The following is a 54454-nucleotide window of genomic DNA, read 5'->3' on the forward strand; positions in this document are numbered from 1 at the left end:
GGTCGTGGGACGCGCGGGCGGGGTGGTCCAGGAGGGACTGGTGAAGGGTGGGCGGGCCGGGGAGGACCGTGACGCGCTCGGCGGCGATGTTGGCGAGGACGGTGTCCACGGTGAAGACGGACTGCGGGACGATCACCGCGCCGCGCATGAGGCAGGCGAGGATGCCGGCCTTGTAGCCGAAGGTGTGGAAGAAGGGGTTGACCACGAGGTAGCGGTCGCCCTCCCGGAGGCCGGCCAGTTCGGACCAGACCGCGTAGCAGCGCAGGGTCTGGGCGTGGCCGATGACGGCGCCCTTGGGGCTGCCGGTGGTGCCCGAGGTGTAGATGATGTCGGAGGGGTCGGCGGGGTCGATCGCGTCGGCCCGGGCGCGGACCCGCTCGGCCGGGACCCGGTCGCCCGCCGCGAGGAAGGCCTTCCAGGTCGTCCAGGCCGGGTCGTCGGGCGCGGTGTCGCCGAGGACGACGGCCTTCTCCAGGTCCGGGAGTTCGACGCCCGAGCGGCGCAGGGAGGCCACGTACGAGGTGCCGAGGAAGGTGCCGGTGACGAAGAGCAGGCGGGCCCGGGAGCGCCGGAGTACGTGGGCGGCCTCCGTCCCCTTGAAGCGGGTGTTCAGGGGGACGAGGACGGCTCCGGCGGTGACGGCGCCGAGCGCCGAGACGATCCAGTCGAGGGTGTTGGGGGCCCAGATCGCGACCCGGTCCCCCACCCGTATCCCGGTGGCGAGACACGCGGCGGCGGCCCGTTCGACCCGCTCGCCGAGTTCGGCGTACGTGACGCGGGCGCGTCCGTCGACGACCGCCTCCCGCTCCCCGTACCGCTCGGCCGCCGCCCGTACGAGCCCGGGGATCGTGCCCCACTCCAGGTCGCCGCGCATCTCCACCTCCAGCACTCACTCCGCCGGCTCCCGTGAGCTGACTATCCGTCAGATTAGTTGTAACCTGACGCGCTGTCAGTAGAGCTGCCACACGTGGAGGTTGTCTTGCTCAAGGACGCCACGGCCATCGTCGGGATCGGGCAGACCGCCTTCGCCAAACGACTCCCCGAGACCGAGAAGGCCCTCGCCTGCCGGGCGATCCTCGCCGCCCTCGACGACGCCGGGATCGACCCCTCCGAGGTCGACGGCTTCGCCTCGTACACGATGGAGGAGACCGACGAGGTCGAGGTCGCCAAGTCCATCGGCGCCGGCGACGTCACCTTCTTCTCCAAGATCGGCTACGGCGGCGGCGGCTCCTGCGCCACCGTCGGCCACCTCGCCGCCGCCGTCGCCACCGGCCAGGCGAGCGTCGGCGTCGCCTGGCGCTCGCGCAAACGCGGCTCCGGCCCCCGGCCCTGGACCAACACCGCCGCCCAGCTCGCCACCCCCGGCCAGTGGACCCGCCCCTTCGGGCTGCTCCGCCCCGCCGACGAGATCGGCATGCTCGCCCGCCGCTACATGCACGAGTACGGCGCCACCCGCGACCACCTCTTCAACGTCGCCCTCGCCTGCCGCAACCGCGCCAACCAGAACCCCGCCGCGATCATGTACGAACGCCCGCTCACCCGCGAGATGTACATGACCGCCCGCTGGATCAGCGAACCCCTCTGCCTCTTCGACAACTGCCTGGAGACCGACGGGGCGCTCGCCTGCGTCATCGTCTCCGCCGAACGCGCCCGCGACTGCCGGCAGAAGCCGGTGTACGTGCACTCCGCCGCCCAGGGCCTGCCCGCCCAGCACCACGGCATGGTCAACTACTGGAACGACGACCCGCTCTCCGGACCCGCCTGGACCGCCGCCCGACACCTCTGGAAGCAAGCCGACTTCGGCCCCCAGGACGTCGACGTCGCCCAGATCTACGACGCCTTCACCCCGCTCGTCCCGCTCTCCCTGGAGGGCTACGGCTTCTGCGGACGCGGCGAAGGGGCCGCCTTCACCGAGGGCGGCGCCCTGGAGATCGGCGGCCGGCTGCCCCTCAACACCGGCGGCGGCGGCCTCTCCGAGGCGTACGTCCACGGCTTCAACCTCATCAACGAGGGCGTGAAGCAGCTCCGCGGCACCTCCACCGCCCAAGTACCCGACGCGGCCACCTGCCTGGTCACGGCGGGCGAGGGCGTCCCCACCTCCGCGATCCTCCTTCGAGCCTGAGGAGCCGAGACACCGATGCTGACACCCGTCGCCGACGAGGACGGCGCTCCCTTCTGGGAGTACACCGCCCGGGGCGAGCTCCGCGTCCAGGCCTGCGCGGCCCCCGACTGCGGCGAGCTCCGCTTCCCGCCCCGCCCCTGCTGCCCGCACTGCCACTCCTTCGACAGCGAGTGGCGGCTCATGTCCGGACGCGGCCGGATCTGGTCGTACGTCCTGCCGCACCCGCCGCTCCTGCCCGACTACGCCGCCCAGCCCGGCTACAACGCGGTCCTCGTCGAACTGGCCGAGGCCCCCCGCATCCGTCTCGTCGGCAACGTGGTCACCATCCCCGACGCCCCCCTGAACTCGGTCGACCCGGGCCGGCTGCGCATCGGCGCCCCGGTGAAGGTCGCCTTCACCGAGGTCGACGGCGTCACCGTCCCCCGCTGGCTCCTGGAGCGCGGGTGAGTATCCGGGTGGAGCGGGACAAGGAGACCGGGGTCGCGGTCGTCACCCTCGACCGGCCCGCGAAACACAACTCCGTCACCCTCGACATGGCCCGCGAACTCGCCGCCGTCTGGCGGGGTTTCCGGTACGAGGACGACATCCGCGCGATCGTCGTCACCGGGGCCGGGGGGCGGGCCTTCTGCACCGGGATCGACCGGGACGCCGTCGGGAACATCCCGCAGCCCTCGTCCCCGTACACGATCGACGACCCCCTCCTCACGATCGGCCCCAAGGCGAACGACCTGTGGAAGCCGGTCGTCGCCGCCGTCGAGGGCATGGCGTGCGGCGGGGCCTTCTACCTGCTCGGCGAGGCCGAGTTCCTGGTCGCGGGCGAGGACGCCACCTTCTTCGACCCGCACACCACCTACGGGATGGTCAGCGCCTTCGAGACCGTCCACATGGCGCAGCGGATGCCGTACGGGGAGATCGCCCGGATGGCCCTGATGGGCAGCGCGGAACGGATCTCGGCCCGACGGGCGTACGAGACGGGGCTCGTCTCCGAGCTGACCCCGACCGGCGGGGCCCTGGAGGCCGCCCTGCGGGCCGCCGCCGTCATCGCGACGCACCCGACCGAGGCCGTCCAGGGCACGGTCCGGGCCCTCTGGTCGGTCACGGAACCGTCCCGCACCCCGGCCCTCGCACAGGCACCGCACCTGGTCGCCCTGGGGAACCTGCCGCCGGAGCGCCAGGGGGAGCTGTTCGGCGGAAGAAGGAGCGGGGGCGGGGGCGGATACCGGCTGCGGTGAGACGCGGGGGCGGGGCCCTGGGGCTAGGCCGGGACCCTGGGGCTGGACCCTGGGGCTGGACCCGGGGGCTGGACCCGGGGGCTGGACCCGGGGCTAGGCCTGGACCCGGGGCGGGGCCTGAACCCGGGGCTAGGCCTGGACCCGGGGCGGGGCCTGAACCCGGGCCGGGGCCTGGACCCGAGGCCCGCGCCCAGGTGGGTCCCGCTACGGCCGCTCGCGGACCTCGCCCGGTACGCAGTTCCGCACCCGGTCGACCGCCTTCGGCGTCCGCATGGCCACGTCGACGGTCTCCGTCGCGCCCTCCTCGACCGTGACGTCGACCGTCCGCGCGTCGACCGTCACGCCCTGGGCGTCCTTGAACTCCACCGTGATCTCGAAGGCCCCCTGGACCGTCCAGTCCTTCGGGGTGACCTCCACGGTCGCCGTGGTGTCGGCGGCGCGGGCCGGCTTTCCCTTGCGCTTCTTCTGCGCGGGCTTCACGCAGTCCACGACGACGACCTCGACCCGCGCCGCCGTCGAGGAGGTGACGGTCGGCGTGACCGTCGCACCGCTGCCGGAGCCGCCGCCCGAACCACTGTCCGCGCCACTGTCCGCGCCGCTGTCCGAGCCGCCCGTCGAGCCGCCGTCGTAGTCGTCGTTGCTCTTCTTGGAGCTGGAGCAGCCGCCGCCGGAGTCGCCGCCGCGGCTCTTGCCGCTGCCGCTCTTGCCTCCGGTACTCGTCTGGAACCCGGTCAGCGCGAGCACCACCACCGTGAGCGTCGCCGCCATCTTCAGACGTGTGCGTACCATCGCGCCCCTCCTCTGTCGTGTCCGCGCCACACCCTAGGTGATGCCCGGCGCCGCATGGCGGGGCCCCCGCACCGGGCGTAGCGTCGAGAACGAGAGCCGGACCGTCAAGGAGGCCGCTCGATGATCCGCAATCTCCTCGGCTCGGTCCTGGCCCTCACCGGAGCGACGGCCGCCGTCTGGAGCCCCTTCCGTGCCTGGTACGACGGCCGTCACGGGCGCGACTACGCCATCGACGAGCTGTTCACCGGCCTCACGGACGCCAAGGCCGAGGTGATCGGCTCGATCCTGCTGCCCTTCGCCTTCGCCGCCCTCGTCACGCTCGTCGGGGTCGTCCTGCGCTCCCGGCTGCTCGTCGCCCTCGCCGGTCTCGTCGTCCTCGGCTTCACCGTCTTCTGGATGGTGCGGGTCGGGCAGGCCGAAGGCAGCCTCGTGATCTCCGGTGACGGCAGGGGGCTGGGCGACGGCGTCGCGAACGCCTTCGGCGGCGGGGTCCTGCTGCTGCTCGGCGCGGTCGTCATGTCGGGCCGGTCGCGCGGCCACCGGGGGAAGCGGGTGGACCACGAACCGCGGCCCACCCACCCCACGCTGGACGGCCCGCCGCCCGGGGGCGACGTCACCGACGTCACGGACGGGCCGCACCGCCATCCGCAGGCCTCGGCGCCGTACGCCGCGCCCACCCAGCCGTTCGACGTCCCGGTCTGGGACCCGGACCGGGAGGGCCCCCCGCAGCGTCCGGACAGGCCGTAGGGCCCGTCCGGCGGATCGGCGTCTAGCGGGCCGCGGCCCCCCGGCCCGTGGCCGTGCCCTTGACCGCGTCGAGCGCGTACACGCAGCGGTCCTTGCTGCACGCGTACACGACCCCGCCCCTGACCACCGGCGAGCCGGTGATCTCGCCGCCCGTCGCGAGCTTCCAGCGGAGCTGGCCGCCGGTCGCGTCCAGGGTGTACAGGACGTGGTCGGCCGAGCCGAAGTGCACCCGTCCGTCGGCGACGACCGGGGAGCCGACGAGGCCCCCGCCCGCCGCGAACCGCCACCGCGGGGTGCCGGTGACCGCGTCGAGCGTGTAGAGCGCGCTGCCGCTGCCGACGTGGACGTTGCCGTCGGCGACGAGCACCGGCTCGGCCGACTGGCGCGGCTCCGTCGCGATCCGCCAGCGGTCCTGGCCGGTCGTGGCGTCGAGCGCGTACACCGTGCCGAGGTGGTCGGAGAGGTACACCCCGCCGCCCGTGACGGCCGGTCCCGGCGCGAACGCCGGCGGGGAGAGGAAGACGGCGGGCGCCTCGAAGTGCCAGCGGACGTGCCCGGCGGCGATGTCGATCGAGAGGACCCGGGTGCCGGCGGACACGTACACGCAGCCGTCCTCGGCCGGGGCCACCCGGACGGGTACGCCGGCGCAGGAGGCGGCGTCGCCGATCGGGTACGACCAGCGCTCCACCCCTGTCCGGGCGTCGAGGGCCTGGAGCCGCGCGTCCCGCCACACGTACACGGTGTCGCCGTGCACGGCGGGCCCCGCCTCCGGGGTCTCGAAGTCCGTCTGGGCTCCGGTGACCTCCCACAGCTTGGCGCCGTTGGAGGCCTCCCAGCCCTGGACCCCGCCGCCACGGGTGCCGGTGACGACCGTGCCCCGGTCGACCTGGAGGGAGTACACCCAGGCGTCCGTGTGGAGCCGCCAGCGCTCGCCGCCGTCGGTCGCGTCGAGTGCATACAGCGTGGGCCCGTCGGAGGCGTGGATACGGCCCGCGGCCACCGCCATCGACCAGGCCACGTCCCGGGTCTTGAACTGGCGCCGGCCACTCCCCGTGTCCAGGGCGTGGACCTCGAAGGAGGTCACGTAGAGCAGGTCGCCGTCGACGACCGGGGTGCCCCAGACGTCGTTCGACATCCGGAAGCGCCAGGGCCGCCAGGGGCCGGGCTCCGGCGGGGCCTGGCCGGCGCCGTCGCCCTGCGGGGGTACGGAGACGGGCCGGGCGCCGGGCGCCGGGCCGGGCTCGGCGCCGTGCGGGCCGCCGCCGGGCGGACGGATCCAGCCGGTCGCCGGGCCCGCGTCGGCGCTGCGGCCGACGGCGAGCGCGGCGCGGGTGTCGGAGACCCGGGGGCCGGGGCCGATGGGCACGGTGGCGCCGCCCAGCCGGACGGGGCCGCCCTCGCTCTCGGCGGGACCCGCGTGCCGGCCGCCGAACTGCGCGGGCTGCGGCTGTCCGCCGCCGACGTGCGCGGGCTCGTGACGGCCGCCACCGAGGTGCGCGGGCTCGGAGTACGCCGGCTCGGGACGCGCGGGACCGGGCTCCCGGGAGCGCGGGTCGCCGCCGGACCAGTCGGTGGGCCGCACGGGCGGGCGCGGCGGCATCGGCGGGGCGGGCGGAGCGGGCGTGGTACGGCCGCCGCCGCGGCGCCGCTCGATCATGGCGGTGGCCGAATGCGGCAGCCAGGCCGAGGCCGTACCGCTGTCGTCGCTGCCGGGGCCGAAGAGGTGCGGGGCGAGCTGGGCCTGCAGGTCGGCGGGGCTGGGCCGCCGGGCGACGTCCATCTGCATGCAGGAGTCGATGAGGGGCCGCAGCTCCTCGGGCAGGCCTTCCAGGTCGGGGCCCTCGCGGAGCAGCATGAAGACGGTCTCGACCGGGTTGGCGCCGTGGAAGGGCGCGTGGCCGGTGGCGGCGAAGACCAGCATCGAGCCCAGCGAGAAGACGTCGCTCGCGCCGGTGACGCTCCGCGAGTCGCGGGCCTGCTCGGGCGACATGTAGGCGGGGGTGCCGACGGCGACGTTGGTCATGGTCAGGCGCGTGTTGGAGACGCCCGACGCGATGCCGAAGTCGATCACCCGGGGGCCGTCCTCGACGACGAGGACGTTGGACGGCTTGAGGTCACGGTGGACCAGGCCCGCTCCGTGGATGGACTGGAGGGCCTCGGCGACGCCGGCCGCGAGCCATCGCACGGCCTGGGCCGGGAGCGGCCCGCACTCGTTCACTATCTCTTCGAGAGAGGGCGCGGGGACGTAGGCGGTGGCCAGCCACGGCACGGCGGCCCGCGGGTCGGCGTCCACCACGGCGGCCGTGTAGAAGCCCGAGACGGCCCGGGCGGCCTCCACCTCCCGCGTGAAGCGGACGCGGAACAGCTGGTCCTCGGCGAGCTCCGTGCGCACGGTCTTGATCGCCACGCGCCGGCCCGAGGCCGAGCGCGCGAGATAGACCAGGCCCATTCCGCCCGCGCCGAGCCGGCCCAGCACCTCGAAGGGCCCGATACGTCTCGGGTCGTGCTGCGTCAGCTGTTCCACTTGCCTGCCACCTCCCCGTCGGGCCATGAGGGTACGGCCCCGTGGCCCTGATTCTTCCTGTCCGAGGGCCCGGTTGCGAACCCGGGGGCGGATCGGGGTGTCACAGGTCATATCGGTCCGGCCCGGTGCGGGTGCACCGGGCCGGACAGGTGTGGACGGTTCAGGGCGTACCGGCGGGTTCCGCGAGGACCGCGAAGCGGGCGCCCTGGTTGTCCTGGAGGACGGCGATGCGCCCGTGCGGGGTGTCGAAGGGCGGGGTGGTGACGCGGCCGCCGAGCCGGACGGTGGTCGCGCAGGCCTCGTCGCAGTCGCGGACGGCGAAGTAGACGAGGACGTGGCCGGGCAGCTCGGCCGGGAAGTCGTCGGTGATGACGGCGCGCCCGCCGAAGGCGCTGTCGTCGCCGGGCCGGGAGCCGGGGGGCGACCAGACGCGGTAGTCGAAGCCGGCGGTCTTGCCCTCCGCGGCGGCGTCGGCCTGGCGGCCGAGGTAGCCGAAGACGGTGGCGTAGAAGGTGTCGACGGTGTCCGGACGGCGCGTGTACACCTCCATCCAGCAGAAGGCGCCGGGTACGTTCGTCCTCTCGAAGCCGTCGTCGTCACCGGACTGGCGGAGTCCGAAGACGGCGCCGCCGGGGTCGGCGGCGAGCGCGAGGACGCCGAACGGGCCCACGGGGTAGGGCTCCATGACCATCTGGCCGCCGGCGGCCTTGATCCGCTCGGCGAGGACGCCCGCGTCCTCGGTGGCGAGGTAGACGGTCCAGGTGGTGGGCATGCGGCCGTCCCGCTTGGGGAGCAGCCCGGCGACCCTGCGTCCGTCGAGGAGGGCCTCGTCGCGTTCGGGGTCGAAGGTCCAGCCGAAGAGCTCGCCGTAGAAGCGCTTGCCCGCCTCGAGGTCGGGGAGCTGCGCGTCCACCCAGCACGGGGTGCCCTCAGTACGTACGGCCATGGCCTCACGCTAGGACCGCGGGGGCTCCCCCGCACGTCCCGACATGCGAACGAATGGGCGATTCGTGGGCCCGGAACCCTTGGGACGCTTGAGTTGTCCACCGAAGTTGTCCACAGGCTGTTCATAAGGCTATTCGGGTACGGGGGTGCGCCGGGGTTCCGCGACGAATCCGCCGGGCGGTTCCGGCCGCACGGTGACGCCCCGCCGCCCTGGCTTGAACCCGCCCCTCCACCCCGAGCCGCCGGACCCGCGCCGACCTCGTGGAACGCCCCCGGAACCGGCCCGCACCCCATTTGCAGTCGGCCGAATCGCGCGCAGATCACCCCTCGGTAAGCTGACGGCATGACAGGACAAGTACGCACCGTCGACGGCCGCGTGGCCGGACGACGCGGTCAGGCGACGCGGCAGAAGCTGCTCGACTGCCTCGGTGAGATGCTCAGCTCCTCGCCCTACCGGGACGTCAAGGTCATCGATGTGGCCCGGAAGGCGGGTACTTCACCCGCGACGTTCTATCAGTACTTCCCGGACGTCGAGGGCGCGGTTCTCGAGATCGCGGAGGAAATGGCCAAGGAGGGAGCCGGGTTGACCGAGCTGGTCTCCGGCCGCTCCTGGGTCGGCAAGGCCGGCTGGCAGACCTCCGAGGAGCTCGTCGAAGGCTTCCTGGACTTCTGGCGCAAGCACGACGCGATCCTCCGTGTCGTGGACCTCGGCGCAGCCGAGGGCGACAAGAGGTTCTACAAGATCCGCATGAAGATCCTGAACTCGGTCACCAACTCCCTCACGGACGCGGTGAAGGAGCTCCAGGCGAAGGGCAAGGTCGACAAGGAGGTCAACCCCGCCGCCATGGCGGGCTCCCTGGTGGCGATGCTGGCCTCGGTGGCCGGCCACCAGAAGGGCTTCCAGACCTGGGGCGTCAAGCAGGCCGAACTCAAGCCGAACCTCGCGCTCTTGGTGCACCTGGGCATCACCGGCAAGAAGCCGACCAGATAGCCCCGCCCGTCCCTCCTTCACCCGTCCTGTCGTCGACGCCGACGGCGGTCCCGCTCCGCCCCCACGGATCGGAACCGCCGTCGGCGTAGCCGTTTCCCGGGCTTTCGGCACCGGAACTCGGCACCGGGCCTTCGGCACCCGGCCCTCAGCGCCGGGTCAGCCGGAAGAGCCGGATCTCCCGCTCCACCCGCTGCTGGTACGTGGCGTACGGGGGCCAGAACTCCAGCGCCGACTTCCAGGCCGCCGCCCGCGCCTCCCCCGCGAGGAGCTCCGCCCGTACGGGGACGTCCTCGCCCCGCCAGTTGACCTCGACGTCCGGGTGGGCGAGCAGGTTCGCCGTCCAGGCCGGGTGTCCGGGCCTGCCGAAGTTGGAGCCGATGAGCAGCCAGCCGCCGTCGGGCTCCGGCATGCAGGCGAGCGGCGTCACCCTCGGCTGTCCGCTCTTCGCGCCGCGGGCGGTGAGGATCACCCCCGGCAGCATCCGGGCGCTGAGCAGCACCTTTCCCCCGGTCAGCCGGTGTACGGCCTTGTCCATGGCCGGGATGACGTGCGGGGCGATCCGGGCGAACGTCCGGGTCGAGGACACCTTCTGCATCAGTCTCACGCCGACGGGCATCTACGCCGCCACCTCTCCGAAGAGTCCGGTCCGTTCCGCCGCCCTGGCGCGGAGGCGCCGGGCGGGTCCGAAGAGCAGCTCATCGGAGGCGGCCCTCTTGAAGAAGAGGTGGGCCTCGTGCTCCCAGGTGAATCCGATGCCGCCGTGGAGCTGGATGCTCTCGCCGGCGGTGGCGCGCAGCGCCTCCAGGGCGTGGGCGAGCGCGAGCGGCCCGCTCTCGGGCCCGGGTCCCGGCTCGCGGGCCGCGCAGTAGGTCAGGGAGCGGGCCGCCTCGACCTGGACGTAGAGGTCGGCGAGGCGGTGCTTGACCGCCTGGAAGGAGCCGACGGGCCGGCCGAACTGTTCGCGCGAGCCGACGTGGTCGATCGTCCGGTCGAGGGTGGCGCGGGCGGCGCCGACCGCCTCGGCGGCGAGCATGACGGCGGCGGTCCGGCCGGTGGCGGCGAGCGCGCCGAGGACGTCGGCCGGTTCCTCGCCGAGGAGTTCGGCCTCGGCGTCCCGGAGCTCGACGGTGGCCTGCGTGCGGGTGAGATCGAGGGTGGTCCGCCGGGTCCGTACGAGCCGGGGGGCCGCCGGACCGGCGCCTTCCTGCCGTACGGTCCCGGGGGCCGCCGGATCGCCGGCCTCCGCCTCCGCCCCCGTCCGCACGAGGAAGAGGAGCGTACGGCTCCGGGCGAAGCCGCCCGCGTGGGCGGCGACGATCAGGAGTCCGGCGCTGTGCCCGTCGAGGACCTGGGCGGCCTCCCCGTACAGCCGCCAGCCCCCGTCCACCGCGCGCGCCTGGACGCCGCCGGCCCGGCCACCGCCCGACCAGCACTCCGACGCGTTGTCGCCGGTCAGGCCGAGGGCGAGTGCGAGGGAGCCGCCGGGGACGGCGAGCGCGCAGGTCAGGCTCCCGTCGGCGACGCGCGGGAGGAGTTCCGCGCGCTGGGCGGGGGTGCCGAGGGCGGCGATCAGTGGGGCGGCGAGCACGGCGGTGGCGAGGAGCGGGGAGGGCGCGAGGGCGCGGCCGGTCTCCTCGCAGGCGAGGGCGAGTTCGGCGGGCCCGCAGCCGACGCCCCCGTACTCCTCGGGGAGGGCGAGTCCCGCGAGGCCGAGGGTGCCGGACATGCGGGCCCAGAGCCCGGTGTCGTACCCCTCGGGGGTGGCGGTGGCCTCGCGGTTCTCCCGTGGCCCGGCCCGTTCGGTGAGCAGGTCCCGCAGGGTGCGGCGGATCTCCTGCTGTTCCTCGGTGAGCGCGGCGGCGAGCGCTGCGGTGTCGGCGGCGTCCATGGAGCTCCCTCCGTATCTGACGGTGCGTCATGCTAGGGCTGTACAGTGCTGGTTGCCCAGAGAGAGGCCGGTCCCGATTCACTGAATCTGATGTACCGTCAGATTCATGCCTGCCACTCCACGCAGCCCCCGCCGCGTCGCCGTCGTCGGCGTCTCCCTCTCCGACTGCGGCCGTGTCGACGAGGCCACCCCGTACGCACTCCACGCCCAGGCCGCCCGGCGCGCCCTCGCGGACAGCGGCCTCGACCGCTCGCTGATCGACGGCCTGGCCTCGGCGGGTCTCGGCACCCTCGCACCGGTCGAGGTCGCCGAGTACCTGGGCCTGCGCCCCCGCTGGGTGGACTCGACCGCCGTCGGCGGCGCCACCTGGGAGGTCATGGCCGCGCACGCCGCCGACGCGATAGCCGCCGGCCACGCCAACGCGGTCCTGCTCGTGTACGGCTCCACCGCCCGCGCCGACATCAGGGCCCGGCGCCGGACGGCGAACCTCTCCTTCGGCTCGCGCGGCCCGCTCCAGTTCGAAGTCCCGTACGGGCACACGCTGATCGCCAAGTACGCGATGGCCGCCCGCCGCCACATGCACCAGTACGGGACGACCCTGGAGCAGCTCGCGGAGGTCGCCGTCCAGGCCCGGGCGAACGCGGCGCTCAACCCCGAGGCGATGTTCCGGGACCCGATCACGGTCGACGAGGTGCTGGACGGCCCGATGATCGCGGACCCGTTCACCAAGCTGCACTGCTGTCTGCGCAGCGACGGCGGCTGCGCGGTGCTGCTCGTCGCCGAGGAGTACGTCCAGGACTGCCGGACGGACCCGGTCTGGGTGCTCGGCACGGGCGAGTACGCCTCGCACACCACGATGTCGGAGTGGGAGGACTTCACGGTCTCCCCGGCGGCGGTCAGCGGCCGGCTCGCCTTCGAGCGGGCGGGCGTGACCCCGGCCGACATCGACCTGGCCGAGGTCTACGACGCCTTCACCTACATGACGCTGGTGACCCTGGAGGACCTGGGCTTCTGTGCGAAGGGCGAGGGCGGCGCGTTCTTCGGGGAGAAGGACCGGCTGCCGGTGAACACGGACGGCGGCGGGCTCTCCGCCTGCCACCCCGGGATGCGCGGACTGTTCCTGCTGGTGGAGGCGGTGCGGCAGCTGCGCGGGGAGGCGCCGGGACTGCAGGTGCGGCGGGCGGACGGCTCGCTGCCGGAGCTGGCGGTGGCCTCGGGGACGGGGGGCTGGTTCTGCTCCTCGGGGACGGTGGTGCTGGGCCGGTCCTGACTCCCTCCAAGAATCTATACAAGCGTCATAGACAGTCGTGTAGGACATCCGTATAGTCATGTCTGCGGGCAGGGGAACGGCCCGCAGACACCCGACAAGGAGTCCTGCCATGAACAGCACCACCGCCAAGGCCACGACCAAGACCGTCCTCATCTCCGGCGCCTCCGTCGCCGGCCCGGCCCTCGCCCTCTGGCTGCACCGCTACGGCTTCACCGTCACCGTCGTCGAGCGCGCCCCCGAACTCCGCACCGGCGGCTACAAGGTGGACATCCGCGGCACCGCGATCGAGGTCTGCCGACGGATGGGGATCCTCGACGAGATCCGCGCCAACTCCACGGACATGCGCGGCGGTTCGTACGTGGACGACGCCGGCCGCACGATCGGCGAGCTGCCCGCCGACATCTTCGGCGGACGCGTCGAGGAGGACGACGAGATCATGCGCGGCGAACTCGCCCGCATCCTCCACGACCGCACCCGCGACGACGTCGAGTACCTCTTCGGCGACTCGATCGCCGCCCTCGACGAGGACGCCGACGGGGTCACGGTGACCTTCGAGAGCGGCACCGTCCGCCGCTTCGACCTGGTCGTCGGCGCCGACGGACTGCACTCGAACACCCGGCGCCTGGCCTTCGGCGAGGAGGAGCGGTTCACCCGCCACCTCGGCGCGTACATCTCCATCTTCACCGCCCCCAACCACCTGGGCCTGGACCGCTGGGAGACGTACCACGCGATCCCCCGGAAGCTGCTGTGCGTCTACAGCGCCTCCGGCGAGACCGACGCCAAGAACCTCTTCATCTTCTCCGCACCCGAGAAGCTCCCCTACGACCTCCGGGACGTCACCGACCAGAAGCGGCTGCTCACCGACACCTTCACCGGCGACGGCTGGGAGGTCCCCCGGCTCCTCGGACACGCGGCCGACGCCGACGACTTCTACCTCGACTCCATGTCCCTCGTCGAGATGGACCGCTGGTCGCGGGGGCGCGTCGTCCTCCTCGGCGACGCCGCCCACTGCTCCTCCCCCGCCTCCGGCCAGGGCACCGGACTCGCCCTCACCGGCGCGTACATCCTGGCGGGCGAGCTGGCCCGGGCCGGCGGCGACCACACGGCGGCCTTCGCCCGCTACGAGGAGCGGATGCGGCCGGGCGTGCTGCAGAACCAGAAGATGGCCGAGGGCTTCGTGAAGGAGATGACCGTCGGCTCGAAGTGGAGGATCGCCCTGCGCATGTTCATGGTGCGGACCCTGCCGAAGACCCCGTGGAAGAACCTCATCGCGAAGAAGATCCGCGACGGGATCCAGGCGGCGGCGAACGCGGTCCCGCTGGAGGAGTACGCGGCGCCCACGACCGCGACCGCGCCCACCGCCGTGCCGGCCACGGACGCGGGCACCGGCGAGGGCCCCGCGCGCCCTACCGTGACGGCATGACCGACTTCCACCGCGCCCTCCACTCCCTCCGGGTCTGGGACACCGAACTGCCCTCCTTCGACCCGGCGGACACCCCTCCCGAGCCCCTCGCCCTCTTCCACGACTGGTTCACCGAGGCGGTCGCGGCCGGCCAGACCGAGCCGCACACCCTTTCCCTGGCCACCGTGGACGAGGACGGCAGGCCCGACGTCCGTACGGTGATGCTGCACGACGCCGACGAGCGCGGCTGGCACTTCGCCTCGCACGCCGGCAGCGCCAAGGGCCGCCAGCTCGCCGCCCGCCCCGAGGCCGCGCTCGGCTTCTACTGGCCGGCCCAGGGCCGCCAGGTCCGGATCCGGGGCCACGTCACCACCGGCACCCCCGAGGAGGCGTACGAGGACCTCCACGCCCGTACCACCGGCGCCCTCGCCTCGGCGCTCGTCGGCCGGCAGAGCGAGGTCCTGGACTCCCCCGGGACCCTCGCCGAGGCGAGCGCGGCGGCCTGGCTCCGGGCCGAGGCCGAGCCGGACGCCCACGCCCCCAGCTGGACCCTGTACGTGGTCGAACCGGCCGAGGTCGAGTTCTTCCAGGGCGACGCCCGCCGCCGCCACCTCCGCCTCCGTTATCGCCGCGACCCGGCCCCCGGCACCACCGGCGCGACCCGATGGGTCCGCGAGCTGCTCTGGCCCTGAAAGCGGCGCACCATGGAAGTGGAGGTGTGAGAACCATGGCGACGTACATGGACGTACAGGATGGTGGGCATCACGGCCGAGCAGCTCAAGGAAGCGCACGCGGCCGACCTCGCGGTCGAGAAGGACGAGGGCGTCCACTTCGAGAGAGCGTGGGCCGACCCGGATTCCGGGACGGTCTACTGCCTGTCGCACGGCCCGTCGATGGAGGCCGTCCAGCGGGTCCACGCCCGCACGGGCCACGCGGCCGACGAGATCCACGAGGTACCGCTCACGGTGTGAGGAGCCCGCGGGACACCCCGCAGGACACCCGGCAGGGCACCCCTCAGGGGGTGCCCCCCGCCCCGTACATCTCGTCGATCTCCCGCGCGAAGTCCCGTAGCACCGCCCGCCGTTTGAGCTTCAGCGACGGGGTCAGATGCCCGGACCGCTCCGAGAACTCGCTGGTCAGAAGCCGGAATCCACGGATCGACTCGGCCCGCGAGACCAGCCGGTTGGCATCGTCCACGCCCCGCTGGACCGTGGCGAGCAGCTCCTCGTCCCGGGTCAGCTCCCAGAGCGCCAGATGGTCCTTGTGCCGCATCCGCCGCCAGTGCGCGAGGCCCTCGTGGTCGAGGGTGATCAGGGCCGTGACGTACGGACGGTCGTCGCCCAGGACCATGCACTGGGAGACCAGCGGGTGGGCGCGCAGCCAGTCCTCCAGCGGGGCCGGGGCCACGTTCTTGCCCGCCGAGGTGATGAGGATGTCCTTCTTGCGGCCGGTGATCCGCAGGTAGCCGTCCTCGTCGAGCGAGCCGAGGTCGCCGGTGGGGAACCAGCCGTCGTCGGTGTACGGCAGGGCCGCCCCGCGCTGGGCGTCCCAGTACCCGGCGAAGACGTGGCCGCCCTTGAGCCAGACCTCACCGTCGTCGGCTATCCGGACGGCCGTGCCCGGCAGGGGCCAGCCGACGGTGCCGGTGCGCGGCCGCTGCGGCGGGGTGACCGTCGAGGCGGCCGTGGTCTCCGTCAGGCCGTACCCCTCGAAGACCTCGACGCCTGCGCCGTTGAAGAACTCCGCGAGCGGGGCGGCGAGCGGGGAGCCGCCGCAGATCACGTACTGCACCCGGCCGCCGAGCGCGGCCCGGATCCGCCGGTAGACGAGCGGGTCGTACAGCGCCCGCGCGGCCCGCAGCGGGAGCGAGGGCCTGGACGTCCGTCCGTAGCGGCGGGCCGTCCGGGCGGCCCGGTCGAAGGCGGCGGCCTTGCCTCCGCGTTCGGCGGTGGCGCGGGCGGTGTTGAAGACCTTCTCCAGGACGTACGGGATGGCGAGGAGGAAGGTCGGCCGGAAGGCGGCCAGGTCCGTGAGGAGCTCCTCGCCCTCGACGGAGGGGGCGTGGCCGACGCGGACCCGGGCCCGAACGCAGCCGACGGCGACCATCCGCCCGAAGACGTGCGAGAGCGGCAGGAAGAGGAGGGTGGCGGCCGGCTCCTTGCTCTCCGAGACGAAGACCGGGTGGAGGAGCCGGACGGCGTTGTCGACCTCGGCGAAGAAGTTGGCGTGGGTGAGGGCACAGCCCTTGGGCCGGCCCGTGGTGCCGGAGGTGTAGACGAGGGTGGCGAGGGTCTCGGGGGTGAGCAGTCCGCGGCGGGCGGTGACGGCCTCGTCGGCGACCCGGGCGCCGGCTCTGCGGAGCAGGTCGACGGCGCCGGTGTCGAGGACCCAGAGGTGGGCGAGGCCGGGGAGCTGCCGGCGCTCGGCGGAGACGAGCCGGGCCTGCTCGGGGTCCTCGACGACGCAGGCGGCGGCGCCGGAGTCCTGGAGGATCCAGCGGGTCTGGAAGGCGGAGGAGGTGGGGTAGACGGGGACGGTGACGAGTCCGGCGGCCCAGGCCGCGAAGTCGATCAGGGTCCACTCGTAGGTGGTGCGGGCCATGAGGGCGAGCCGGTCGCCGGGGCGGAGGCCGTGGGCGATGAGCCCCTTGGCGACGGCGTGGACGTCGGCGGCGAAGCGGGACGCGGTGACGTCGTACCACTCCCCCTCCGGCCCCTTCCGGGAGAAGAGCGCGGCCTCGGGGTCCTGGCGGGCGTTGTCGTACGGCAGGTCGGCGAGGGAGCCGCGGCGGACCCGGGGCACGAGGGCGGGCACGGAGACCTCCCGTACCTGCCCGTCGACCAGCGTCTTGTGCGGCTCGACCGGCTCGGTCCCGGATGCGGCGGTGACGACTGACACGTGCAACTCCTCGGTCTACGCGATGAACTGAGGTCGTGCGTCGGTACGTTGCGCTCCTGGGGACCTTGGGGCGGCGGCCGGGCCAGGTCATGACTAGCCGGTAACCTTACTGCGGAGTAAGCCTCAACGGGGAGACCAGCGCTCAGACCGGCGGCTTGGAGACCCCGGCGAGCTCGTCCATCCCATGATCTCGGCAGGGAATCCCGGCCTTCAGGCCGGACGGGAAGGCGATCCTCAGCGCGGAGGTGCGAAGCGCCGGACTTCGCTGTGCCTTCGCCGGGACGGTTGGACGGGCCGCTTCTGGACCTCGTTGTACTGCCGGATCACGGTCAGCGGCGATCCGGCCGGTGTAACTGACCCCCTTCGGACTGTCGACCGGGCCTGGCGGGGTGATTCTCGGCGGGTGGCGACTTGTCGCCAGGAGGGCCGTTGCTGCCGGTGCCCGCCTCTAGGGTGACGGTGAGGGGGTGGGCCGGCGTGATTCGTGCGTACAAGTTCCTGATGCGGCCCACCGTGGGCCAGCGGGTCGCGCTGGGCGAGATGCTGCGCGATCACTGTTCGCTCTACAACGGGGCATTGCTGAAAGCGCCGGACGGGAAGTGATCGCCGTGGACCCCCGCAACACCTCACGAACCTGCCCCGAATGCGGGCACGTCGCCAAGGAGAACCGGCCGACACAGGAGAAGTTCCACTGCGTCTCGTGCGACCACACCGCACACGCGGACACGGTGGGCGCTCTGAACGTTCTACGGGCCGGGCTGGTCCGTCGCGACGCCAACCCGGCATAGCGAGAAGCCCCCTCATACATGAGGGGGAGGAGTCACCATCTGCCGCTCCCGCGCGGCTGCGGCAACTGCCGCGCCTTCGCACCGTCAACCATGGCACCCACTCCTGTTTCCAAGATCAACCGGCCGCCCCGCAGAAGCCTACGTGCCCCCTGCCCGGACGGGGGCAGGGGGCACGGAGGCGTTCGGGCGGGGCGAGTACGTCAGGCGGCGGCCGTGACGGCGACCTTCTGGTCGGTCTCGCCGACCGCGACCAGCTCGTCGATCGGGGACGCCGAGGCGTTCTCGTACGCGGTGTGGTCGAGGATCTTCTCGCGGGCGGCGACGATCACGGGGACCAGCGCCTGGCCCGCGACGTTCGTGGCCGTGCGGATCATGTCCAGGATCGGGTCGATCGCCATCAGGAGGCCGACGCCCTCCAGCGGGAGGCCCAGGGTGGAGAGGGTCAGCGTCAGCATGACCGTGGCGCCGGTCAGACCGGCGGTGGCCGCCGAGCCGATGACCGAGACGAAGGCGATCAGCAGGTAGTCGCCGATGCCGAGCTGCACGTCGAAGATCTGCGCGATGAAGATCGCGGCGAGCGCCGGGTAGATCGCGGCGCAGCCGTCCATCTTGGTCGTGGCGCCGAACGGGACGGCGAAGGAGGCGTACTCCTTCGGGACGCCGAGGCGCTCGGTGACCTTCTGGGTGACCGGCATGGTGCCGACCGAGGAGCGGGAGACGAAGGCCAGCTGGATCGCGGGCCAGGCGCCCTTGAAGAACTGGATCGGGTTGACCTTGGCGACCGTGGCCAGCAGCAGCGGGTAGACGCCGAAGAGGACCAGGGCGCAGCCGATGTAGACGTCGGCGGTGAAGGTCGCGTACTTGCCGATCAGCTCCCAGCCGTAGTCGGCGATGGCGAAGCCGATGAGGCCGACGGTGCCGAGCGGGGCGAGGCGGATGACCCACCACAGGGCCTTCTGGAGGAGCTCCAGGATCGACTCGGAGAGCGTGAGGATCGGCTTGGCGCGGTCGCCGAGCTTGAGGGCGGCGATGCCGGCGACGGCGGCCATGAAGACGATCTGGAGGACGTTCAGCTCGGTGAAGGGCGTGATGACGTCCGTCGGGATGATGCCGGTCAGGAAGTCGATCCAGGAGCCCTCGCGCTTCGGCAGCTTGCCGTCCTGCGGGGTGAGGCCGGTACCGGCGCCCGGGTTGGTGATCAGGCCGATCGCGAGGCCGATGGCGACCGCGATGAGCGAGGTGATCATGAACCAGAGCAGCGTGCGGGTGGCGAGCCTGGCGGCGTTGTTCACCTTCCGCAGGTTGGTGATCGAGACCAGGATCGCGAAGAAGACGAGCGGGGCGACGGCCAGCTTGAGCAACTGGACGAAGATGTCGCCGATCTGACCGAGGGTCTCCTTCAGCCAGGCGACGTCCTGGCTGCGGGCTATCCAGCCGAGAAGGGCGCCGAGGACGAGACCGGCGATGATCTGGGCCCAGAAGGGGACCTTGGGTATGCGCGAAGAAGCCGGGGACTTCTGCTCAGGCGTGGTCGCGGACGCGGACACAGACACACTCCACAGGTGCGTATCGGGACATACGGGACGGGGGTGCGGCACACACGCGCTTTCACGCGGGCCGCTGCATGATGCCGGGTCAGAGCTCGCGGCAACAGACCGCGGACATACAGGGGGTCCCCCCTGCACGAGCGAAGCGAAGCGCTTGGGGGAGGCACAGATCGACGTGCAGGCGCGCCACGAGCGGGGTGCTCGCGGCATGAGGAGGGCGCACTGCTGTCGTCATGTCGAACACGTTAACACTTGAACTTTGAGATCCTCAAAGCCATTCTTTGAGGCCCGCGAACCCCTTCGCCGCCTCCGAAACGCAGAACACCCCAGGCGGGAGCCTTGGAAGCTCCGACTGGGGCGGGGTGATCTGTGATGAACCTTACGCAGCCCTTACGGGGCCGGGCGCCTCTTAGAGCGCGTCCTCCTGCGACCGGTTCGCGGCCAGCTTGCCCTTGGCGCGGTCGACCTTCCCGACGATCTCGACGCTCATGTCGTCGCGCTGCTTGCGCAGGAGGACGAAGCTGAGCGGGGCGGAGACGACGATGGCGAGGACGAGGACCCAGAGGAGGTTCGAGTCGCCCAGGCCGCGCGGCAGCACGCCGACATAGACGAGGCCCCACAGGGCGAAGAAGCACCCGGCGAAGATACCGAGCCGCATCAGCGTGTAGCGGAGCATGTCGTCAGTCCACTCTTCCGTTCCGAAAAGTTCCCATACGGGACGAGCGCCCCACCAGTGAAGCACGGGGCGGGAGACCCTCCGGGACCGGGCCTCTTGAGCGCCGCACGAGTAATAGATAAAATCCCCTCATGACCCTTACCTTCGAGGTGGACCCGGCAGTCGACCCGACCCTGCGCGACGGCGTGCTCTCCCTCTGGGCCGACGTCTCCAACGCGGGCGGCGCCGTCGGCTTCGTACCCCCCGTCACCCCCGACGAGATACGCCCCGCGCTGCTCAGGCACCTCGTCGCCATGACCGAGGGCCGTACGCGCCTGCTCGTCGGCCGCGACGAGGACGGCGAGGTCGCCGCCACCGCCTTCTTCACCTTCAACGCCCACCCGCTGATGACGCACTGGGTGTGGCTCTACACGGTGATGGTCCACCCCCGCCACCAGGGCAAGGGGTACGGCGCCGACCTCATGGCGGCCGTCGAGCACACCGCCCGTACCGCCGGGGGCTTCGAGGCGGTCGAGGCGATCCGCCTGACCTGCCGGGGAGGCACCGGCGTCGACGGCTTCTACGCCAAGTCCGGCTACAAGGAGGTCGGCCGCGTCCCCGACGCGATCCGGGTCGCCCCCGGCGACGACCGCGACGACATCATCATGCTGCTGCCCCTGAACTGACCGGGGACGCAGAGAAGGGCCGGCGGGGTGTCCCCCTCCGGCCCTTCTCCGTGCGTGTCGTCAGAACCGCATCGCCTGCGGCGACTCGCGCCGGTCCGCCTCCGGGCCCGGGTACTCGCGGATGATCTCGTACCGCGTGTTCCGCTCGACGGGCCGGAAGCCCGCGTCCCTGATCAGTTCGAGCAGGTCCTCGCGGCCCAGCTTGTTCGGCGTGCCGTAGTTGTCGGCGTCGTGCGTGATCTTGTACTCGACGACCGAGCCGTCCATGTCGTCCGCGCCGTGCTGGAGCGCCAGCTGCGCGGTCTGGACGCCGTGCATGACCCAGAAGACCTTGACGTGCGGCACGTTGTCGAAGAGCAGCCGGGAGACCGCGAAGGTCTTCAGGGCCTCGGCACCGGTCGCCATCGTCGTGCGCGCCTGGAGCTTGTTGCGGACCTTGCCGTCCTGCATGTCGACGAAGTCGTGCTGGTAGCGCAGCGGGATGAAGACCTGGAAGCCGCCGGTCTCGTCCTGGAGCTCGCGCAGCCGCAGCACGTGGTCGACGCGGTGGCGCGGCTCCTCGATGTGCCCGTACAGCATCGTCGAGGGCGTCTTGAGGCCCTTGGAGTGGGCGAGGCGGTGGATCCGCGACCAGTCTTCCCAGTGGGTGCGGTGGTCCACGATGTGCTGCCGGACCTCCCAGTCGAAGATCTCGGCGCCGCCGCCGGTCAGGGACTCCAGACCGGCCTCGATCAGCTCGTCGAGGATGTCGGAGGCCGACATCCCGGAGATCGTCTCGAAGTGGTGGATCTCCGTGGCGGTGAAGGCCTTGAGGGAGACGTTCGGCAGGGCCTTCTTGAGCTCGGAGAGCGAGCGCGGGTAGTACCGCCAGGGCAGGTTGGGGTGGAGCCCGTTGACGATGTGCAGCTCGGTGAGGTTCTCGTTCTCCATCGCCTTCGCGAGGCGCACGGCCTCCTCGATGCGCATGGTGTACGCGTCCTTCTCGCCCGGCTTGCGCTGGAAGGAGCAGTAGGCGCAGGAGGCGGTGCAGACGTTGGTCATGTTCAGATGCCGGTTGACATTGAAGTGGACCACGTCGCCGTTCTTGCGGGTCCGGACCTCGTGGGCCAGACCGCCGAGCCAGGCGAGGTCGTCGGACTCGTACAGCGCGATGCCGTCCTCGCGGCTCAGACGCTCACCGTCCCGGACCTTCTGCTCAAGTTCGCGCTTGAGTCCAGCGTCCATGTACGGCCGCCTCCCTTTGTCTCCGACGTCTCCGAAATCAGGCTCCACCACCGTACTCTCAGCCCTCTTCGGGCAGGTCCCCGACCCGGTTCTCCCACTTGGTGGAGAGCACGATCGTCGTACGGGTGCGGGAGACGCCCTTCGTGCCGCTGAGGCGGCGGATGGTCTTCTCCAGGCCGTCGACGTCGTTGGCGCGGACCTTGAGCATGAAGGAGTCGTCGCCGGCGATGAACCAGCAGTCCTCGATCTCGGCGAGGTCCTTGAGACGGCGGGCCACGTCCTCGTGGTCGGCCGCGTCGGAGAGCGAGATGCCGATGAGGGCGGTGACGCCGAGGCCGAGCGAGGCGGCGTCGACGGTGGCGCGGTAGCCGGTGATGACCCCGGCCGTCTCCAGACGGTTGATGCGGTCGGTGACGGAGGGGCCGGAGAGCCCGACGAGCCGGCCGAGCTCGGCGTACGAGGCACGCCCGTTCTCGCGCAGAGCCTGGATGAGCTGCCTGTCCACGGCGTCCATAGGTATGAGGCCTTCCATTGTCCAGCGATACCGCGAGTTTAGGTATAGAATCTAAGGTACACAGGGAAGACGCCCTGTGAATCTTTTAGTCGATCAAAGACGATCTTTCAGGAGTGGTGTTCACCGTGTACACGATCGAGATGGCCTACGCCCGTATGCGCGAGCTGCAGGACCTGGCCAACCGCTCGCGTGCCCACCAGTCGACCTCCGCCTCGAAGCGCGCCGCGAAGAAGCGCGCCAAGAAGCGCTAATCAGCCTGGAGAGCCGCACCCAGCTCTCCCTCCCAACGGCGGTACAGCCGGTGCGGCACCCCTGCCGCGTCCAGCACCCGCCCGGCGACGAAGTCCACCAGATCCTGGATGTGCGTCGCCCCCGCGTAGAACGCCGGAGAGGCGGGCAGCACCACTGCGCCCGCCTCGTCCAGCGCCACCATGTGCTTGAGCGTCTGACCGTTCAGCGGGGTCTCCCGCACGGCGACCACCAGCGGCCGCCGCTCCTTCAGCGTCACGCTCGCGACCCGCTGCAGCAGGTCCTTCGAGAGCCCGAGTGCCACTCCCGCCACCGCGGCGGTCGAGGCCGGCACCACCAGCATCCCCTTCGCCGGGTACGAACCCGAGGACGGCCCCGCGGCCAGGTCCCCGGCCGCCCAGTACCGCACACCGCTCACGTCGACCGCGAACGTGTCGGGCTTCCCGTCCGCGCCCCGCGCCAGCCAGGCCGTCAGGTCCTCGCGCCAGTGCGCGTCCCGGAAGGAGATCCCGGTCTCGTCGAGCAGCGTGAGCCGCGAGGCCCGCGACACGACGAGGTCGACGCTCTCCCCCGCGGCGAGCAGCCCCCTCAGCACGGCGGCGGCGTACGGCGTACCCGAAGCCCCGGAGACCCCCACGACCCAAGGGGTGCGCTTGCCGTCGTTCATACGATCGACCTTATCCGTCATCCGTCGTGCGTCATCCGTCGTGCTCGTCCGTCGTGCCTCGTGCGTCGTCCGTCCTGCGTCGTCCGGGCTACGGGGTGAGCCCGCGGACCAGCAGATCGAGCAGGGCGCACACGAACAGGCTGATCCCGATGAACCCGTTCGTCGTGAAGAACGCCCGGTTCAGCCGGGACAGGTCGTGCGGCTTCACGATCGAGTGCTCGTAACAGAAGGCGGCCACCACGATCACGAGGCCGGTCCAGAAGAAGAGACCCGCGTCCGTCACCACGGCGTACCAGACGAGGAGTCCGGTGGTGACGACCGCCGAGGCGCGCGCGCCCCACAGCGCGGCTGGCACACCGAAGCGGGCCGGCACGGACATGACGCCTTGGGCACGGTCCGCCTGGACGTCCTGGCAGGCGAAGATCAGGTCGAAGCCGCCGATCCAGATGCCGACCGCGAGGCCCAGGATCACCGCGTCCCAGGACCACTCGCCGGTCACCGCGAGCCAGGCGCCGATCGGCCCCATGGCCTGGGCGAGCCCCAGGATCGCGTGCGGGAAGTTCGTGAACCGCTTGCCGTACGGGTAGACGACCATCGGGATGACGGCGAGCGGCGCGAGCGCCAGGCAGAGCGGGTTGAGCAGGGCCGCGGCGCCGAGGAAGACGACGACGGCGATCCCGGCCCCGGTCCACGCGGACCGCACGGACACCGCGCCGGTCACCAGCTCGCGCCCCGCCGTCCGCGGATTACGCGCGTCGATCTCGCGGTCGATGATCCGGTTGCAGGCCATGGCGAAGGTCCGCAGACCCACCATGCAGACGGTGACGAGGAAGAGCGTCCACCAGTGGATGTTCCGGTCGAGCTGGAACATCGCGGTGAGGGCGGCGATGTACGCGAAGGGCAGCGCGAAGACCGAGTGCTCGATCATCACGAGGCGCAGGAACGCCTTCGTACGGCCCGGCTGCGCGCCGGGGACGGCCGCGGTCGTCACAGCCCGTACTCCTTCCAGCGGCGGTCCACCAGGGCCGCCGTCGCCGGGTCCGACTCCACCATGTCCGGCCAGCCGCCGTCCCGGGTGTAGCCCTCCTCGGGCAGCTTCTTCGTGGCGTCGATACCGGCCTTGCCGCCCCAGAACTGCTGGTACGAGGCGTGGTCGAGGTGGTCCACCGGCCCCTCCACCACCGTCAGGTCACGGGCGTAGTCGGTGTTGCCGAGGGCCCGCCAGGACACCTCGTGCAGGTCGTGGACGTCGCAGTCCTTGTCCACCACGATGATCAGCTTGGTCAGCGACATCATGTGCGCGCCCCAGATGGCGTGCATGACCTTCTGCGCGTGCTTCGGGTACTTCTTGTCGATCGAGACGATCGCGCAGTTGTGGAAGCCGCCCGACTCCGGCAGGTGGTAGTCGACGATGTCCGGCACGATGATCTTGAGCAGGGGCAGGAAGAACCGCTCCGTGGCCCGGCCGAGCGGCCCGTCCTCGGTCGGCGGCCGGCCGACGACGATCGACTGGAGCAGCGGGCGCTTGCGCATCGTCACGCAGTCGATCGTCAGCGCGGGGAACGGTTCCTGCGGCGTGTAGAAGCCGGTGTGGTCGCCGAAGGGACCCTCCGGCAGCGTCTCGCCGGGCTCCAGCCAGCCCTCGATGACGACCTCGGCGTGCGCGGGGACCTGGAGCGGGACCGTCTTGCAGTCGACCATCTCGATCCGCTTGCCCTGGACGAAGCCGGCGAAGAGGTACTCGTCGATGTCGCCCGGCAGCGGGGCCGTCGAGGCGTAGGTCACGGCCGGCGGACAGCCGAAGGCGATGGCGACGGGCAGCCGCTCCCCCTTCGCCGCCGCCACCGCGTAGTGGTTGCGGCTGTCCTTGTGGATCTGCCAGTGCATGCCGATGGTGCGCTTGTCGTGGCGCTGGAGCCGGTAGAGCCCCAGGTTCCGCACGCCGGTCTCCGGGTGCTTGGTGTGGGTGAGCCCCAGGTTGAAGAAGGAGCCGCCGTCCTTGGGCCAGGTGAAGAGCGCGGGCAGCTGGTCGAGGTCGACGTCGTCGCCCGTGAGGACGACCTCCTGGACCGGGGCTTCCTTGACCTTCTTCGGCGGCACGTGAACCATCGAGCCGAGCTTGCCGAAGGCCTCGCGGACCCCGACGAAACCGTGCGGAAGCTCGGGCTTGAGCAGCCCGCCGATCTTCTCGCTGATCTCGCCGTACGACGTCAGGCCGAGGGCCTTGAGCAGTCGGCGGTCGGTCCCGAAGACGTTCATCGCGAGCGGCATCGAGGAGCCCTTGACGTTCTCGAAGAGAAGCGCCGGGCCTCCTGCCTTGTTCACCCGGTCGACGATCTCCCCGACCTCCAGGTACGGGTCGACTTCGGCCTTGATGCGCTTGAGGTCGCCTTCGCGCTCAAGGGCCCTGAGCAGCGAGCGGAGATCGTCGTAAGCCATAAGGGCCAGTATCGGTCACCGGCTACCCTTGACCTGTCACCGGGGCCGCCGAAACGCGCCCCCGCCACCGCTTCCAGGGGGCTGTCCCACATGCTCAGGGCGCTGTTGTACATCCTGCCGCTGGCGCTGACGATCTACGCCTTCATCGACTGCCTGAACACCCCGGAGGAAGAGACCAAGCACCTGCCGAAGGTGGTCTGGGTCATCATCATCCTGCTGTTCTGGATCGTCGGGCCGATCGTCTGGTTCTTCGCGGGCAAGGTGCGGCGCCCGGCCTCGGCCCGGCGCGGCGCGGGCGGCTGGGTGGCCCCCGACGACAACCCCGAGTTCCTGAAGTCCCTGAAGGACGAGTCCGCCCAGGCCAAGGACGACGAGTCCACCCTCAAGGACTGGGAGGCGGACCTGCGCCGCCGCGAGGAAGAGCTGAAGAGGCGCGAGCGCGGCGAGGACACGGAGGGCTGATGGAGCTGCGGCTCCTGGCCACCTTCGAGAAGGTCGCCGACGTCCTCTCCTTCACCCGCGCCGCCGCCGACCTCGGATACGCCCAGTCGAGCGTCACCGGCCAGATCCGGTCCCTGGAGTCCTCGCTCGGCGTGGAGCTGTTCGAGCGGCTCGGCAGCCGTATCCGGCTCACCGAGGCCGGGGAGCGGCTCCTCCCGTACGCCCGCCGGATGACGGAGCTGGCCGAGGAGGCCCGGGCGGCCGTCGTGAGCGCGGCCGAACCGTCCGGGACGATCGCCGTCGGCACGATGGAGTCCCTCACCTCCTACCGGCTGCCGCCGCTCCTGGAGTACTTCCACCACCGCTACCCGAAGGTACGGCTGACGCTGCGGCCGACGCTGGGCGACGCGACCCGGCAGGCGCTGCGGCAGGGCACGTACGACGTGGGCTTCCTGATGGAGGCCGGCACGGAGCACGAGGGCCTGGAGTCGGAGGTCCTCGCGCCCGAACCGCTCGTCCTGGTCGCCGGCCCCGGCCATCCCTTGGCGGGCCGTACGGGGCTGACGAGCGCGGATCTGGCGGCGGCCCGCCTGGTGGGCACCGAACCGGGCTGCCCGTACCGCGACCTCTTCGAGGAGGAGCTGCGGGAGTGGGCGCCGCCGTTCATGGAGTTCGGCACGATCGAGGCGACGAAGCGGGGCGTGACCTCGGGGCTGGGCGTGGCGCTGCTCCCCCGCGTGACGGTCGCGGAGGAGCTGGCGTCCGGGACCCTCGTCGCCCTCGACTGGAAGGTGCCCTTCACCCTCTTCACGCAACTCGCGTGGCGACGGGGGAAGAAGCTCCCGTCCCCTGTGCGGCTGTTCGTGGAGCAGGCGCGGCGGCTGGTGTCCGAGCAGCAAGGGTGACCTTGAGGCTGGCCAGGACGATGAGCGGGACGCCCAGCGCCTGCACGAGCCCGATGTGGTGCCCGTACACGGCCCAGTCGACGCCCATGGCGACGGCGGGGTAGGTGAAGGCGAGGACGGCGATCTTGGCGGTCGGCAGCTTGGCGTAGGCCGCGTACATCAGCACGTACATGAGGCCGGTGTGGATGAGCCCGAGCCCGACGAGCCACAGCCACCCGCTCCCGAGCCCGGCGGCGGCGCCGAAGTCGGCGAAGGGCAGGAGCAGCGGAAGTCCGACGAGGACCTGGACGAGCGCGACGAGGTGCGGCCGGACCCCGGTGATCCGCTTGGTCACGAAGGTCGCGAGGGCGTAGAGCACGGCGGCGGCGAGCGCGAACCCGAGCCCCTTGAGGGAGGCGGTGTCCCCGGGCCTCACCCCGGAGACGAGCACCAGCCCGGCGAAGGCGAGCGCGAGCCACCCGAGCTTGCCGGCGGAGATCCGTTCCCGCATGAACACCGCCCCGAGCAGCACGAGGAAGAACGGCTGCGTGTGGTAGACGACGGTGGCGAGGGAGATCGAGGTGGCCTCGTAGGCCTCGAACAAGAAAACCCAGTTGAAGACGATGAAGACACCGCCGAGCGCGGCCAGCCCCAGCTTCTTCGCGGTGAACCCGTGGCCGGTGAAGAACCCCCGGGCGAGGCTGTACGCCCCGAGCGCGACGGCGCCGAAGAGGCACCGGAAGAACACCACCTCGAAGGGCGATGCCCCGGACTCGACGACGAAGACGCCGAGCGTGCCGGAGAGCACCATGGCGAGGGTGAGTTCGACGGTTCCCCTGGTCTCGTTTCTCATGACTGCGACGCTACGGAGGGGGCCGGGGCCCGGTCCACGAGCCAGTGGGGCGTCCTCCCGATGGGAGCGATCGGCTCTGCCGATGGGCGGCCCATCGGCAGAGCCGCCTCAGGCATCCATGGCGGCCCGGTCGGACGCCACTGAGCTGCGGTCATCGCCCAGCCCATGGCTACCGCGGCGCCATCGGGAGCGTCAGCGCCTTCCTCCACGCGGTCAACTGCGCGTCGTCCACGGGCTTCATCTCGCCCTTGAACATCTGGGCGTGACCGTTCTCGATGACGCTGTCCGCCCAGGTCTGGGTCGCGAAGACGTACGTCTCGCCGTCCACCAGCCGAGCCCTCGGCTCCTCGTCCGGCGCGTACGTGACACGCACCGTGCCCCGCATGTCCCCGCGGAGTACCGAGACCACCTCCACCCGGTAGATGTCCGAGGTCCAGCTCTGCAGGTCCCGCTGTTCCTCGAACGCCGCCACGCGTCCGGTGAAGACGTCGTCGGAGTGCGGCGCCGCGCCCTCCGGGGTGTGGGCGTTGTAGCCCCGCAGGACCTCGCCCGAGCCGACCTGCTCCTCCACCTGCTGGTAGCCGAACCAGCCGCCCAGCGCCAACGCCCCGGCGACTACCGCGCCCGCGACGAGGGCCACCGTCTTCCTGTCCGTTCCCATGGTCATCCCCACAGTGCGTGATACGCCTTGACGTCGTCCGACGTCGGGCCGTTGATGCGCTTCCCCTCGATGAGGTCGTACTCCGCCCACATCAGCGAGGGGTACTGCCCGTAGCCGTAGTCCTTGTGGCAGAACCCGAGCGCGTGCCCCAGTTCGTGGGCGGCGACCCGTCTGCGGTGCTCGTCCTTCCCCAACGCCTTCCCGCTGTCCAGGTACGCCCTGTTCATCCACAGGTAGTCCGTACCGGGATTCGCGTCCCACTTGCCGTAGACGTTGTCCCACTCCACGTCGGTCCGGTTGGCGTCCCTCCACTCCAGGTCGGCAAAGGACGTCGCCCCGTCGGCCTTGACCTTCACCTGCTTGAGCGTGCCCGCCGTCCAGACCTTGACCGCGTGCTTGCGCGCGTCGTCGAACTTCGACTCGTCGTCCCACGTGATCTCGTTGCCGTCGACGGAGGACCGGCCGCGGGAGTCGACCCCGCCACCCTCGCACTTGTGCGGGGCCGCGGCCGAAGCCGCACGAACCGGCGCCGGCACCGCCAGCAGGACGACGGCCGCCGAAGCGGCCGCCAGGGCTAAGTCATGCATCCTCATAGTCACGAGACGATAGCGCTCCGTGACGACCCCGGGCGCCCGCGCAGGTCACGGCAGCACTCCACACCGCTCCACCGCCCACCACACTCCCCCTCACCTCCCCCGCGCGCCGGTTCACGCCCCCGCGCCACGGTCGAGCGTGGCGAGTCGGCAGCCGTCGCCCTCCATCTGCGACCAGCACGCGGGCCGGTTCATCCACCACCACCCCGGCATCCCCGACGCGGCCGAGACGGGCGGTCCCGAGGTGGCCCGGAATCGCACCGTGGCCGCCATGCATGCGGCAGGCTTCGACGTGGACCAGGAGCTGCGGCCGGACGCCGCCGACTGCTCGCAGTGCCACTCGGGCTGCACGGACAGCCCGGTGGGCGGCAAGAAGTAGTCATGACGACATCGCCCGCCCCTCGGCCCTCGGGTCGGCGGGCGGGCCCTCGGCATGTGAAGGGACAAGGGGTGCGCGAACAAGACGCCGGCGCGTGGGACGTGTGGGGCACGGTCAGGCCCGGACGCAAGGAGGCGAACGCGGCCGGAGCCGCGACGTGGTTCAACTGGACGCAGTGGCCCGACCACGGGCCCGACGAGAAGGTCCTCGGCGACCTCTCCGGCGCGCGGATCCTCGACCTTGGTTGCGGCAGCGGCGGCAACCTCGCTCACCTGGTCGCACTGGGCTCCGAAGCGGTCGGCGTGGACATCTCGCCCGTCCAGGTGGGCAAAGCGCGCGGACGCTGGCCGCACCTCGATGTGCGGCAGCAGGCGGCGGAGGAGTTCCTCGCGGCGGGCACGTACGACTTCTCGGCCGTCTACTCGGTCTTCGGAGCCGCCTGGTTCACCGATCCCGCTGAGCTCCTGCCCCTGGTCCATGCACGCCTGGCGCCCGGCGGGGTCTACGCGTTCTCCCACAACCCCCCTGCCCTGAGCGGCTGCTACGGGCCGCAAGCGTCCCAGATGCAGCCGCCGGAGAAGGGGGTGGAGCCCATGTACGTGAAGCGATGGGACTACGAGGCCGGCGCCTGGGCGGAGATCCTCCGGCAGGCCGGGTTCACGGACGTGACGACGGAGGTGATCGCGCCGCCGGAAGGGAAGCGAACGGGGACTCTGCTGGCCAGAGGCGTCAGGGCCTCATAGAGGGCGCCGGATGGCACAGGCACCCGCACACGAGGTAGCGGACTCCCTGTACGCCGCTGTCGCGGGGGACCCCGTCGCGGCAGCGGTCGTGGCGGCCGACGATGCAGCGCGGCGACCGGTACTCCGGCTCCGGCTCGGCCGTGAGGGTCCTCGCCAGGAGGGACACGGTCACCGCGTCGGCGATCTCCGGCGTCACCCACCAGCCGTCGCCCGCGCGGTCGCGGTGCGGGCCGTCGTGGCCCACGGCGAGCACGCAGACCGAGCCGCCCCACACCGGCCGCACCACCTCCGCGACGGCGAACACGGACCGCCGCGCCCCGCAGCGGCTCATCGCGCGCTCCCCGCGTGGATGTTCCGGTGGTCCACGTCCACCCCGACCGTCGCCAGCCACAGCGCCCGCCGGCGCCTCCGCTGCACGGCCCGAGCCGAGTCCGCCACCAGGTAGGGGCGCTCCAGGGGCGACCGGGCTCCGTCGAGGAGCGCCGTCTGTTCGCGGGCGTAGGGAGACCGCCCTGTCGGGGCGCGATGGCGCCGCGCGGGGGCCGGTGCGGCCGGGCGGGGATGGGTGACCGGGCGAGGCCGGTGCCTGCCGGTGGGCGGCAGGGTCAGCATCAGCAGCCCGAGCAGGACGGGGATCAGAGCCCTGCCCAGTACGCGCGCGATAAGGTTCCGCACGTCATCAACTCCCTTGATAGTTGGTGGCCATGCCCCGGGGCCGTTCCAGCGGTCGCCGGGGTTTCGCGTTCGCGCTCAACGTATCGCTAGCTACATAGCGATGCATCACTATGTAGCTAGATCCATCCGAACGTGGCCTTGTATGACTATCTAGCGTTGGCCTATGACCCTTGACCCGCAGTCGGGACGTCCTCTGTACCTACAGCTGGCCGACATGATCGCCGAGTGGATCGGCACCGGGGAGTACACCCCCGACCGGATGATCCCCACGCCCGCCCGTCTCGCCGAGGAGTACGGCATCGCCGTACTGACCGCCCGCCGGGCCATGCGCGAACTCCGTGAACGCGGCCTGATCATCACCGTGCCTGGCAAGGGCTCCTACGTCACCCCACCTCTGGAAGCACCAAGGCGTAATGGCGGCGGCCCGGCGGGGAGCAGTCCCCTCATGGACCGCGAACAGGCACAGCGCTGGCTCGCCACCGCCCTCGACGAGGCGCGCGCCGGGCTCGCCGAAGGCGGGGTGCCGATCGGGGCCGCGCTCTACGGGGCCGACGGCACTCTCCTCGGGCGGGGGCACAACCGGCGCGTGCAGGACGGGGACCCGTCGCTGCACGCGGAGACGGCCGCCTTCCGGGCCGCCGGCCGGCAGCGCTCGTACCGGGGGACGACCATGGTCACCACCCTGTCGCCGTGCTGGTACTGCTCCGGCCTCGTCCGGCAGTTCGGGATCTCCCGGGTCGTCGTCGGCGAGGCGGAGACCTTCCACGGCGGGCACGACTGGCTCGCGGCGCACGGGGTCGAGGTGATCGTCCTCGACGACCCCGAATGCGTGGCCCTCATGCGGGACTTCATCGCCGCGCACCCCGCGCTCTGGCACGAGGACATCGGACAAGACACCCCCTAGGGGCGTCGATAGGGTGCCCGCATGGCCGAGAACTGGAGCTCGACAGACGGGATCATGCGGTTTCCTTCGGGCGCCCTGGTGCGCGGCCGAGGGCTGCGTCACCCCCTGCCCTCAGGGCAGACGCCGACCTTCGGGGTCTATCTGCTCGGCAAGCAGCCCCCGCGGACCGAGTGGGAGGCTCGGTGGTTGCCGTGGCCCGACTTCCGGCTTCCCAAGGACCGCCGACTGACTCGGATCGTGCTGGAAGAGGCGTTGACCCGGGCGGGGAACGAACGCGTGGAGATCGCGTGCGGAGGCGGGCGGGGACGGACCGGAACAGCTCTGGCCTGCATGGCCGTCCTTGACGGGGTTCCGGCGGACCAAGCCGTGGCGTTCGTCCGCCGGCACTACCACCCGCGCGCCGTGGAGACCCCGTGGCAGCGACGGTTCGTCCTGCGCTTCGAGGAGGCATAGGGCGCTCGGATCCGAACCGCAACCGCGCAAAGCTTGACGTGCCCCCAACACCCTGTCGATATCCTTGACTTGACGATGTGACGGGGCACATCTCGTGGGACAGCAGGGGGAAGCAGGGGGTTGCGGGTGGACAGGGAGCTCTACGGCCGCGAGGCGGTCCTGCACGACGGCGGTCTGGTCGCACGGCTCAGCGGGCTCACGCGGCAGGGAGCCGCACGGGTCGCGTACGAGCACGGCGACGATCCGCCGGTCACCGTGTTCACCGGAGGGCGCGGCATGGGGAAGACCGCGCTGCTCAAGGAGGTCCGCAACCGCTACAAGGGGTTCACCCCCCTCGCGCTGCTCGACTGCGCGCACATCGAACCGCCCGAGGACCACGGCCCCGGCTGGACCCCGGTCACCGGCGCGCTCACCGAGCTCGCCGTCCAGCTGTCGCCGAAGGTCGTCGCGGCGAAGCCCGTGCAGTTCCCGAGGCTCTCGCTCGGGCTCGTCGCCGTCGCGTCGCTCGGCTGGTCCCGGGAGGACGAAGAGCGGGCCCAGTCCGACCTCGTGCGGCTCGGGCCGCTGCTCGCGACCGTCGACGCGCACAAGGGCGCCGCCGGCAACTGGGTCGGCAAGGTCCTCAGCAAGCTGGCCGCCGTCTCCGTCGAGGGCACCGTCCCGCTGGCCGGGCCGCTCGCCGAGGCCACCGTGGAGACCGTCCTGGAGGAGGTGTTCGGCCGCTTCCAGCGGTCCGCCGAGAACTGGTACGGCACCTACCGCAACGCCGGCGGCCGGGGCAAGGCCGGACTCCAGCAGCTCGCGATCGACTTCGAGCAGGGCGGCCGAAGACGCCGCGAGGCCGAGGACTTCCTCGTCGTCGCCCTCACCGAGGACCTGCTCCGCGCCTACACCGGATTACAGCGCGGCGCCCGCGTGGGCAGGCCGCTGCTCCTCCTCGACAACGCCCACGAACCCCTCGGCCGGCAACTCGTCGAACCGATCCTCCGGGCCCGCGCCGGCGGCCGCCGCGACCGGACCGTCGTCCTCGCCGCCTCCAGGATCCGCGAGCACGAGGGGCTGCGGCACGCCGTCCGGACCCGGCTGCCGGAGACCTCGCAGAACGCCCCCTGCCCGCGCGGGACGAGCGTCGGCTCCGGCATCCTCGCCGTCGAGCTCACCCCGCTCTCCCCCACCCAGACCCGCACCGCCTTCGACCGGCACGACCGGGCCGGCCGCGCCCACCCCGAACTCGCCCGCGCCGTCCACCGGCTGACCGGAGGCCGGCCGCTCGCCGTGGACCTCCTCGGCCGGGCCGTCGGCGAGGCCCCGGAACGGCTCCGGGCCGGCCTCACCCCCGGCAGGCTCCTCGACCTGACGGTGGAGCTGCGCGAGGACACCCCGCCGGTGCCCGTCGCGCACGCCCTCCTCACCGAACTGCTCCCCGTGCGACGCCTCGGCCCGTACGCCATGCTGGCCGCCACCCACGACGAGGAGTCCGCCCGGCTGCTCGCCCACGCCCGGCTCCAGAGCGAGTCCCTGGACGGGGACGTGGCGCTGCGCGTCCGCGACCACCTGCGCGCCGAGGACTGGCGGGAGGGTCCCCGCCACTTCGTCGCCGACCCGCTGCTGCGCGCCCTTCTCCTGCACCGGCTCCGCTTCGAGGACGACGACCACCCCCGGTACGCGGCCTGGCGCGCCGCCCACGAGACCCTCCACCGGCACTACGGACCCGAGCCCGGCCCGTACCGCCTCCATCACGACCTGGCCCTCGGCCGCACCGAGGAGGCCGTCGACCATCTCCGCGTCACCTTCCCCGAGCAGGACGTCCTCGGCTGGCTCGGGCGGCTACGGTTCGTCGCCGCCGCCCCGTACCCCCGCGAGCGGAACCGGCCGGGTCCCGACCCGCGCCGGGCGATCGCCCTGGGTCAGGACCCGGTCGACGCCCTCCCCGCAGGACTCGACGCCGACACCACCGAACTCCACCTGTCCGTACGGCGGTTGCTGCACGCCGTATGGCTGCTCACCGACCCGCTCGCACTGCCCGACGACGACGTGGCCGACCGGCTCGCGCACGAGCTGCGCAGGCTCTCCGGCCGCCATCTGAGGGGCAGCGGTTCGCTCTGGGACGCGGCCACCCACTGGCCGAGCGACATCCGCGCCTGGCGGGAGCTCTCGCTGCCGCCGGGCCGCCAGGACGGAGTCTGACGCCATGCCCGACCGATCGAACGGCCGACTGCCCGGCCGACTGCCCGGCCTGCCGCGCCGCCGCGCCGTTTCCCCCCGCCGGAAGCTCGTCGCCGCCCTGCTCGCGGCCGCCGTCGTCCTCGGTCTCGGCTCGTACGGCGTCGCCAAGCTCACCGCCCCGGAGGACCGTTCCTGCGCGGCGGGCGTCGCCCGCCCGGAGGGCAGCTCCGAGTGCGTCGGCGTCAACGGCGACGGCCACGACTTCGGCATGCCCGAACTCGCCGAGGTCGCCGGCGCCATCAGCCGCGAGAACGCCACCCTCAAGGCCGGCGAGTACGCGACCGTCGCCGTGCTCCTACCGCTCACCTCCCCCGACGGAGGCATGCGGACCAAGGTCCTCCACGAGGTGCAGGGCGCCTACGCCTACCAGTACCGCGCCAACCACGAGTCCAACAGCCAGACCCCGAAGATCCGGCTCGTCCTCGCCAACACCGGCCGGGGAAACGCCCACTGGCAGATCACCACCGAGCAGCTCGCGTCGATGACGGGCGCCCCCGACCAGCTGCGCGTCGTCTCCGGCGTCGCCACCTCCTCCACCGAGATGCGGGAGGCCGTCACCGCCCTCACCCAGGACGGGATCGCCGTCGTCGGCACCACCATCACCGCCGACGACATCGCCAACGGCCCCGGCACCGGGAACAACCGCTACCCCGGCCTCGCCCGCGTCTCCCCCACCAACACCGACGAGGCCAAGGCCCTCGCCCACTTCGGCCGCGTCGACGCCGCCAAGGCGCTCCTCGTCCAGGACACCCGCAGCGGCGACCACTACACGGACACCCTCAAGTCCGCCTTCGCCGCCTCCCTCAAGGGCGCCCCGTACGAGCCGCAGCTCTTCACCTCGCCCGCCGACCCGACCGACGAGGGCACCACCGCCAACACCTTCCGCCAGATCACCCACCTCATCTGCGACACCCGCGCCGAGACGGTCTTCTTCGCGGGCCGCCACACCCAGCTGCGCCAGTTCATCAACGCGCTGGGGGCGCGCGGCTGCACCGACCGCGCGTTCACGATCCTGACCGGGGACGAGGGCTCGTACCTGGGCGCCGACAAGGACCTCGACCGGGACGCGCTCAAGGCGAAGCTGACCGTCCGCTACGCCGCGCTCGCCCACCCCGACGCCTGGAAGCCCGCGCCCGGGCGGAAGGTCCCCGCGACGGGCGGCTCGGTGGTGGCGTACGCGACCTTCGAGACGGACATCGCCCGCGCCTCGAAGGAGCCGGTGGCGCTCAAGGACGGGCAGGCGATCGTCGCCTACGACGCGATGGCGATGGCCGTCCACGCGATCCGCCAGGCGACTCCCCGGGAAGCCCGGTACCCGGAGCTCTCGGACGTGGTCACGCAGTGGCCGCAGGTGAAGGGCTCGCTGCGGGTGCAGGGCGCGAGCGGCTGGATCTGCCTGGACAACTACGGCAACCCGTACAACAAGGCGGTCCCGATCGTGGAGCTGGCCCTGGACGGCACACAGCGCTTCGTCCAGATCGCCTGGCCGGAGGGCCACCCCCCGCCCCAGTCCTGCCTGCCGCCGAAGCGGGGGTGAGCCCGTTGTGGGCATTCGTTCCGCTGGGGCGGAACGGGTGGGCACAACGGACGGCGCCCCTTGCCGGGCCTGGACTCCCCGCTCCTACGGCTCCCACTTCGGCCAGGGCGCCTCGTCGCGCTCGTACAGCTCCCGCAGGTGGCGCCACCGCTCGGGCGACCACGCGGCCCAGTCCGACGGCTGCCCCGCGAGGCTCGCCGCGAGCCGCTCGAAGTGGTCGTGCCACCCCGCCATGCAGTCCAGCCGGCCCTCCCGCGTCCCACGGAAGTCGCAGGTGAAACGCAGCACGGTCGACCCGCCGCCGCCGGACCCCGGCTCCAGATGGAACCTGATCCGGCCGAACGGTGGATCGACCGTGTACTCGGCGACGTACTCGGGGTCCCAGGCGGTCACCCGCCCCGAGACCTCGGCATCACTGTTCAGCCAGCGGAGGGTGACCCGGCCGCCGAGCCGGGGCTCCAGCGGGTCCGCCTCGCACAGCCAGCCCCGCAGCCCCTCGGCGCCGGCGACGGCCTCCCAGACGTCCGCCGGCGGATGCGGGAACTCGATGACGTACCGCAGCAGGTGCGCGTCGCCGTCGTGGGTCTCGCACCTGCCCCGGGGTATCTCGCTCATACCTCCAGCGTGGCCCCGGGGTCCCCCACCCGCTACTCCGCGCCCGCGTCCGCTCCTACTCCACGCCCGCGTAGGAGTGCTTGCTCGTGACGAAGATGTTGACGCCGTAGTAGTTGAAGAGGAAGCAGCCGAAGGCGATGAGCGCGATGTACGCGGCCTTCCGCCCCTTCCAGCCGGCCGTGGCCCGCGCGTGCAGGTACGCCGCGTAACCGACCCACGTGATGAAGGACCAGACCTCCTTGGCGTCCCAGCCCCAGTACCGGCCCCACGCGTCGCCGGCCCAGATCGCGCCCGCGATGATCGTGAACGTCCAGAGCGGGAAGACGGCCGCGTTGACCCGGTACGAGAACTTGTCGAGGGAGGCCGCCGAGGGCAGCCGCTCCAGGACGGAGCGGGCGAAGCCGCTCGGGGTCCCGCCGCTCGCGAGCTTGCTCTCGTACGAGTCGCGGAAGAGGTACAGGACGGTGGCGACGGCCGCGAGGTAGAAGACCGCGCCGCAGAAGATCGCGGTGGAGACGTGGATCCACAGCCAGTACGAGTCGAGCGCCGGCACCAGCTGGTCGCTCGGGGTCTTCAGCCAGGTGGTGGCCAGACCCAGGTCGAGCAGGACGGTCGTGACCAGCGGCAGACCGATCCAGCGCACGTCCTTCTTGGCGAGGAGGAAGGCGAGGTACGTACCGACCGCCACCGTCGAGAAGGTGGTGGAGAACTCGTACATGTTGCCCCAGGGGGCGCGCTGCACGGCGAGGGCGCGGCTGATCACGCCCGCCGCCTCGATCGCGAAGGCCAGGACGGTGAGCGAGACGGCGATACGGCCGTAGAGGTCGCCCTTGACCGTGCCGCCGGACGCGCCGGGGCCGTCCGGGACGTCCCGGGTGCCGGCCGCCGAGCGCGTGACGATCGTCGGCTTGTCGAGGACGGCCGTGGAGCCGGCCTGCTTGACCTGGACGGTCACGGCGGGGGCCGCGGCCGAGGTCCGCGGGGTGAGCGCGGCGGCGGTACGGCCGACCTTGCTGCGGCTGCCGAGGACCCACTCGGCGATGTGCGCGAAGAAGGCCAGGGTGTAGACGGCCATGGAGGAGTAGATGAGCAGATCGCTCATCTTCGCCAGGCTCTCGTTGGTCGTGGCGGCGAGGATCACTTGTCGGCCTCTCCAGAAGGGGCAGGGTCTTCTGCGGGTTCTTCCGCGGGGTCTGGCGCGGCCTCCGGCGCGGGGTCCGGCGCCGGAGGGGCCTGGGCTGCGAGCGTGACCGCGAGGTCGCCGAGCTCCTCCGGGAGCCTGGCGGACTCGCTCCGGCCGAGGCCGGCCATCTCGACGACGGTGACGCCGTCCTCACCCCGTACGGCCCGGACCCAGACCCGGCGCCGCTGGATGAAGAGCGAACCGGTCAGACCGGCGATCGCCGCGACCGCGCCCGCGAGCGCGAGGCCGTTGCCCGGCTGCTGCGAGATCTGGAAGCTGGCCCACTCCTTGACGTCCTTCTCGAAGGTGATCGAGCCGGCGCCGTCGGGGAGCTTCATGGTCTCGCCGGGCAGCAGGCGCTGGGCGAGCTTGTTGCCGGACTTGTCCGTGTACTGGGTCATCTTGGACTTGTCGAGCTGGTACACGTTCTGCGCCAGGCCGGAGTCGACGCGCAGGTCGCCGTGGTAGCCGGTGAGCGCCATGACCGGGAAGTCGAGGCCGGGGAACTGCGAGAACATCGTGCCCTGGCCCGCGCCCGCGAAGGTCGGCACGAAGAAGGCCTGGAAGCCCAGCTGCTCCTTCTTGCCGTTCTTGTCGCGGTAGCCGTCCATCACCTTGATCGCGCCGGTCGACGTGATGTTGTTGTCGATCGGGAGCAGCGGTACGGCGCCGTGGAAGACGACCTTGCCGCGGCTGTCCTTGACGGTGACGACGGGCGCGTAGCCGTGGGCGATCAGATAGACCTTGGACTCGCCGACCTTGAGCGGCTCGTTGACCCGGATGACCGCCTTCTTCTCCGTGCCGCCGTCCTCGGAGTAGCGGACGGCCGCCTCGAAGGTGCGGGGGGTGCCGCGCTGCGGGCCGTTCTGCTCGTACGTACCGGTGAAGGAGTCGAGGACGAAGCCGAACGGCTCCAGCTCGTCGACGCCGAACTGGGAGCCGGACTTGAAGTCGTCGTACTGGGTGAGCGTGTTGGAGAAGCCGTCGCCCTCGACGACCAGCTTGCCGCCCTCGGACTTGAAGAGCTGGCCCCAGGCGAAGGCGACGAGGATGACGATCAGGGCGACATGGAAGAGGAGGTTCCCCGCCTCGCGCAGATAGCCCTTCTCCGCGGCGATCGCGTCGCCCGCGGTGTGCGCGCGGAAGCGGCGGCCCTTGAGCACGGCGAGCGCGGCCTCGCGGACCTCCTCGGGCTCTGCCTCGGTGCGCCAGGTGGTGTACGCGGGGAGCCGGGTGAGGCGCCGGGGGGCGCCCGGCGGACGGCTGCGGAGCTGGCCGACGAACTGCCAGGTGCGCGGCACGATGCAGCCGATGAGGGAGACGAACAGCAGGATGTAGATCGCGGAGAACCACACCGAGCTGTAGACGTCGAAGAACTGGAGCTTCTCGTAGATCGGCGTGAGGGTGGTGTGGGCCTCCTTGAAGGCCTGCACCTTGAGCTCGTCCGCACTGGTCTGCGGGATGAGGGAACCGGGGACGGCGCCGAGGGAGAGCAGGAAGAGCAGGATCAGCGCGACCCGCATGGAGGTCAGCTGCCGCCAGAACCAGCGGATCCAGCCGACGACTCCGAGGACGGGGCCGCCGATGACGGTCTCGCTCCGGTCCTCGGTGGGGGCGGTGGAGAGCTGGGCGCCGGCCGCTTCGTCGGCGTTGCGCTCGGCCTCGGTCGGCTCGGTCGCATCGGCGTCGGTCGGCTCGGCTGCAGCGGCCTGGGTCGGCTCGGCTGCCTCGGCCGTACCGCTCGTATCGGTTGTGTCGGTCGTGCTCATGGAACTCAGATCCCCACCGTGAAACCGTTGGACCAGCCCTGCATCGTGGCGACCATGCTGTCCCACGCGCCCGTGAGGAGCAGGACGCCGGTGACGATCATCATTCCGCCGCCGATCCGCATCACCCACGCGTAGTGCTTCTTGACCCATCCGAAGGCGCCGAGCGCCTTGCGGAAGGCGATGGCGGCGAGCACGAACGGTACGCCGAGGCCGAGGCAGTACGCGAAGGCGAGTATCGCGCCGCGGCCCGCGCTGGCCTGGTCGAACGCGAGGGCGTTGACGGAGGCGAGGGTCGGGCCGATGCACGGGGTCCAGCCGATGCCGAAGAGCGCGCCGAGCAGCGGGGCGCCGATGAGCCCGGCGACGGGCTTCTTGTGGAAGCGGAACTCGCGCTGCGTGAACCAGGGCATCAGGCCGACGAAGAAGGCGCCCATGAGGATCATGAGCACGCCGAGGATCGTGTTGAACGTCTCGCGGTACTCCTGGAGGGTCGACCCGAAGTAGCCGAAGAGCGCGCCGCCGGAGACGAACACGACGGTGAAGCCGAGGACGAAGAGCGCGGCGCCGGCGGTCATCCGGCCGCGGCGGCTCTCGGCGAGGTCGGTGCCGGTGACGCCCGTGACGTACGAGAGGTAGCCGGGGACGAGCGGGAGCACGCACGGCGAGAAGAAGGAGACCAGGCCGCCGAGGATCGCGACGGGCAGGGCGAGCAGCAGGGCTCCGCTGGTGACCGTGTCGTTCACGGGCTCACTTCTCCTTGAGGAGGGGCTCGATCATCGACCGGAGCTTCTCCTCGTCGAGCGCCATGAGGGAGCGGGCGGCGATCTTGCCCTCCTTGTCGAGGACGACGGTGGAGGGGATGCCCTGGAGGCTGAGGGTGCCCTTGGGGAAGCCGAAGAGGATCAGCTTGCCCTGCGGGTCGTAGAGGCTCGGGTAGGGCACCGCGAAGTCCTCTTCGAAGGCGAGCGCCGGCTGCTTGTTGGGGTCGCGGGTGTTGAGCCCGACGAACTCGACGCCCTGGCCCTTGAGGTCCTTGGCGACCCTCGCGAAGTGCGGGGCCTCGGCACGGCAGGGGGCGCACCAGGAGCCCCAGGCGTTGAGGACGACGACCTTGCCCTTGAAGTCGGCGACGTCGAGCTGCTTGCCTTCGAGGGTCTCGCCCGCGAGCTTGCCCGGGGTGGCGCGCTCGCCCTTGGCGGCGGTGGAGATGCCACCCGTGTTGGTCACGAAGTTGGTCTCGCCACCGCCGCCGGACTTGCCGTTGCTGTCGCCACTGCAGGCCGAGAGCGTGAGGGCGGCGGACAGCACTCCGACGGCGAGCAGGGTGCGTCGAGGGGCACGGCTAAGGCTCATGTGAAAAGTTTCGCATGGGCGTTTGGGGGATCTTGGGCACCCCCCTACGTGCCCGTAAAGCCCCTTGTCAAGACTGCCTAAGCGGTCGTGTGACGCGTCGCGTCGTGTGACGCTTCGCGTCGCGTGGCACGTCGCGTCGCGTGACGCTCAGACGGTCTTGAGGAAGGTGTTCCATCCGCCGGTGGGCTTCTGTCCCACTTCCAGGCTGCGGAGCTTGGCGAGGATCTTCGGGTCCTGGACGTCGAGCCAGTCCACGAACTGCCTGAAGGAGACCAGCCGGACCTCCTTCTTTCCGGCCATTCCCTTGAGCGCGTCCTCGACGGCGTCCATGTAGATGCCGCCGTTCCACTGCTCGAAGTGGTTGCCGATGAAGAACGGCGCGCGATTCGACTCGTACGCGCGGTTGAAGCCGCCGAGCAGCGCGTCGGTGGCCTGCTTGCGCCAGCCCGGGTAACGCGACGGCATGCCCTTGGTCGTGTTCTGCGACTGGTTGGCGAGGATGTTGTAGTCCATGGAGAGGACCTCGAAGGAGTGCCCGGGGAAGGGCACGGCCTGGAGCGGCAGGTCCCAGATGCCCTGGCGCTTGTCGGGCCAGGTCTGGCGGCCGCCGGGCGAGCTGGCGTCGTAGCGCCAGTTGAGCCGCTTGGCGGTGGGGAGCAGGTTGTCCTGGCCGAGGAGGCAGGGCGTACGTCCGCCGACGAGCTCCTTCGCGTAGTCGAAGGGCAGCGGGTCGAGGTCGGTCCAGCCGCTGTTCGTCTTCCACTCGGTGACGAACTTCATCGCCTGGTCGATCTCGCTCTGCCACTGGGCCGGGGTCCAGTTGCCGACGGAGCCGGAGCCGCCGCAGAAGTGCCCGTTGAAGTGGGTGCCGATCTCGTGGCCTTCGAGCCAGGCCTGCCGGACGTACTTCAGCGTGTCCTTGATGTGGTCGTCGGTGAGGTAGCCGATGTCCGAGGCGCCGACGCGGTTGTTCGGCGGGCGGTAGAGGTTCTTCTTCGACTCGGGGAGGACGTAGACCCCGGAGAGGAAGAAGGTCATCGCCGCGTCGTGGTTCTTGGCGAGTTCGAGGAAGCGGGGGAAGAGGCCGTTGCCGACCTCTCCCGCGCCGTCCCAGGAGAAGATCACGAACTGCGGCGGGGTCTGGCCGGGTTCGAGGGGCACGGGGGCGTCGGGCTGGTGCGGCTGCTTGCCGGTGTCGGCCGTGGAACCGTCGCCGATGAGCTTGGCGTCGTCCTTGGTCGGAGCGGGTGTGGTCGGCTCCGACGACACGTCACCACCCTTGCCGGGTCCGGAACGCCCCGGCTTGTCCTCGTTGTTACCACCGCAGCCGGCGATTCCCATGGCCGCGGCCGCGCCGACGCCCGCCCCGAGGAGCCCCCTTCGACTGATCCCGCTGATCCCGCGCATGACATCCCCATTCGCGCTGACGTATGACCTGAACGTCATCCAAACCGACAATGAGTGAGATGCAGGGCGGAACACGGAGGTTCCGGAAATTCGCACATAAATTTCAGGGCGGCCGGATGGCATGTACACCACCTGACCGCCCTGACGATGGACCTCTTCGCGCCCGCTGTCCAGAGGGACCGCGAGGTCGGATCCGGAGAAACCGTTCCTCGCCCCCGGGCTACGCCCCGAAGGCCTTCGACTTCCCCTTCACCGGCTTCGCCCCGGCGAGGAGGTGCGCCGGGACGAGGTCCCGGGCCGGCTCGCTGTACCCGACCGAGACGATCTTGTCGCCCCGGTACGTGAACGAGGTCAGCGAGGCCAGCGTGCACTGCCGACGCCGCGGGTCGTGCCACAGCCGGCGCTTCTCCACGAAGCTGCGGACGATCCAGATCGGCAGCTGGTGGCTGACGCAGACCGCCTCGTGCCCACGGGCCGCGTCCTTCGCCGCGTCCAGCGCGCCCATCATCCGGACGACCTGCTCGACGTAGGGCTCGCCCCACGACGGCTGGAACGGGTTGGTGAGGTGCTTCCAGTTCCCCGGCTTGCGCAGGGCCCCGTCACCGACGCCGAAGGTCTTGCCCTCGAAGACGTTCGCCGCCTCGATGAGCCGCTCGTCACTGGCCAGGTCCAGCCCGTGCGTCTTGGCGACCGGCATCGCCGTCTCCTGCGCCCGCTCCAGCGGGGAGGCGACGACGTACGTGATGTCCCGGCCGGCCAGGTGCTCGGCGACCCGGTCCGCCATCTGCCGGCCCAGCTCGGAGAGGTGGTAGCCGGAGCGGCGGCCGTAGAGGACCCCGTCCGGGTTGTGGACCTCGCCGTGGCGCATCAGGTGGACGACGGTGATGTCCTGGTCGTCCGCGGGGTTCGCGGGGCTCACGCGGTCGCCTCCGCGGCGGCCCGGGCGGCAGCCGGCAGCGCCGCGGCGATCCGCTCGATCGCCCGCTCGTCGTGGGCGGCCGACACGAACCAGGACTCGAAGGCGGACGGCGGCAGGTAGACGCCGTCGGCCAGCATCGAGTGGAAGAAGGCGTTGAAGCGGAAGGCCTCCTGCTTCTTCGCCTCGTCGTAGTTCCGCACCTCGTCGGCCGTGAAGAACACCGAGAACATGTTGGAGGCCGTCTGCAGCCGGTGCGCCACGCCCTCCTTCGCGAGGGCGCCCGTGACGAGCCCCTGGATCTCCGCCGACACCGCGTTGACCTTCTCGTACGCGGCCTCGTCGAGCAGCCGCAGCTGCGCGAGCCCGGCGGCGGTGGCGATCGGGTTACCGGAGAGCGTGCCCGCCTGGTAGACCGGCCCGGCCGGGGCCAGGTGCCCCATGACGTCGGCGCGGCCACCGAACGCGGCGGCCGGGAAGCCACCGCCCATGACCTTGCCGAAGGTCAGCAGGTCGGCCTTGACGCCGTCGACGCCGTACCAGCCGGCCCGCGAGGTACGGAAACCGGTCATCACCTCGTCGGAGATGTACAGCGCGCCGTTCTCCCGGCACAGGTCCGCCAGGCCCTGGTTGAAGCCCTCCGCCGGCGGCACGACGCCCATGTTGCCGGGCGAGGCCTCGGTGATCACACAGGCGATCTCGCCCGGGTGCGCGGCGAACGCGGCCCGCACCGCGGCCAGGTCGTTGTACGGCAGCACGATCGTGTCGCCGGCCTGGGCGCCGGTCACGCCGGGCGTGTCGGGCAGCCCGAGGGTGGCGACACCGGAACCGGCGGCGGCGAGCAGCGCGTCCACGTGACCGTGGTAGCAACCCGCGAACTTGACGACCTTGGCGCGCCCGGTGAACCCGCGGGCGAGCCGGATCGCGGACATCGTGGCCTCCGTACCGGAGGAGACGAGCCGGACCTGCTCGACCGGCTCGACGCGCGCGACGATCTCCTCGGCGAGCGCGACCTCGCCCTCACCCGGCGTACCGAAGGAGGTGCCGCGGGCCACGGCGGCCTGCACCGCGGCGGTGACCTCGGGGTGCGCGTGGCCGAGAATCATCGGTCCCCACGAGCAGACCAGGTCGACGTACTCCCGACCATCGGCGTCGGTGAGGTACGGACCGGTACCGGAGACCATGAACCGGGGCGTACCGCCCACGGCTCGGAAGGCACGCACCGGTGAGTTCACGCCGCCGGGCGTCACGAGGGACGCGCGGTCGAAAAGCGTCTGTGAGACTGGGGCTTCGTATGAATACGGCACTGTGATCCTGACCTGCGAGTACGGCTACGCGTACAGCTTCGAGTACGGCTTCGAGTACGGAGGAACGGCGTGAACACCCTGTGCTGACGCCGGGGCGGCTGTCCGCCGCGTCTGCGAAACTGGGGCGTCATAGGGATGGCTCACGGAATCCATGGTGTCAGAGGCCACAGCGTTCTTGCGGACAGGTGTTTCACCGTACGAACGTGGGGGAGGTCACTGACACGATGATCGGGTTGCGCGGCGGGGTCGTGTTGCCGAGAAAAAGCAGTCGGGTGGAGATATGCATCGCGGTGGCGGACCGGGCGAGGGGACGGACGATCTGGGTCCGGAGTCTGCCCGGCGGGGGAGGCACCGGCGCCGGCGGGCGGACGGGTCGACTCCGGGCGCGCCCGGCACTCCGGGAAGCCCGAGCACCCCAGGCCCCGAGGCGGATCGGGCATCCGGAGGCGGGAGTGGCCGGTTGGGGGTGACGTACAAGTACTTCGGCGCGCCCGACGGCGCCACGGCGGCCCGGGTACCGATCTCGATGCGTCCGGAGGAGCTCGGCGGCGACGAGCTCGGCATGGGCGGCATGTTCACCAAGATCAAGCCCGAGACCATAGCGGCGATGGTCCTCACGGGCATCGAAGGCATGCCCCTGAACAAGGTGCCCCCGCTGGAGCTGGTCGTGCTCCACCCGGACTACGCGGTCGTGAAGCTCCCGATGACCGTGGTCGACCCGCTGCGCGGGATCGGCGAGGAGTCGGTCGGCGCCGCCGCCTTCATCTGGTCCACGGTCCCGGACCGAGGCGGCCCGCGCGACGCCTTCGACGTCTACCAGCTGCTCCACGAGTGGCAGGACTTCTCCGTCCGCCTGCACGAGGCGGGCCACCAGCCGTACTGCCTGGTCTGGCCGTAAGGGGCGAGCGACCACACGTCTTCGCTTGCTCGCGCTGCTGCTTCGTCTCGCTCTTCTCGCCCTCCTGCCGCTTCTCGCGCTGCTGCTCCTTCTCGCTCCGATCGCTCTACTTGATCTACTTGATCTACTTGATCTGCTCCCGCTGTTCCCGCTGCTGCCTCTGCTGCTCGGCGAGCTCGCGGGCGGAGGCGAGCCGGTACGGGACGTCGATGACCACGACGTTCTTCATGAACAGCAGACGGGTCTTGAGACGCAGGGCGCTCTGGTTGTGCAGCGGCTGCTCCCACCAGTGCCCCACCACGTACTCGGGGATGACCACCGACACCACCGAGTCCGGCGTCCGCTCCGGCGCCTCCCGGACGTGCCGCAGGACCGGCTGGACGAGCGAGCGGTACGGGGAGCTGAGCACCCGCAGCGGTACGTCGATGCCGTGGGCCTCCCAGGTCGCGCGGAGGACCTCCGCCTCCGCCGGGTCCTCGGCGACGGTGACGGCCGTGAGGGAGGCGGGCCGCAGGGTCTTCGCGTACGACAGCGCGCGCAGGCTCGGCGCGTTCACCGAGGCCACCAGGACGAGGACGTGGTTCTCGGCGAGGGCGTGGGGCCGCTCGCCCGGGCCGACGGCGACCTCGGCGGCGACGGCGTCGTAGTGGCGCCGTACCCCCTTCATCCCGGCGAAGAGCACCGGCATCGCGATCACGACGAGCCAGGCGCCGTGCGTGAACTTGGTGATCAGGACGATGACGAGGACGACGGCCGTCAGACAGGCGCCGAAGGCGTTGATCGCGAGGCGGCGCAGAATCCCGCGACGGTCGGCCGCACCGGCCGGCGTGGCGAGTTCTCGCCGCCAGTGCTTGACCATCCCGGCCTGGGAAAGGGTGAAGGAGACGAAGACGCCGATGATGTAGAGCTGGATCAGCCGGGTCAGCTGCGCGTCGAAGGCGACGATGAGCGCCATCGCGGCGAGCGCGAGGAGGACGATGCCGTTGGAGTGGACGAGCCGGTCCCCGCGGTGGAAGAGCTGGCGGGGCGCGTAGCGGTCGCGGCCGAGGACCGAGGCGAGCATCGGGAAGCCGTTGAAGGCGGTGTTGGCCGCCAGGATCAGGACCCCCGCGGTGACGGCCTGGAGCGCGTAGAAGAGGACGTGCCAGTCGCCGAAGGTCGCCCGGCCGATCTGGGCGAGCGCCGTGGACATCGGGGTGCCGGGGGCGAGCCCGAGCTCGGTGGGGTCCTCGGCGACATGGACCTCGTAGACCATGGCGAGCACGGTGATCCCGAAGAACATGGTCACCGAGAGCCCGCCCATGATCGCGAGCGTCATGGCCGCGTTGCGGCTCTTCGGCTTGGCGAAGGCCGGGACGCCGTTGCTGACGGCCTCGACGCCGGTCAGCGCGGTGCAGCCGGAGGCGAAGGCGCGCAGGGCGAGGAGGACGAGTGCCAGACCGGAGTAGGTCGAGACCGCGTTGACGGGCAGGTCGGCGGACTCGGCGCGGATCGTGTCCCCGGTCGCCATCCGCACGGCGGCCACCGCGAACATCACGTAGATGACGGCGATGAAGGCGTAGGTGGGGAGGGCGAACCAGCGCCCCGACTCGCGCACCCCGCGCAGGTTCAGCCAGGCCAGCACCGCCACGAAGCCCACCGACATGGCCACGGCGTGCCCGTCGAGCGAGGGAACGGCCGAGGTGATCGCGGCGACTCCGGAGACGACGGAGACGGCGACGGTCATCACGTAGTCGATCAGCAGGGCGGATGCGGCGGTGAGCGCCGCGGTCTGCCCGAGGTTCTCGGCGGAGACGACGTAGGCCCCGCCACCGCCCGGGTAGGCGTAACAGGTCTGCCGGTAGGAGGCGACGACGACCAGGAGCAGGACGACGATGCCGACCGCCGCGTACCAGGCCAGATGGAGCACGGCGAGGCCACCGAGGGCGAGGATCAGCAGGATCTCCTCGGTGGCGTAGGCGACGGAGGAGAGCGGGTCGCTGCAGAAGATCGGCAGCGCGAGCCGCTTCGGCAGCAGGGTCTCACCGAGCCGTCCGCTGTCCAACGGACGTCCTACGAGCAGGCGTTTCGCCGCACTTCCAGCTCTCATAAGTGCTGAAGTTAGGACGAATGGGATGTCATGCCCGGAAGCCGCGCCCTGCGGGAGCCCCGTACGAGGAAGGACGTCACGCGTGAGCGGAGTACGAAGCGGAGTACGCATGGCCGGCGAGCCCATGCAGATCGGCGAGGTCGCCGCACGGACGGAACTGTCCCTGCGCACGATCCGCCAGTACGAGGACAGTGGCCTCGTGGTGCCGTCCGCGGCCTCGCCGGGCGGTTTCCCCCTCTACACGGACGCGGACGTGTCCCGGCTGATGGTGATCCGCCGGATGAAGCCGCTCGGCTTCACCCTCGACGAGACCCGCGAGCTGCTCATGGCCGTGGACCGGCTCACCGCCGACCACCCCGGCACGGAGACGGAGCTCACCCCGGAGGACCGCTCGGTGCTCGTGACCCGCGTCCGCCGCTACGAACAGGCGGCGGCGGAGCGGGTCGCCGAACTACGGACCCAGCTGGCCCGCGCGGAGGAGTTCGCCACGTCCCTCCGCTCACGCCTGACCACGACCCCGGTCTGAGCCGGGCCCGGGACCTCAGGCGGCCAGCGACTCCGCGAGGTCGCGGAAGAACCGCGCGTACGCGGCGGGGCTGGGCGGGGCCTCGGGGTTCCACGGGGTGAGCCGGGTGCCGGGCGGGGTCTCGTACGGCGGGACCGCGTGGAACCGGTTGTCGAAGAGGATCAGATCGGGGCGGAGCTCGGCGACGCGACCCCAGTCCGCGGTGAGCCAGTTGGCACCGGGCCCCGGGCCGGGGTCGAGCAGCCGGACGCCGAGCTCCGCGAGCCGCGCCAGCTCGGGCCAGGCCTGCGGCCGGGCCAGATGGACCTGGTCGGGGCCGGCCCCGGAGAGCGCGAGCACGGCGAGCCCGGTCCGCCCGGCGACACCCCGGAGAACGGCCTCGGCCTCCCCCAGGTCCGCCAGGTCCGTCCGATCCACCCGATCCCCCAGGTCCGTCAGGTCCGCCCGATCCGCCGTCATCGCCGTCCCGGCCCGGAGCGAGGCGCTCAGCTCGCCGAAGCGGTCGAGGATCGCCGGAAGCGTGAGCTCGTTGCCGACGGAGAGCGCGACGAGCGGCACCCCGAGCCGCTCGGCGACCGCCTCGTCCAGCGCGTACGGGCTCTTCCCGTCGTACGTGACGTCGACGATCACGTCGGGACGCAGCTCCCTCAGGAGCGTCTCGTCCAGGACCCGGCCCGGACCGAGGTACGGGACCCCGGCCGCGTCCAGGCCACCCGCCTTGGCCGGATCGGACACCGGGCCGTCGTGCCCGGAGCCGTAGACGGCGACCGGTGTCACCCCCAGGTCGAGCAGCGCCGCCCCGGCCCGTATGTACGCGACGACACGCTCCGGCACGCGGGCCGCGCCCAGCTCCGCACCCCTGTCATCCGTGAATCCCCATGCCCGCGCTTCCGACATGCGGCTGCTCCCTCCCCGGCCGAGACTGCCTCCCCCGCCACCTTGGAACGGTTCCCCGGCCCGCACAAGAGGGCCTCCGGCCGCCTGTGGACAACCCCTGGCACCCGCTCGGGACTTTGGTCCCGGACCCCCTGCCGAAAGTCCCCCGCGGTGGTGTTAACTGAACAGGTCGGGAGGAAGCAGTAGGAATCACCGCGCCTCCGTTCACGCGCGCCACCTGCCGGGGCGCGGCGCGTACGGACGGCCCTCACGTCCTGGAGTGAGCAATGTCCTTGCCCGGCCAGTTCTCGGACCCTCGTGTGATCACGCTCTTCGGCCTGCTCGCCGCCTCGACGGTGGTGTGGCTGACGCTGAGCCTGCGGGCCCGCGCCCGCGACCGCCGCGAGCGGGCGGCCACACCGCTGGAGCGCGTCTGGCACCCGCAGGAGTCGGTGCCGCTGACCCCCGCGGAGGAGCACGCCTTCGGCCAGGTCGTCTCCCGCCTCTCCCTGGGCTCACCGGGCCGCCTGCGCTGAACCGGCACCGGCGCCGCCCCCGTACGCCCCCGGATTGTCGGTGCCCTGGCCTACCGTACGGAGCATGGACGACGCCCCCTCTCCCGTACGGCTCGAACCCTGGTCCGAAGAGGACGCGGAGCTGCTGCGCGCGCTGAACGCACCGGAGCTGATGGCCCACCTCGGCGGCCCGGAGAGCGAGGAGCAGCTCGTCGGCCGCCACGGGAGATACGTGGCGCTGAGCGCCGACACCACGGGCGCGGGCCGGATGTTCCGGATCCGGCTGCTGCCCGAGGAGGCCGTGGTGGGCAGCATCGGCTTCTGGGCGCAGACCTGGGACGGCGAGCCGGTGTACGAGACGGGGTGGACCGTGCTGCCGGGCTTCCAGGGACGGGGCATCGCGACGGCCGCCACGCGCGCGGTGGTCGCGGAGGCCGGGGCCGCGGGCCTCCGCCGCCATCTGCACGCGTTCCCGTCGGCGGACAACGCCGCGTCGAACGCGGTGTGCCGCAAGGCGGGCTTCGAGCTGCGCGGGGAGCGGGACTTCGAGTACCCGCCGGGGCACCCGATGCGCTGCAACGACTGGCGCCTCGACCTGCGGTCCGACCTGCGGTCCGGCCTGCGGTCCGGCGACACCCCCTAGGAGGCGTCCTCCGTCGTGGCGATCGGCCGGGTGAAGTGGAAGGCCACGATGTCGAAGCGTTCGCGCAGGTAGAAGCGGTGGGCTCCGGTGCGGTGGGTGCCGGAGTCGAGGTTGAGCTCGTGGCAGCCGGCCGCGCGGGCGTGGCCCTCCAGGTGGGCGACGAGCGCGTGGCCGACACCGGTGGAGCGGTCGTCGGCGGCGGTCACCAGGTCGTCGACGTAGAGCTTGCGCAGGGAGCTGGTGTTGTTCACGATCCGCCAGCCGGCCGCGCCGACGCAGCGGCCGGCGTCCGCGTAGGCGGCGCTGAATCGCAGCCCCTGCGGGTGCCCGGACTCGTACACCTCGCGGAAGAGCTCCGGCGTGAGGTGGGGACGGAGTTCGGAGAGGACCGGCAGGAGGTCGCTCTCCAGCCGCGGGTCGCCGGGTTCGAGGTCGATGATCTTCATGCCGGGACGGTACCCCAGGTTTTTTCAGGGTTGACGGACAAGGCACCACCACGGATATTTATCTGCGTAACGCAGATTCTTCTCTCTGCAGCGGATATCTCGCCCTCTCCGGAAGGACACCTCATGACCGTTCTCGTCACCGGCAGCCGCGGCCGCGTCGCCTCCACCCTGCTCGGCCTCCTCGCCGACGCGGGCGTCAAGGCCAGGGCCGCCTCCAAGAACCCCGCCGACCTCTCCCCACCCGCAGGCGTCGACACCGTGCGCTGCGACCTCGCCGATCCGGCCACCTTCGACGCCGCCCTGGACGGCGTCGACGCCGTCTTCCTCTACGCCGAGGCCACCCACGCCGGCGCCTTCGCCGGCCGGGCCCGTGCCGCCGGGGTCGAGCACGTCACCCTCCTCTCCTCCAGCTCCGTCCTCGCGCCGGACGCCGAGGTGAACGCGATCGCCGCCTCCCACCTCGCGGCCGAGCGCGCCCTGTCCGCCACCGCGGACACCGGAGCCTTCGAGGCCACCCACCTCCGGCCGGGCGCCTTCGCCACCAACGCCCTGCAGTGGGCGTGGGCGCTCCGGGCCGGGCGCCCGCCGGCCCTCCCGTATCCGCACGCGTACGGGGATCCGATCCATGAGCGCGATGTCGCCGAGGCCGCCTTCGCCGTGCTCACCGAACCCCGACTGCGCGGCTCCTCGTACGTACTGACGGGCCCCGAATCGCTGGACTTCACCGAGCAGCTCGCGATCCTGGCCGAGGTGACGGGCCGGCCCGCGCCGTACACCGTGCCCACCCCCGAGGAGTGGAAGGAGTCGGTCACCGACTTCATGCCGGAGACCTACGCGGACGCCCTGCTCTCCTACTGGGCCTCGCACGACGGCCGGCCGACGCCCCTGACCGGCACCGTCGAGGAGCTGACGGGTCACGCGCCCCGCACCTTCGCCACCTGGGCCGCCGACCACACCGCCGCCTTCCGCCCCTGACGGAACCCGACCGTCCCGAACCCGGCCCACCCCGACCCGGCTCGCCCCGACCCCGGCCCCAGCCGCGGCCCCAGCGGGGGCCCAGCGGGCGCCCAGCCGCGGCGCCCGGGCCGAATCCCCTGGCGACCCCTCCCGCCCCGGTGCCATCCTGTCCCCGTGAACGGACCGGAGATCCAGATCAGATTCGTCCCCGACCTGCGGGTCTTCGTCTCGGCGGAGCGTCGCTCGGGACACACCCCCGTGGCCACCGACGGAGCCTCCTCGCTGGGACATGTCGTGGAGTCGCTCGGCGTGCCGCTCACCGAGACCGGGCGACTGCTCGTGGACGGCAGGCCCGTGGACCCCTCGCACGTGCCGGTCGCGGGCGAGACGGTCGAGGTGGAGGGGGTCGCCCGCCCGCAGTCGGTGCCCGGCGCCCCGCTCCGGTTCCTGCTCGACGTCCACCTCGGCACCCTGGCGCGGCGACTGCGGCTGCTCGGCGTGGACGCGGCGTACGAGAGCCAGGACATCGGCGACCCCGCGCTGGCCACGCTCTCCGCGCGGGAGCGGCGGGTCATGCTCACGCGCGACCGTGGCCTGCTGCGCCGCCGTGAGCTGTGGGCGGGCGCCTACGTGTACAGCGACCGGCCGGACGACCAGCTCCGTGACGTACTGGAGCGGTTCGCGCCGCAGCTCGCGCCCTGGACCCGCTGCACGGCGTGCAACGGGCGGCTCTCCGGCGCCGACAAGGACGCGGTCCGCGAGCGGCTGGAGCACGGCACGGAGAAGTCGTACGACGTGTTCGCGGAGTGTGTGGAGTGCGGCCGGGTCTACTGGCGCGGCGCCCACCACGCCCGCCTGGAGGCGATCGTCTCCGACGCGGTCCGCGAGTTCGGCGACGCGGCGGCCCGCTAGGAGGCCGGTCGGGTCAGCCGAGCTCGCCGCCGCGCAAGCGCTCGACCTGAGCGGCGCTGACCTCGACCGTGCGCCGCATGTGGGCGATGAGCAGGGCGACCTCGGCATCGCTGTAGACGTCGAACATCGTGCCCCAGGTCCCGTTGAGCTTCCGCCACAGAGTGGCGAGCTCGGCCAGCCGCTCGGGCACGAGCGCCACCAGGACACGGCGCCGGTCCTCGGTGTCCCGCTCACGCGTCACGTACCCGGCCCGCTCCAGCCGGTCGACGAGCCGGGTCGCCGAGCCCGTGGTGAGCCCGGTCAGCTCGGCCACCCGCCCGGTGGTCACCGGCCCCTCCTCCAGGCTGAGCAGGTTCAGGCACTGCACATCGGTCGGGTGGAGCCGCAGATGGTCGGCGACGGCCTGGTTGAACAAGGCGTAGGAGGCCATGTAACGGCGGGCTTCCCCGTACAGCTCGGTCATGAGCGCATCGCGCCGGGCGGAACTCTTCTGCGGCATGCAGAAATTGTACGGACCAGACACCGGGCGACCGGTCAGAAGACGTACGGGTCACCCGTGGCGAGCACCAGCACACGGTGCCGGTCGTTCCTCGGGTTCCGGTCGGCCGCCCCGTCCCGCCAGGCGGTGGTGATCTCCACCGTCAGCTCGTCCGGAAGGCCCGCGGTCCGCAGATCGAGCGCCAGCTCACCGACGGCCCCCGCGGCCCGGAGCTCGCCCGTCCGGCAGGACACCACACGGTCGCTGCTCCACAGACAGGCGGCCGGCAGCTCATGGCCCCCCGCCATCGGCTCGGAGAAGGCGAGCCGGACCGTCGCCTGGGAGAGATCGGAGGGCCCGTGGTTCTCGCTGACGAGCCAGACGCCGACCCGACCGTCCCACAGGGAGACATGACCGTGATGAGCGAGATCCGTCTCGGCACCGGACCCGGGCCACACCGCACCGGCACTCACCCCGGCGCCCGCGCCCACCACTGCCGAGGCCGCGAGCACGACCCCGAGCACAGACTTCACGATTCCACGCATAAGCCTAAAATACCCATAATCCAGCCAGAACCCTGACACCCCGTCAGTCAGCGTGTCCCCAGACGCCCATGACACCCTGCCCCCATGCTCATCGCCCGCTCCGCCGCCCTCTTCCTCGTCGCGGCCCTCTTCGAGATCGGCGGCGCCTGGCTCGTCTGGCAAGGCGTACGGGAGCACCGCGGCTGGGCCTGGATCGGCGCCGGCGTCCTCGCCCTCGGGATCTACGGCTTCGTCGCCACCCTCCAGCCCGACGCCGAGTTCGGCCGCATCCTCGCCGCGTACGGCGGAGTGTTCGTCGCGGGGTCGCTCGCCTGGGGCATGGTGGCCGACGGCTACCGCCCCGACCGCTGGGACGTCACCGGCGCACTCGTCTGCCTCGTCGGCATGGCCGTGATCATGTACGCCCCACGCGGCCGCTGATCCACGTCCCCACCTATCCTGACCGGGCGATCCACGTCATCGACCACCTGCGCGAGGAGCACGTCATGACCGCCCCCGGTACCCCCATCGCCGTCATCACCGGAGCGAGCGGCGGAATCGGCGCCGCCACGGCCAGGCAGCTCGCCGCCGCCGGTTACCGCGTGGTGCTCACCGCCCGCCGCAAGGACCGCATCGAGGCCCTCGCCGCCGAGATCACCGAGGCCGGCCACCAGGCCACCGCCTACGCCCTCGACGTCACCGACCGCGCCGCGGTCGACGAGTTCGCCACCGCGTTCCGCGCCCTCGCGGTCCTGGTCAACAACGCCGGCGGAGCCCTCGGCGCCGACTCCGTCGCCACCGGTGACCCCGAGGACTGGCGTCGGATGTACGAGGTCAACGTCCTCGGCACCCTCCACATGACCCAGGCCCTGCTCCCGGCCCTCACCGCGAGCGGCGACGGCACGGTCGTCGTCATCTCCTCCACCGCGGGCCACTCCACCTACGAGGGCGGCGCCGGCTACGTCGCCGCCAAGAACGGCACCCGCGTCCTCGCCGAGACCCTCCGCCTGGAGATCGTCGGCACCCCGGTCCGCGTCATCGAGATCGCCCCCGGCATGGTGAAGACGGACGAGTTCGCCACCACCCGCTTCCGCGGCGACACCGACAAGGCGGC

The 54454-nt window shown here is 71.6% G+C and carries 59 protein-coding genes and 3 pseudogenes (2 of these 62 running past the window's edge); 30 read left to right on the forward strand and 32 right to left on the reverse strand.

Features of this window, described 5'->3' with window-relative positions:
* On the reverse strand, positions 1 to 874 hold the 5' portion of the coding sequence (locus OG580_RS15135) for a FadD3 family acyl-CoA ligase (RefSeq protein ID WP_267048014.1). The gene continues 689 nt to the left of window position 1, outside the view; only the first 874 of its 1563 coding nucleotides appear in the window; it begins with the start codon at positions 872 to 874; the stop codon falls past the left edge of the window.
* A 105-nt stretch (positions 875 to 979) separates the two neighbouring features.
* On the opposite strand from OG580_RS15135, the gene OG580_RS15140 reads away from it, so the two are divergent.
* From OG580_RS15140 to OG580_RS15150, 3 genes are read left to right on the forward strand one after another with little or no spacing between them, the layout of a single operon-like run.
* Complete coding sequence (locus tag OG580_RS15140) at positions 980 to 2122, forward strand: lipid-transfer protein (RefSeq protein ID WP_267044201.1); 1143 nt, start codon at positions 980 to 982, stop codon at positions 2120 to 2122.
* Positions 2123 to 2137: 15 nt separating this feature from the next.
* On the forward strand, positions 2138 to 2569 hold the full coding sequence (locus OG580_RS15145; protein WP_267044202.1) for a Zn-ribbon domain-containing OB-fold protein: 432 nt from the start codon (positions 2138 to 2140) through the stop codon (positions 2567 to 2569).
* Positions 2566 to 3354 (forward strand): enoyl-CoA hydratase/isomerase family protein, encoded by a 789-nt coding sequence (locus OG580_RS15150; protein WP_267044203.1) that lies wholly within the window; start codon positions 2566 to 2568, stop codon positions 3352 to 3354. Before OG580_RS15145 ends, OG580_RS15150 begins: the two co-directional genes overlap by 4 nt.
* 204 nt (positions 3355 to 3558) lie before the next feature.
* Here OG580_RS15150 and OG580_RS15155 read toward each other — a convergent pair whose 3' ends face one another.
* Positions 3559 to 4143: a hypothetical protein gene (locus OG580_RS15155; RefSeq protein ID WP_267044204.1), complete on the reverse strand. Its 585-nt coding sequence runs from the start codon at positions 4141 to 4143 to the stop codon at positions 3559 to 3561.
* 120 nt (positions 4144 to 4263) lie between these two features.
* Between OG580_RS15155 and OG580_RS15160 the strand changes: the two genes are divergently transcribed.
* Complete coding sequence (locus tag OG580_RS15160) at positions 4264 to 4890, forward strand: hypothetical protein (protein ID WP_267044205.1); 627 nt, start codon at positions 4264 to 4266, stop codon at positions 4888 to 4890.
* 22 nt (positions 4891 to 4912) lie between these two features.
* Here the strand turns inward: OG580_RS15160 and OG580_RS15165 are convergent, their stop codons facing one another.
* Both OG580_RS15165 and OG580_RS15170 read right to left on the reverse strand, forming a co-directional pair.
* A complete protein-coding gene (locus OG580_RS15165; RefSeq protein WP_267044206.1) occupies positions 4913 to 7414 on the reverse strand; it encodes a PQQ-binding-like beta-propeller repeat protein in 2502 nt (833 codons plus the stop codon).
* Positions 7415 to 7574: 160 nt separating this feature from the next.
* Positions 7575 to 8360 carry a VOC family protein gene (locus OG580_RS15170; RefSeq protein ID WP_267044207.1) on the reverse strand — a complete coding sequence of 262 codons (786 nt, stop codon included), beginning with the start codon at positions 8358 to 8360 and terminating at the stop codon, positions 7575 to 7577.
* 342 nt (positions 8361 to 8702) lie between these two features.
* Here OG580_RS15170 and OG580_RS15175 point away from each other — a divergent pair, with 342 nt between their 5' ends.
* Complete coding sequence (locus OG580_RS15175; protein WP_055642901.1) at positions 8703 to 9350, forward strand: TetR family transcriptional regulator; 648 nt, start codon at positions 8703 to 8705, stop codon at positions 9348 to 9350.
* A 145-nt stretch (positions 9351 to 9495) separates the two neighbouring features.
* On the opposite strand, the gene OG580_RS15180 is transcribed toward OG580_RS15175, so the two are convergent.
* Complete coding sequence (locus OG580_RS15180) at positions 9496 to 9966, reverse strand: nitroreductase family deazaflavin-dependent oxidoreductase (RefSeq protein WP_267044208.1); 471 nt, start codon at positions 9964 to 9966, stop codon at positions 9496 to 9498.
* A complete protein-coding gene (locus tag OG580_RS15185; protein ID WP_267044209.1) occupies positions 9967 to 11238 on the reverse strand; it encodes an acyl-CoA dehydrogenase family protein in 1272 nt (423 codons plus the stop codon). It abuts the gene before it with no gap.
* A 106-nt stretch (positions 11239 to 11344) separates the two neighbouring features.
* On the opposite strand from OG580_RS15185, the gene OG580_RS15190 reads away from it, so the two are divergent.
* The 4 genes and pseudogenes from OG580_RS15190 to OG580_RS15205 all read left to right on the forward strand — a co-directional run bounded on the left by OG580_RS15190 (position 11345) and on the right by OG580_RS15205 (position 14881).
* Positions 11345 to 12508: an acetyl-CoA acetyltransferase gene (locus OG580_RS15190; protein ID WP_267044210.1), complete on the forward strand. Its 1164-nt coding sequence runs from the start codon at positions 11345 to 11347 to the stop codon at positions 12506 to 12508.
* 109 nt (positions 12509 to 12617) lie between these two features.
* Entirely contained in the window at positions 12618 to 13931 is a 1314-nt protein-coding gene (locus OG580_RS15195; protein WP_267044211.1) for an FAD-dependent monooxygenase, read from the forward strand.
* The gene (locus OG580_RS15200) at positions 13928 to 14602 is read left to right on the forward strand and encodes a pyridoxal 5'-phosphate synthase (protein WP_267044212.1); all 675 of its coding nucleotides are present in this window, start codon (positions 13928 to 13930) and stop codon (positions 14600 to 14602) included. The genes OG580_RS15195 and OG580_RS15200 overlap by 4 nt, the downstream gene beginning before the upstream one ends.
* A gap of 35 nt (positions 14603 to 14637) precedes the next feature.
* Positions 14638 to 14881: pseudogene (locus OG580_RS15205) on the forward strand (SCO4226 family nickel-binding protein).
* 43 nt (positions 14882 to 14924) lie between these two features.
* On the opposite strand, the gene OG580_RS15210 reads toward OG580_RS15205, so the two are convergent.
* Complete coding sequence (locus OG580_RS15210; RefSeq protein WP_267044213.1) at positions 14925 to 16808, reverse strand: long-chain fatty acid--CoA ligase; 1884 nt, start codon at positions 16806 to 16808, stop codon at positions 14925 to 14927.
* A gap of 429 nt (positions 16809 to 17237) precedes the next feature.
* Here OG580_RS15210 and OG580_RS15215 point away from each other — a divergent pair, with 429 nt between their 5' ends.
* Both OG580_RS15215 and OG580_RS15220 read left to right on the forward strand, forming a co-directional pair.
* Positions 17238 to 17411 carry a hypothetical protein gene (locus OG580_RS15215; protein WP_267048247.1) on the forward strand — a complete coding sequence of 58 codons (174 nt, stop codon included), beginning with the start codon at positions 17238 to 17240 and terminating at the stop codon, positions 17409 to 17411.
* A pseudogene (locus OG580_RS15220) lies at positions 17387 to 17596 on the forward strand (zinc ribbon domain-containing protein); the annotation flags it as partial. The gene OG580_RS15215 and the pseudogene OG580_RS15220, both read left to right, overlap by 25 nt.
* Positions 17597 to 17796: 200 nt before the next feature.
* On the opposite strand, the gene OG580_RS15225 reads toward OG580_RS15220, so the two are convergent.
* Both OG580_RS15225 and OG580_RS15230 read right to left on the reverse strand, forming a co-directional pair.
* Positions 17797 to 19149, reverse strand: a complete 1353-nt coding sequence (locus tag OG580_RS15225; protein ID WP_267044214.1) for a dicarboxylate/amino acid:cation symporter — start codon at positions 19147 to 19149, stop codon at positions 17797 to 17799.
* A gap of 403 nt (positions 19150 to 19552) precedes the next feature.
* Positions 19553 to 19819 (reverse strand): DUF4229 domain-containing protein, encoded by a 267-nt coding sequence (locus tag OG580_RS15230; RefSeq protein WP_267044215.1) that lies wholly within the window; start codon positions 19817 to 19819, stop codon positions 19553 to 19555.
* 131 nt (positions 19820 to 19950) lie between these two features.
* On the opposite strand from OG580_RS15230, the gene OG580_RS15235 reads away from it, so the two are divergent.
* On the forward strand, positions 19951 to 20484 hold the full coding sequence (locus tag OG580_RS15235) for a GNAT family N-acetyltransferase (RefSeq protein ID WP_267044216.1): 534 nt from the start codon (positions 19951 to 19953) through the stop codon (positions 20482 to 20484).
* Positions 20485 to 20544: 60 nt separating this feature from the next.
* Here the strand turns inward: OG580_RS15235 and mqnE are convergent, their stop codons facing one another.
* Positions 20545 to 21708, reverse strand: a complete 1164-nt coding sequence (gene mqnE, locus OG580_RS15240; protein ID WP_267044217.1) for an aminofutalosine synthase MqnE — start codon at positions 21706 to 21708, stop codon at positions 20545 to 20547.
* A 58-nt stretch (positions 21709 to 21766) separates the two neighbouring features.
* Positions 21767 to 22222, reverse strand: a complete 456-nt coding sequence (locus OG580_RS15245) for an Lrp/AsnC family transcriptional regulator (RefSeq protein ID WP_267044218.1) — start codon at positions 22220 to 22222, stop codon at positions 21767 to 21769.
* A gap of 113 nt (positions 22223 to 22335) precedes the next feature.
* Between OG580_RS15245 and OG580_RS15250 the strand changes: the two genes are divergently transcribed.
* Positions 22336 to 22473, forward strand: coding sequence for a hypothetical protein (locus OG580_RS15250; RefSeq protein ID WP_267044219.1), 138 nt, complete (start codon positions 22336 to 22338; stop codon positions 22471 to 22473).
* On the opposite strand, the gene OG580_RS15255 is transcribed toward OG580_RS15250, so the two are convergent.
* The 3 genes from OG580_RS15255 to OG580_RS15265 all read right to left on the reverse strand — a co-directional run bounded on the left by OG580_RS15255 (position 22470) and on the right by OG580_RS15265 (position 25577).
* On the reverse strand, positions 22470 to 23138 hold the full coding sequence (locus OG580_RS15255; protein ID WP_267044220.1) for a UbiX family flavin prenyltransferase: 669 nt from the start codon (positions 23136 to 23138) through the stop codon (positions 22470 to 22472). The genes OG580_RS15250 and OG580_RS15255 overlap by 4 nt on opposite strands.
* A gap of 88 nt (positions 23139 to 23226) precedes the next feature.
* Entirely contained in the window at positions 23227 to 24129 is a 903-nt protein-coding gene (gene mqnP / locus OG580_RS15260) for a menaquinone biosynthesis prenyltransferase MqnP (RefSeq protein WP_267044221.1), read from the reverse strand.
* Entirely contained in the window at positions 24126 to 25577 is a 1452-nt protein-coding gene (locus OG580_RS15265) for a menaquinone biosynthesis decarboxylase (protein WP_267044222.1), read from the reverse strand. Before OG580_RS15265 ends, mqnP begins: the two co-directional genes overlap by 4 nt.
* A gap of 90 nt (positions 25578 to 25667) precedes the next feature.
* On the opposite strand from OG580_RS15265, the gene OG580_RS15270 reads away from it, so the two are divergent.
* Entirely contained in the window at positions 25668 to 26039 is a 372-nt protein-coding gene (locus OG580_RS15270) for a PLD nuclease N-terminal domain-containing protein (RefSeq protein WP_267044223.1), read from the forward strand.
* Positions 26039 to 26923 carry a LysR family transcriptional regulator gene (locus tag OG580_RS15275; protein WP_267044224.1) on the forward strand — a complete coding sequence of 295 codons (885 nt, stop codon included), beginning with the start codon at positions 26039 to 26041 and terminating at the stop codon, positions 26921 to 26923. Before OG580_RS15270 ends, OG580_RS15275 begins: the two co-directional genes overlap by 1 nt.
* On the opposite strand, the gene OG580_RS15280 is transcribed toward OG580_RS15275, so the two are convergent.
* The 3 genes from OG580_RS15280 to OG580_RS15290 form a co-directional block, all read right to left on the reverse strand.
* Positions 26826 to 27755 (reverse strand): DMT family transporter, encoded by a 930-nt coding sequence (locus tag OG580_RS15280; protein ID WP_267044225.1) that lies wholly within the window; start codon positions 27753 to 27755, stop codon positions 26826 to 26828. The genes OG580_RS15275 and OG580_RS15280 overlap by 98 nt on opposite strands.
* A gap of 169 nt (positions 27756 to 27924) precedes the next feature.
* Entirely contained in the window at positions 27925 to 28416 is a 492-nt protein-coding gene (locus OG580_RS15285) for a hypothetical protein (protein ID WP_267044226.1), read from the reverse strand.
* Between the two features lie 2 nt (positions 28417 to 28418).
* Positions 28419 to 29003, reverse strand: a complete 585-nt coding sequence (locus OG580_RS15290) for a matrixin family metalloprotease (RefSeq protein WP_267044227.1) — start codon at positions 29001 to 29003, stop codon at positions 28419 to 28421.
* Positions 29004 to 29148: 145 nt separating this feature from the next.
* On the opposite strand from OG580_RS15290, the gene OG580_RS15295 reads away from it, so the two are divergent.
* Positions 29149 to 29388, forward strand: coding sequence for a hypothetical protein (locus OG580_RS15295; RefSeq protein WP_267044228.1), 240 nt, complete (start codon positions 29149 to 29151; stop codon positions 29386 to 29388).
* 71 nt (positions 29389 to 29459) lie between these two features.
* A complete protein-coding gene (locus OG580_RS15300; protein WP_267044229.1) occupies positions 29460 to 30131 on the forward strand; it encodes a trans-aconitate 2-methyltransferase in 672 nt (223 codons plus the stop codon).
* On the opposite strand, the gene OG580_RS15305 is transcribed toward OG580_RS15300, so the two are convergent.
* Both OG580_RS15305 and OG580_RS15310 read right to left on the reverse strand, forming a co-directional pair.
* Complete coding sequence (locus OG580_RS15305) at positions 30118 to 30462, reverse strand: hypothetical protein (RefSeq protein ID WP_267044230.1); 345 nt, start codon at positions 30460 to 30462, stop codon at positions 30118 to 30120. The two genes, OG580_RS15300 and OG580_RS15305, sit on opposite strands and share 14 nt — an antisense overlap.
* Positions 30459 to 30806 (reverse strand): hypothetical protein, encoded by a 348-nt coding sequence (locus OG580_RS15310; RefSeq protein ID WP_267044231.1) that lies wholly within the window; start codon positions 30804 to 30806, stop codon positions 30459 to 30461. The genes OG580_RS15305 and OG580_RS15310 overlap by 4 nt, the downstream gene beginning before the upstream one ends.
* A 163-nt stretch (positions 30807 to 30969) precedes the next feature.
* Between OG580_RS15310 and OG580_RS15315 the strand changes: the two are divergent.
* The 5 genes and pseudogenes from OG580_RS15315 to OG580_RS15335 all read left to right on the forward strand — a co-directional run.
* Positions 30970 to 31179 (forward strand): annotated as a pseudogene (locus OG580_RS15315) (GntR family transcriptional regulator); the annotation flags it as partial.
* A gap of 72 nt (positions 31180 to 31251) precedes the next feature.
* On the forward strand, positions 31252 to 31710 hold the full coding sequence (locus OG580_RS15320; protein ID WP_267048015.1) for a nucleoside deaminase: 459 nt from the start codon (positions 31252 to 31254) through the stop codon (positions 31708 to 31710).
* A gap of 21 nt (positions 31711 to 31731) precedes the next feature.
* Entirely contained in the window at positions 31732 to 32163 is a 432-nt protein-coding gene (locus OG580_RS15325; protein ID WP_267044232.1) for a protein-tyrosine phosphatase family protein, read from the forward strand.
* 126 nt (positions 32164 to 32289) lie between these two features.
* Positions 32290 to 34350: a hypothetical protein gene (locus OG580_RS15330; protein WP_267044233.1), complete on the forward strand. Its 2061-nt coding sequence runs from the start codon at positions 32290 to 32292 to the stop codon at positions 34348 to 34350.
* A gap of 4 nt (positions 34351 to 34354) precedes the next feature.
* Entirely contained in the window at positions 34355 to 35926 is a 1572-nt protein-coding gene (locus OG580_RS15335; RefSeq protein ID WP_267044234.1) for an ABC transporter substrate-binding protein, read from the forward strand.
* A gap of 84 nt (positions 35927 to 36010) precedes the next feature.
* Here the strand turns inward: OG580_RS15335 and OG580_RS15340 are convergent, their stop codons facing one another.
* From OG580_RS15340 to hemL, 8 genes are all read right to left on the reverse strand, one after another.
* Positions 36011 to 36541 carry an SRPBCC domain-containing protein gene (locus tag OG580_RS15340; protein ID WP_267044235.1) on the reverse strand — a complete coding sequence of 177 codons (531 nt, stop codon included), beginning with the start codon at positions 36539 to 36541 and terminating at the stop codon, positions 36011 to 36013.
* Positions 36542 to 36596: 55 nt separating this feature from the next.
* The gene (gene ccsB, locus OG580_RS15345) at positions 36597 to 37682 is read right to left on the reverse strand and encodes a c-type cytochrome biogenesis protein CcsB (RefSeq protein WP_267044236.1); all 1086 of its coding nucleotides are present in this window, start codon (positions 37680 to 37682) and stop codon (positions 36597 to 36599) included.
* Positions 37679 to 39493 carry a cytochrome c biogenesis protein ResB gene (locus tag OG580_RS15350; protein ID WP_267044237.1) on the reverse strand — a complete coding sequence of 605 codons (1815 nt, stop codon included), beginning with the start codon at positions 39491 to 39493 and terminating at the stop codon, positions 37679 to 37681. Before OG580_RS15350 ends, ccsB begins: the two co-directional genes overlap by 4 nt.
* A 5-nt stretch (positions 39494 to 39498) precedes the next feature.
* Entirely contained in the window at positions 39499 to 40236 is a 738-nt protein-coding gene (locus OG580_RS15355) for a cytochrome c biogenesis CcdA family protein (protein WP_267044238.1), read from the reverse strand.
* Positions 40237 to 40240: 4 nt separating this feature from the next.
* On the reverse strand, positions 40241 to 40846 hold the full coding sequence (locus tag OG580_RS15360) for a TlpA disulfide reductase family protein (protein WP_267044239.1): 606 nt from the start codon (positions 40844 to 40846) through the stop codon (positions 40241 to 40243).
* Positions 40847 to 40993: 147 nt separating this feature from the next.
* Positions 40994 to 42244 (reverse strand): hypothetical protein, encoded by a 1251-nt coding sequence (locus OG580_RS15365; protein ID WP_267048016.1) that lies wholly within the window; start codon positions 42242 to 42244, stop codon positions 40994 to 40996.
* A gap of 229 nt (positions 42245 to 42473) precedes the next feature.
* Positions 42474 to 43121 carry a histidine phosphatase family protein gene (locus OG580_RS15370; RefSeq protein ID WP_267048017.1) on the reverse strand — a complete coding sequence of 216 codons (648 nt, stop codon included), beginning with the start codon at positions 43119 to 43121 and terminating at the stop codon, positions 42474 to 42476.
* 47 nt (positions 43122 to 43168) lie between these two features.
* Positions 43169 to 44476, reverse strand: coding sequence for a glutamate-1-semialdehyde 2,1-aminomutase (gene hemL, locus OG580_RS15375; RefSeq protein WP_267044240.1), 1308 nt, complete (start codon positions 44474 to 44476; stop codon positions 43169 to 43171).
* Between the two features lie 280 nt (positions 44477 to 44756).
* Here hemL and OG580_RS15380 point away from each other — a divergent pair, with 280 nt between their 5' ends.
* A complete protein-coding gene (locus OG580_RS15380) occupies positions 44757 to 45374 on the forward strand; it encodes a hypothetical protein (protein WP_267044241.1) in 618 nt (205 codons plus the stop codon).
* A gap of 124 nt (positions 45375 to 45498) precedes the next feature.
* Here the strand turns inward: OG580_RS15380 and OG580_RS15385 are convergent, their stop codons facing one another.
* Positions 45499 to 47463, reverse strand: coding sequence for an APC family permease (locus OG580_RS15385; protein WP_267044242.1), 1965 nt, complete (start codon positions 47461 to 47463; stop codon positions 45499 to 45501).
* A 109-nt stretch (positions 47464 to 47572) separates the two neighbouring features.
* Here OG580_RS15385 and OG580_RS15390 point away from each other — a divergent pair, with 109 nt between their 5' ends.
* Entirely contained in the window at positions 47573 to 47989 is a 417-nt protein-coding gene (locus OG580_RS15390) for a MerR family transcriptional regulator (protein ID WP_267048018.1), read from the forward strand.
* Positions 47990 to 48004: 15 nt separating this feature from the next.
* Here OG580_RS15390 and OG580_RS15395 read toward each other — a convergent pair whose 3' ends face one another.
* The gene (locus tag OG580_RS15395) at positions 48005 to 48886 is read right to left on the reverse strand and encodes an ABC transporter substrate-binding protein (protein ID WP_267044243.1); all 882 of its coding nucleotides are present in this window, start codon (positions 48884 to 48886) and stop codon (positions 48005 to 48007) included.
* Between the two features lie 266 nt (positions 48887 to 49152).
* Between OG580_RS15395 and OG580_RS15400 the strand changes: the two genes are divergently transcribed.
* Together OG580_RS15400 and OG580_RS15405 are read left to right on the forward strand one after the other, a co-directional pair.
* A complete protein-coding gene (locus OG580_RS15400) occupies positions 49153 to 49401 on the forward strand; it encodes a hypothetical protein (RefSeq protein ID WP_267044244.1) in 249 nt (82 codons plus the stop codon).
* Between the two features lie 64 nt (positions 49402 to 49465).
* Positions 49466 to 50023: a GNAT family N-acetyltransferase gene (locus OG580_RS15405; protein WP_267044245.1), complete on the forward strand. Its 558-nt coding sequence runs from the start codon at positions 49466 to 49468 to the stop codon at positions 50021 to 50023.
* Here the strand turns inward: OG580_RS15405 and OG580_RS15410 are convergent.
* Entirely contained in the window at positions 50020 to 50469 is a 450-nt protein-coding gene (locus tag OG580_RS15410; RefSeq protein ID WP_267044246.1) for a GNAT family N-acetyltransferase, read from the reverse strand. The two genes, OG580_RS15405 and OG580_RS15410, sit on opposite strands and share 4 nt — an antisense overlap.
* Positions 50470 to 50592: 123 nt before the next feature.
* Here OG580_RS15410 and OG580_RS15415 point away from each other — a divergent pair, with 123 nt between their 5' ends.
* Positions 50593 to 51444: an NAD(P)H-binding protein gene (locus tag OG580_RS15415; RefSeq protein WP_267044247.1), complete on the forward strand. Its 852-nt coding sequence runs from the start codon at positions 50593 to 50595 to the stop codon at positions 51442 to 51444.
* A gap of 156 nt (positions 51445 to 51600) precedes the next feature.
* Positions 51601 to 52338 carry a Mut7-C RNAse domain-containing protein gene (locus OG580_RS15420; RefSeq protein ID WP_267044248.1) on the forward strand — a complete coding sequence of 246 codons (738 nt, stop codon included), beginning with the start codon at positions 51601 to 51603 and terminating at the stop codon, positions 52336 to 52338.
* A gap of 13 nt (positions 52339 to 52351) precedes the next feature.
* On the opposite strand, the gene OG580_RS15425 is transcribed toward OG580_RS15420, so the two are convergent.
* Together OG580_RS15425 and OG580_RS15430 are read right to left on the reverse strand one after the other, a co-directional pair.
* Positions 52352 to 52837 (reverse strand): MarR family winged helix-turn-helix transcriptional regulator, encoded by a 486-nt coding sequence (locus OG580_RS15425; RefSeq protein ID WP_267044249.1) that lies wholly within the window; start codon positions 52835 to 52837, stop codon positions 52352 to 52354.
* Positions 52838 to 52872: 35 nt separating this feature from the next.
* Positions 52873 to 53349: a hypothetical protein gene (locus OG580_RS15430; RefSeq protein WP_267044250.1), complete on the reverse strand. Its 477-nt coding sequence runs from the start codon at positions 53347 to 53349 to the stop codon at positions 52873 to 52875.
* Positions 53350 to 53445: 96 nt separating this feature from the next.
* On the opposite strand from OG580_RS15430, the gene OG580_RS15435 reads away from it, so the two are divergent.
* Together OG580_RS15435 and OG580_RS15440 are read left to right on the forward strand one after the other, a co-directional pair.
* Positions 53446 to 53781, forward strand: a complete 336-nt coding sequence (locus OG580_RS15435; protein ID WP_267044251.1) for a YnfA family protein — start codon at positions 53446 to 53448, stop codon at positions 53779 to 53781.
* Positions 53782 to 53846: 65 nt separating this feature from the next.
* Positions 53847 to 54454, forward strand: partial view of an SDR family NAD(P)-dependent oxidoreductase gene (locus tag OG580_RS15440; RefSeq protein ID WP_267044252.1) — the 5' portion only. 157 nt of this gene lie beyond the right edge of the window; only the first 608 of its 765 coding nucleotides appear in the window; it begins with the start codon at positions 53847 to 53849; its stop codon lies beyond the right edge, outside the window.

Origin of the sequence: Streptomyces sp. NBC_00094, assembly GCF_026343125.1 — a bacterium.
Classification (GTDB): Bacteria; Actinomycetota; Actinomycetes; order Streptomycetales; family Streptomycetaceae; genus Streptomyces.

Coding starts and splice junctions, on each gene's coding strand:
- OG580_RS15335 (WP_267044234.1), top strand. CDS start 34,355: ATGCCCGACCGATCGAACGGCCGACTGCCCGGCCGACTGCCCGGCCTG.
- OG580_RS15425 (WP_267044249.1), bottom strand. CDS start 52,837: ATGCCGCAGAAGAGTTCCGCCCGGCGCGATGCGCTCATGACCGAGCTG.
- OG580_RS15235 (WP_267044216.1), top strand. CDS start 19,951: ATGACCCTTACCTTCGAGGTGGACCCGGCAGTCGACCCGACCCTGCGC.
- OG580_RS15245 (WP_267044218.1), bottom strand. CDS start 22,222: ATGGACGCCGTGGACAGGCAGCTCATCCAGGCTCTGCGCGAGAACGGG.
- OG580_RS15170 (WP_267044207.1), bottom strand. CDS start 8,360: ATGGCCGTACGTACTGAGGGCACCCCGTGCTGGGTGGACGCGCAGCTC.
- OG580_RS15195 (WP_267044211.1), top strand. CDS start 12,618: ATGAACAGCACCACCGCCAAGGCCACGACCAAGACCGTCCTCATCTCC.
- OG580_RS15415 (WP_267044247.1), top strand. CDS start 50,593: ATGACCGTTCTCGTCACCGGCAGCCGCGGCCGCGTCGCCTCCACCCTG.
- OG580_RS15185 (WP_267044209.1), bottom strand. CDS start 11,238: ATGGACGCCGCCGACACCGCAGCGCTCGCCGCCGCGCTCACCGAGGAA.
- OG580_RS15305 (WP_267044230.1), bottom strand. CDS start 30,462: ATGAGCCGCTGCGGGGCGCGGCGGTCCGTGTTCGCCGTCGCGGAGGTG.
- OG580_RS15320 (WP_267048015.1), top strand. CDS start 31,252: ATGGACCGCGAACAGGCACAGCGCTGGCTCGCCACCGCCCTCGACGAG.
- OG580_RS15175 (WP_055642901.1), top strand. CDS start 8,703: ATGACAGGACAAGTACGCACCGTCGACGGCCGCGTGGCCGGACGACGC.
- OG580_RS15270 (WP_267044223.1), top strand. CDS start 25,668: ATGCTCAGGGCGCTGTTGTACATCCTGCCGCTGGCGCTGACGATCTAC.
- OG580_RS15275 (WP_267044224.1), top strand. CDS start 26,039: ATGGAGCTGCGGCTCCTGGCCACCTTCGAGAAGGTCGCCGACGTCCTC.
- OG580_RS15385 (WP_267044242.1), bottom strand. CDS start 47,463: ATGAGAGCTGGAAGTGCGGCGAAACGCCTGCTCGTAGGACGTCCGTTG.
- OG580_RS15360 (WP_267044239.1), bottom strand. CDS start 40,846: ATGAGCCTTAGCCGTGCCCCTCGACGCACCCTGCTCGCCGTCGGAGTG.
- mqnE (WP_267044217.1), bottom strand. CDS start 21,708: ATGGACGCTGGACTCAAGCGCGAACTTGAGCAGAAGGTCCGGGACGGT.
- OG580_RS15400 (WP_267044244.1), top strand. CDS start 49,153: ATGTCCTTGCCCGGCCAGTTCTCGGACCCTCGTGTGATCACGCTCTTC.
- OG580_RS15290 (WP_267044227.1), bottom strand. CDS start 29,003: ATGCATGACTTAGCCCTGGCGGCCGCTTCGGCGGCCGTCGTCCTGCTG.
- OG580_RS15370 (WP_267048017.1), bottom strand. CDS start 43,121: ATGCGCCACGGCGAGGTCCACAACCCGGACGGGGTCCTCTACGGCCGC.
- OG580_RS15380 (WP_267044241.1), top strand. CDS start 44,757: ATGCATCGCGGTGGCGGACCGGGCGAGGGGACGGACGATCTGGGTCCG.
- OG580_RS15190 (WP_267044210.1), top strand. CDS start 11,345: ATGCCTGCCACTCCACGCAGCCCCCGCCGCGTCGCCGTCGTCGGCGTC.
- OG580_RS15230 (WP_267044215.1), bottom strand. CDS start 19,819: ATGCTCCGCTACACGCTGATGCGGCTCGGTATCTTCGCCGGGTGCTTC.
- OG580_RS15410 (WP_267044246.1), bottom strand. CDS start 50,469: ATGAAGATCATCGACCTCGAACCCGGCGACCCGCGGCTGGAGAGCGAC.
- OG580_RS15255 (WP_267044220.1), bottom strand. CDS start 23,138: ATGAACGACGGCAAGCGCACCCCTTGGGTCGTGGGGGTCTCCGGGGCT.
- OG580_RS15285 (WP_267044226.1), bottom strand. CDS start 28,416: ATGGGAACGGACAGGAAGACGGTGGCCCTCGTCGCGGGCGCGGTAGTC.
- OG580_RS15350 (WP_267044237.1), bottom strand. CDS start 39,493: ATGAGCACGACCGACACAACCGATACGAGCGGTACGGCCGAGGCAGCC.
- OG580_RS15395 (WP_267044243.1), bottom strand. CDS start 48,886: ATGTCGGAAGCGCGGGCATGGGGATTCACGGATGACAGGGGTGCGGAG.
- OG580_RS15325 (WP_267044232.1), top strand. CDS start 31,732: ATGGCCGAGAACTGGAGCTCGACAGACGGGATCATGCGGTTTCCTTCG.
- OG580_RS15200 (WP_267044212.1), top strand. CDS start 13,928: ATGACCGACTTCCACCGCGCCCTCCACTCCCTCCGGGTCTGGGACACC.
- OG580_RS15180 (WP_267044208.1), bottom strand. CDS start 9,966: ATGCCCGTCGGCGTGAGACTGATGCAGAAGGTGTCCTCGACCCGGACG.
- OG580_RS15145 (WP_267044202.1), top strand. CDS start 2,138: ATGCTGACACCCGTCGCCGACGAGGACGGCGCTCCCTTCTGGGAGTAC.
- OG580_RS15155 (WP_267044204.1), bottom strand. CDS start 4,143: ATGGTACGCACACGTCTGAAGATGGCGGCGACGCTCACGGTGGTGGTG.
- OG580_RS15405 (WP_267044245.1), top strand. CDS start 49,466: ATGGACGACGCCCCCTCTCCCGTACGGCTCGAACCCTGGTCCGAAGAG.
- OG580_RS15265 (WP_267044222.1), bottom strand. CDS start 25,577: ATGGCTTACGACGATCTCCGCTCGCTGCTCAGGGCCCTTGAGCGCGAA.
- OG580_RS15390 (WP_267048018.1), top strand. CDS start 47,573: ATGGCCGGCGAGCCCATGCAGATCGGCGAGGTCGCCGCACGGACGGAA.
- OG580_RS15435 (WP_267044251.1), top strand. CDS start 53,446: ATGCTCATCGCCCGCTCCGCCGCCCTCTTCCTCGTCGCGGCCCTCTTC.
- OG580_RS15160 (WP_267044205.1), top strand. CDS start 4,264: ATGATCCGCAATCTCCTCGGCTCGGTCCTGGCCCTCACCGGAGCGACG.
- OG580_RS15340 (WP_267044235.1), bottom strand. CDS start 36,541: ATGAGCGAGATACCCCGGGGCAGGTGCGAGACCCACGACGGCGACGCG.
- OG580_RS15280 (WP_267044225.1), bottom strand. CDS start 27,755: ATGAGAAACGAGACCAGGGGAACCGTCGAACTCACCCTCGCCATGGTG.